This window comes from Providencia sp. PROV150, assembly GCF_028481025.1.
In the GTDB taxonomy this organism is placed as follows: domain Bacteria; phylum Pseudomonadota; class Gammaproteobacteria; order Enterobacterales; family Enterobacteriaceae; genus Providencia; species Providencia hangzhouensis.
On the sequence record NZ_JAMPPJ010000026.1, the window covers coordinates 57,672 to 98,366 of the forward strand.

At 40.6% G+C, this 40,695-nt stretch carries 37 protein-coding genes; 27 read left to right on the forward strand and 10 right to left on the reverse strand.

The window, feature by feature from the left end; genetic code table 11:
* Positions 1–248: 248 nt before the first annotated feature.
* The 3 genes from dapD to map form a co-directional block, all read right to left on the reverse strand.
* The gene (gene dapD, locus PSE83_RS16610) at positions 249–1,076 is read right to left on the reverse strand and encodes a 2,3,4,5-tetrahydropyridine-2,6-dicarboxylate N-succinyltransferase (protein WP_004257518.1); all 828 of its coding nucleotides are present in this window, start codon (positions 1,074–1,076) and stop codon (positions 249–251) included.
* A 63-nt stretch (positions 1,077–1,139) separates the two neighbouring features.
* Positions 1,140–3,776: a bifunctional uridylyltransferase/uridylyl-removing protein GlnD gene (gene glnD / locus PSE83_RS16615; protein ID WP_144141030.1), complete on the reverse strand. Its 2,637-nt coding sequence runs from the start codon at positions 3,774–3,776 to the stop codon at positions 1,140–1,142.
* Positions 3,777–3,885: 109 nt separating this feature from the next.
* The gene (map, locus tag PSE83_RS16620; protein WP_036957992.1) at positions 3,886–4,683 is read right to left on the reverse strand and encodes a type I methionyl aminopeptidase; all 798 of its coding nucleotides are present in this window, start codon (positions 4,681–4,683) and stop codon (positions 3,886–3,888) included.
* A gap of 649 nt (positions 4,684–5,332) precedes the next feature.
* Between map and rpsB the strand changes: the two genes are divergently transcribed.
* From rpsB to tilS, 19 genes are all read left to right on the forward strand, one after another.
* A complete protein-coding gene (gene rpsB / locus PSE83_RS16625; RefSeq protein ID WP_004257504.1) occupies positions 5,333–6,058 on the forward strand; it encodes a 30S ribosomal protein S2 in 726 nt (241 codons plus the stop codon).
* Between the two features lie 142 nt (positions 6,059–6,200).
* Entirely contained in the window at positions 6,201–7,052 is an 852-nt protein-coding gene (gene tsf / locus PSE83_RS16630; protein ID WP_004908761.1) for a translation elongation factor Ts, read from the forward strand.
* Between the two features lie 190 nt (positions 7,053–7,242).
* Positions 7,243–7,971: a UMP kinase gene (pyrH, locus tag PSE83_RS16635; protein ID WP_004257499.1), complete on the forward strand. Its 729-nt coding sequence runs from the start codon at positions 7,243–7,245 to the stop codon at positions 7,969–7,971.
* Positions 7,972–8,078: 107 nt separating this feature from the next.
* Positions 8,079–8,636 (forward strand): ribosome recycling factor, encoded by a 558-nt coding sequence (gene frr / locus PSE83_RS16640; RefSeq protein WP_004257496.1) that lies wholly within the window; start codon positions 8,079–8,081, stop codon positions 8,634–8,636.
* Positions 8,637–8,783: 147 nt separating this feature from the next.
* Positions 8,784–9,977 (forward strand): 1-deoxy-D-xylulose-5-phosphate reductoisomerase, encoded by a 1,194-nt coding sequence (gene ispC, locus PSE83_RS16645; protein ID WP_164565445.1) that lies wholly within the window; start codon positions 8,784–8,786, stop codon positions 9,975–9,977.
* Positions 9,978–10,163: 186 nt separating this feature from the next.
* Positions 10,164–10,919 (forward strand): polyprenyl diphosphate synthase, encoded by a 756-nt coding sequence (gene uppS / locus PSE83_RS16650; RefSeq protein WP_004257489.1) that lies wholly within the window; start codon positions 10,164–10,166, stop codon positions 10,917–10,919.
* A 9-nt stretch (positions 10,920–10,928) separates the two neighbouring features.
* Positions 10,929–11,789, forward strand: a complete 861-nt coding sequence (cdsA, locus tag PSE83_RS16655) for a phosphatidate cytidylyltransferase (RefSeq protein WP_094961137.1) — start codon at positions 10,929–10,931, stop codon at positions 11,787–11,789.
* 8 nt (positions 11,790–11,797) lie between these two features.
* Entirely contained in the window at positions 11,798–13,150 is a 1,353-nt protein-coding gene (rseP, locus tag PSE83_RS16660) for a sigma E protease regulator RseP (RefSeq protein ID WP_004257481.1), read from the forward strand.
* Positions 13,151–13,192: 42 nt separating this feature from the next.
* Positions 13,193–15,607: an outer membrane protein assembly factor BamA gene (bamA, locus tag PSE83_RS16665; protein WP_004257462.1), complete on the forward strand. Its 2,415-nt coding sequence runs from the start codon at positions 13,193–13,195 to the stop codon at positions 15,605–15,607.
* A gap of 88 nt (positions 15,608–15,695) precedes the next feature.
* Complete coding sequence (gene skp / locus PSE83_RS16670) at positions 15,696–16,190, forward strand: molecular chaperone Skp (RefSeq protein ID WP_036957991.1); 495 nt, start codon at positions 15,696–15,698, stop codon at positions 16,188–16,190.
* 3 nt (positions 16,191–16,193) lie between these two features.
* Complete coding sequence (lpxD, locus tag PSE83_RS16675) at positions 16,194–17,231, forward strand: UDP-3-O-(3-hydroxymyristoyl)glucosamine N-acyltransferase (protein WP_004257454.1); 1,038 nt, start codon at positions 16,194–16,196, stop codon at positions 17,229–17,231.
* 128 nt (positions 17,232–17,359) lie between these two features.
* A complete protein-coding gene (fabZ, locus tag PSE83_RS16680; RefSeq protein WP_004257450.1) occupies positions 17,360–17,812 on the forward strand; it encodes a 3-hydroxyacyl-ACP dehydratase FabZ in 453 nt (150 codons plus the stop codon).
* Between the two features lies 1 nt (position 17,813).
* Positions 17,814–18,611: an acyl-ACP--UDP-N-acetylglucosamine O-acyltransferase gene (gene lpxA, locus PSE83_RS16685; protein WP_004257444.1), complete on the forward strand. Its 798-nt coding sequence runs from the start codon at positions 17,814–17,816 to the stop codon at positions 18,609–18,611.
* Between the two features lie 44 nt (positions 18,612–18,655).
* On the forward strand, positions 18,656–19,807 hold the full coding sequence (gene lpxB, locus PSE83_RS16690) for a lipid-A-disaccharide synthase (RefSeq protein ID WP_164565444.1): 1,152 nt from the start codon (positions 18,656–18,658) through the stop codon (positions 19,805–19,807).
* The gene (gene rnhB / locus PSE83_RS16695) at positions 19,807–20,397 is read left to right on the forward strand and encodes a ribonuclease HII (RefSeq protein WP_164565443.1); all 591 of its coding nucleotides are present in this window, start codon (positions 19,807–19,809) and stop codon (positions 20,395–20,397) included. Before lpxB ends, rnhB begins: the two co-directional genes overlap by 1 nt.
* Positions 20,398–20,412: 15 nt before the next feature.
* On the forward strand, positions 20,413–23,895 hold the full coding sequence (gene dnaE, locus PSE83_RS16700) for a DNA polymerase III subunit alpha (protein ID WP_036957990.1): 3,483 nt from the start codon (positions 20,413–20,415) through the stop codon (positions 23,893–23,895).
* A gap of 12 nt (positions 23,896–23,907) precedes the next feature.
* Entirely contained in the window at positions 23,908–24,867 is a 960-nt protein-coding gene (accA, locus tag PSE83_RS16705) for an acetyl-CoA carboxylase carboxyl transferase subunit alpha (RefSeq protein WP_004257429.1), read from the forward strand.
* Between the two features lie 147 nt (positions 24,868–25,014).
* Positions 25,015–25,902 (forward strand): DMT family transporter, encoded by an 888-nt coding sequence (locus PSE83_RS16710; RefSeq protein WP_036957987.1) that lies wholly within the window; start codon positions 25,015–25,017, stop codon positions 25,900–25,902.
* A gap of 13 nt (positions 25,903–25,915) precedes the next feature.
* On the forward strand, positions 25,916–27,268 hold the full coding sequence (gene tilS, locus PSE83_RS16715) for a tRNA lysidine(34) synthetase TilS (protein ID WP_164565442.1): 1,353 nt from the start codon (positions 25,916–25,918) through the stop codon (positions 27,266–27,268).
* 63 nt (positions 27,269–27,331) lie between these two features.
* On the opposite strand, the gene rof is transcribed toward tilS, so the two are convergent.
* Positions 27,332–27,595: a Rho-binding antiterminator gene (gene rof, locus PSE83_RS16720; protein WP_004257417.1), complete on the reverse strand. Its 264-nt coding sequence runs from the start codon at positions 27,593–27,595 to the stop codon at positions 27,332–27,334.
* 271 nt (positions 27,596–27,866) lie between these two features.
* On the opposite strand from rof, the gene PSE83_RS16725 reads away from it, so the two are divergent.
* The 7 genes from PSE83_RS16725 to chbG all read left to right on the forward strand — a co-directional run bounded on the left by PSE83_RS16725 (position 27,867) and on the right by chbG (position 34,218).
* Positions 27,867–28,523, forward strand: coding sequence for a copper resistance protein NlpE N-terminal domain-containing protein (locus PSE83_RS16725; protein ID WP_004257413.1), 657 nt, complete (start codon positions 27,867–27,869; stop codon positions 28,521–28,523).
* Positions 28,524–28,895: 372 nt separating this feature from the next.
* Complete coding sequence (locus PSE83_RS16730; protein ID WP_004257403.1) at positions 28,896–29,216, forward strand: PTS sugar transporter subunit IIB; 321 nt, start codon at positions 28,896–28,898, stop codon at positions 29,214–29,216.
* Positions 29,217–29,330: 114 nt separating this feature from the next.
* Entirely contained in the window at positions 29,331–30,689 is a 1,359-nt protein-coding gene (gene chbC, locus PSE83_RS16735) for a PTS N,N'-diacetylchitobiose transporter subunit IIC (RefSeq protein WP_036957985.1), read from the forward strand.
* Positions 30,690–30,733: 44 nt separating this feature from the next.
* Positions 30,734–31,081 carry a PTS N,N'-diacetylchitobiose transporter subunit IIA gene (gene chbA, locus PSE83_RS16740; RefSeq protein WP_004257393.1) on the forward strand — a complete coding sequence of 116 codons (348 nt, stop codon included), beginning with the start codon at positions 30,734–30,736 and terminating at the stop codon, positions 31,079–31,081.
* Between the two features lie 10 nt (positions 31,082–31,091).
* The gene (gene chbR / locus PSE83_RS16745) at positions 31,092–31,958 is read left to right on the forward strand and encodes a transcriptional regulator ChbR (protein WP_094961147.1); all 867 of its coding nucleotides are present in this window, start codon (positions 31,092–31,094) and stop codon (positions 31,956–31,958) included.
* Between the two features lie 110 nt (positions 31,959–32,068).
* On the forward strand, positions 32,069–33,427 hold the full coding sequence (locus PSE83_RS16750; RefSeq protein WP_004257387.1) for a 6-phospho-beta-glucosidase: 1,359 nt from the start codon (positions 32,069–32,071) through the stop codon (positions 33,425–33,427).
* Between the two features lie 35 nt (positions 33,428–33,462).
* On the forward strand, positions 33,463–34,218 hold the full coding sequence (gene chbG / locus PSE83_RS16755) for a chitin disaccharide deacetylase (protein WP_004257385.1): 756 nt from the start codon (positions 33,463–33,465) through the stop codon (positions 34,216–34,218).
* A gap of 61 nt (positions 34,219–34,279) precedes the next feature.
* On the opposite strand, the gene proS is transcribed toward chbG, so the two are convergent.
* The 6 genes from proS to metN all read right to left on the reverse strand — a co-directional run bounded on the left by proS (position 34,280) and on the right by metN (position 39,911).
* Positions 34,280–35,998 (reverse strand): proline--tRNA ligase, encoded by a 1,719-nt coding sequence (proS, locus tag PSE83_RS16760; protein WP_004257383.1) that lies wholly within the window; start codon positions 35,996–35,998, stop codon positions 34,280–34,282.
* A gap of 99 nt (positions 35,999–36,097) precedes the next feature.
* The gene (gene tsaA, locus PSE83_RS16765; RefSeq protein ID WP_036957982.1) at positions 36,098–36,817 is read right to left on the reverse strand and encodes a tRNA (N6-threonylcarbamoyladenosine(37)-N6)-methyltransferase TrmO; all 720 of its coding nucleotides are present in this window, start codon (positions 36,815–36,817) and stop codon (positions 36,098–36,100) included.
* A 7-nt stretch (positions 36,818–36,824) separates the two neighbouring features.
* Positions 36,825–37,226: an Rcs stress response system protein RcsF gene (gene rcsF, locus PSE83_RS16770; RefSeq protein ID WP_004257380.1), complete on the reverse strand. Its 402-nt coding sequence runs from the start codon at positions 37,224–37,226 to the stop codon at positions 36,825–36,827.
* A gap of 126 nt (positions 37,227–37,352) precedes the next feature.
* Positions 37,353–38,174, reverse strand: a complete 822-nt coding sequence (locus PSE83_RS16775) for a MetQ/NlpA family lipoprotein (RefSeq protein WP_004257378.1) — start codon at positions 38,172–38,174, stop codon at positions 37,353–37,355.
* Positions 38,175–38,233: 59 nt separating this feature from the next.
* Entirely contained in the window at positions 38,234–38,887 is a 654-nt protein-coding gene (metI, locus tag PSE83_RS16780; protein ID WP_112307285.1) for a methionine ABC transporter permease MetI, read from the reverse strand.
* A complete protein-coding gene (metN, locus tag PSE83_RS16785; RefSeq protein WP_004257373.1) occupies positions 38,880–39,911 on the reverse strand; it encodes a methionine ABC transporter ATP-binding protein MetN in 1,032 nt (343 codons plus the stop codon). Before metN ends, metI begins: the two co-directional genes overlap by 8 nt.
* A gap of 168 nt (positions 39,912–40,079) precedes the next feature.
* Here metN and gmhB point away from each other — a divergent pair, with 168 nt between their 5' ends.
* The gene (gene gmhB, locus PSE83_RS16790) at positions 40,080–40,646 is read left to right on the forward strand and encodes a D-glycero-beta-D-manno-heptose 1,7-bisphosphate 7-phosphatase (RefSeq protein WP_004257370.1); all 567 of its coding nucleotides are present in this window, start codon (positions 40,080–40,082) and stop codon (positions 40,644–40,646) included.
* Positions 40,647–40,695 lie beyond the last annotated feature (49 nt).

A 40,695-nucleotide genomic window follows, 5' to 3' on the forward strand; every position in this document is an offset into this window, starting at 1 on the left:
TACAGTTTTATTAGAGGTAAACGGCAAAAGCCACGGACATATTATGCGCGATTTGTAGAAATTGACAAACTTCTCTTTGCAATTAATGCGCTAATATTAAAAGGTAACACTGATATGGCCACCCGAGTTGCATACGGGGGTATGCGATTCGGGATAGCTTTAGTTTTTTAACCTAATTACAGTGGCTCACTATAAAAGTTTATTATAAAAACCAGTAACAGGTTTGGCGTGAGATTTTAGGCGTTTAATTACTCATCAATCGTTCTTAATAATTCATTAATACCCACTTTACCGCGAGTTTTCTCATCAACTTTTTTTACAATGACGGCGCAATACAGGCTGTAGCGACCATCTTTAGATGGCAAATTACCTGAAACAACTACGGAGCCAGCAGGGACTCGGCCGTAATGAATTTCACCTGTTTCACGGTCATAGATTTTGGTGCTTTGCCCCAGATAAACACCCATTGAAATGACGGAACCCTCTTCAACAATCACCCCTTCGACCACTTCAGAACGAGCACCAATAAAGCAGTTGTCTTCAATAATTGTTGGGTTAGCTTGCAATGGCTCTAATACGCCACCGATCCCTACACCACCAGATAAATGCACGTTTTTACCTATCTGTGCACATGAACCAACGGTTGCCCATGTATCTACCATTGTGCCTTCATCGACGTAAGCACCAATATTGACATATGACGGCATTAATACGCTATTTTTAGCGATATAAGCGCCTTTACGAACAGCGGCAGGAGGAACAACTCGGAAGCCTTCTTTTTCGAAGCGAGCTTGGTCATAATCCGCAAATTTCATTGGAACTTTATCGAAATAACGGCTTTCTGCACCGTCAATCACTTGGTTATCTTGAATGCGAAATGATAACAAAACAGCTTTTTTCAGCCATTGATGGGTAACCCAAACACCGGCAATTTTCTCAGCTACACGTAATTCTCCGCTATCGAGTAATGCAATGGTATCTAACACGGCTTGTTTTACTGAGTTTGATACCGTATTTGGTGTGATACTGGCTCGCTCTTCGAACGCTTGTTCAATGATCGCTTGTAAATGCTGCATTGATTGTATTTTCCTCTTGAATGTTATAAAAAGTGAACGTTCACCATAAAAATGTGATGGACGCTATATTTTATCCTTCGATTTTAGGGCCTCTGTCAACCTTTCTGATAACTCTTGTTGCATATTTTTAGTCAACGCTTTGTGTTCCTTATCAGCTAAAACAAAGAAATCTTCCACTTTTTCGCCAATTGTCGTGATGCGTGCGCCATATAGAGAAATTTCCATTTGAGCAAAAATATGACCGATGCGAGCCAATAAACCTGGTTGATCTAAGGCGAACAGTTCCATATAGGTGCGACGGTCGTTGGTGGAATGTAGAAAATTGACTTTTGTTGGCACGGTAAAGTGACGTAATTTTGACGGCAGAGTACGTGGCTTAGGCAGTGATATTTCTGGTTGCTGAACGGCTAATAACAACATTTTTCGGATGTGGTCGTATCTGTCTTTGGACAGAGGACTACCGTTAGGCTCAAGAACGACGAAGGTATCCATGGCCATATTGTCTTTGTTAGTAAAAATTTGAGCACTGTGAATGCTTAAATTTCGCCGATCCAATTCGCTGGCGACAGCGGCAAATAAATGGGGTTTATCATGGCACCAAATAAAAATTTCTGTTCCGCCATGTTTAGGTTGTGTGCTGATTAATACCAAAGGCTGGCTCAAATCATGGGCTAGTAAGTGCTTAGCATGCCATGCTAATTGGGATGGCGTATGACGTAAAAAATAATCGGCATGGCAGCGGGACCATAACCCCTGCAGTTTTTCTTCATCAATTGATGATTGGCGTAGTAATGATAAAGCTTGATAACGATGATGACGAATGCGTTCGCGTAAGTCAGGGGTGCTCTGCATGCCTTGATTTAATTGATGCTCTGTAGATAAAAAAAGTTCACGAATTAAACTTTGTTTCCAGCTATTCCACAGTGTGCTATTTGTCGCGCAAATGTCTGCAACCGTTAAACACATCAAGTAGTTAAGCCGTGAAACAGTTTTAACTTCCCCTGCAAATTGTTTAATGACATCGGGGTCTTGAATATCACGCCGTTGAGCTGTCACCGACATCAATAAGTGGTTTTTAACCAACCATGAAGCTAATTCAGCTTCTTTGACAGAAAAATCATGCAGTAAGGCAAAATCATAAACAAAATCAGAGCCAAGGTCGGAATGATCTCCTGATCGGCCTTTAGCTATATCGTGAAAAATGGCAGCTAATCGTAAAAGTTCAGGTTGCAATAATTTGGGATAAACACTGACACACAGTGGATGATCACGACGATTTTCTTCTAACGTAAAGCTATCAATTTTTTGCAGTACGCGAATAGTGTGTTCATCAACGGTATATGCATGAAATAGGTCGAACTGCATTTGACCAACGATATTGCTCCAGAGTGGGGTATAAGCGCTCAGTACACTATGAAGGTGCATTGGGACAAATGCACCTTTGATGGCGCGAGGGTGGCGTAGAATTTTGATAAACAGTTTTCGGGCTTCAGGGATTTCACATAATGGCACTGAAAGGTTGCGCCGCGCATAACGTAGTTGCCGTAAAGTAGTGGAATAGATCCCTGTAATATTTGGGTAGCGAGCCATTTGGTAAAACATTTTTAAAATAGCGGCTGGCTGCTTGATAAATAACTCTTCATCAATAACGTCAATCAATGATCCACGTAATTGGAATAGAGAATCAATAGGACGGGGCTTTTCGTTGGGGTTAAGCGTTAAAATAGCTTCATCAAATAACTGCAATAGCATTTGATTGAGTTCCCGAACACGGCGAGTGACGCGATAAAAATCTTTCATCATTCGTTCAACGGGTTGGTTTTTTTCGCCTTCATAACCCAGTAACCGAGCCACACTAAACTGGCGGTCAAATAGCAGGCGATTATCATGACGTTTCACCACTAAATGGAGCGCAAAGCGAATTTTCCATAAAAATATTAGGCACTCTTTGAGTTCTTGGCGCTCTTCTTCAGTGAGAAAACCAAAACCTACCATTTCATCGACGGTGGTTGCACCAAAATGACGCCGCCCGACCCATAGTAAGGTATGGATATCCCGTAATCCCCCAGGGCTACTTTTAATATCGGGTTCTAAATTATAGCTAGTGCTATGGTAGCGTTGATGGCGTTCTTGTTGTTCTTCAATTTTTGCAGCAAAAAAGACCGCGGAAGGCCAAAAATCATCGCTAAAAATAGTTTTTTGTAATTGTAAAAACAGGGCGACATCACCACAAATTAACCGTGATTCAATGAGATTAGTTGCGGTGGTTAGGTCTGCATTTCCGGCTTCAATGCATTCAGCGAGGGAACGGACGCTGTGGCCGATATCAAACCGCAAATCCCATAATAGAGTGATAAATTGCCCAATTTCGTTAGCGATGTGTTCTGGAAGCGGTTTTTTACTTAAAACTAAAATATCAATGTCAGAAAGTGGATGTAGTTCATGGCGCCCGTAACCCCCAACGGCGATTAGTGACATATCAGGCTGCTTATCAAATTGAAAGGATTGCCATAATCGAGTGAGTAACGCATCAAGGTAATCACTTCGCAAGTGAATAAGGTCGACAACATCTTTACCTTGGTTGAAAGCCTCTTCCAGCCACTGATCGAAATCATCGACATGTTGTCTTAATAAATTAAGTTCAAGGTCATGAGTACTAAATTGATTAGGGGGGAGGTAGGAAGCTGAATTTACAGTCATCTTTATCTTTCCGTATTGATAGCAATAGGGGGTTAGCTACCAGCTTACGGTTTTTTGATAAAAATGAACAGAGGAAGAGCCTTCGGTTAGGAAGGCTCAATGGAGAAGATTATTCGTTAACTAATACTGCAGAGATAAACGGCTCTTCTTCTTTACGTAGAGTGAGGATTTCACAGCCGTTATCCGTCACAACTAACGTGTGTTCATATTGTGCAGACCAACCGCGGTCTTTGGTTTTAACTGTCCAGCCATCTTTCATGGTGCGAATACGGTGATCGCCTGTATTGACCATAGGCTCAATGGTAAAAGTCATCCCTTTTTGTAGAACCACGCCACTGTCGTCAGCATCATAGTGCAGAACTTGTGGTTCTTCATGGAAACCTTGGCCAATGCCGTGGCCGCAATATTCACGCACAACTGAGAAATCTTGTTTTTCGACAAACTCTTGAATGGCTTTACCTAAAGTACGTAAGCGAATACCCGGTTTAACCATTCGGATTGCTAAATATAAGCTGTCTAGTGTGACTTGGCAAAGGCGCTCACCTTGAATGGTTGGTTTACCAACAATAAACATTTTGGAGGTATCGCCATGGAAACCATCTTTAATAACGGTGACGTCAATATTAACAATATCGCCATCTTTTAAGATTTTATCATCACTAGGAATGCCGTGGCAGATGACATCATTGACAGAAATACAAACAGATTTAGGAAAACCGTGATAATTCAGGCACGCAGGGATAGCTTGCTGTACGTCAACAATATGTTGATGACATAGGCGATCTAATTCACCCGTACTAACTCCCGGCACAACGTGCGGAGCAATCATTTCTAACACTTCTGCTGCTAAGCGGCCAGCAACACGCATTTTCTGAATATCTTCTTCAGTTTTGATAATAATAGCCATGAATTTAGTCCATTCATGCCAACATTGATTTGATGGCATGTTAAAAAAGAGGGGGAAAAATAGGTAGCCCATTTTACATCGATGAGATATATGGTAACAGCCACCGCATTTTCTGCCAACTAGCTATCGAGCGGACTCGAAAGTCGAAGTCACTTTATAGTAGATAAGGAAAGGAGTGGAGCTTGTTCATTTTGAGCTTTTAACAGCACAAAATGCAAAATAGTAACGAAGGCCATCTAGACGATATTGCAAAAATAAGGTTTTTTTATCTTGCCAAATAGCGTCTATAATTGACCTGAGCAATGGTTAAATATTGCTCAGGTCAATGGCTTTAAATCAAAACCACTTTTAGGCATTTTTGTGAGCGAAAAAAGCAACAAAAGTTGGCTTCTAGGTTGGTTTTATGGTATAAAGCGCGCCGGCAATCCATTTATTTCTTATCACCATCATCGAAATGTCATTTTATGGCATCAAGATAAAGTCGTTGATAAAATATTGGATGTGCGAAACTTAAAACTCAATTGTGTAATAACACACACAAATCGACACGTGCACCGGGGTGCTCTTATGCGTTTTAACGCAGCTTTGGAGTCGGTAGCATGGGATTTGTGGAGGCATAACCCCAATTACTTAAATACAGAGGTATTAAATGGCAACTGTTTCCATGCGCGATATGTTACAAGCAGGCGTACACTTTGGTCACCAGACTCGTTACTGGAACCCAAAAATGAAACCTTTCATTTTCGGTGCGCGTAACAAAGTTCATATCATCAACCTGGAAAAAACTGTTCCAATGTTCAACGAAGCTCTGGCTGAGTTGACTAAAATTGCTTCTCGTAAAGGCAAAATTCTGTTTGTCGGTACTAAACGTGCTGCAAGCGAAGCCGTTCAAGAAGCTGCTAACAGCTGTGATCAGTATTTCGTTAACCACCGCTGGTTAGGCGGAATGTTGACTAACTGGAAAACCGTTCGTCAGTCAATCAAACGTCTGAAAGATTTAGAAGTTCAATCACAAGACGGTACTTTCGACAAACTGACTAAGAAAGAAGCGCTGATGCGTACTCGTGAACTTGGTAAGTTAGAAAACAGCTTAGGCGGTATCAAAGATATGGGCGGTTTACCTGACGCTCTGTTCGTTATCGATGCAGACCACGAACACATTGCTATTAAAGAAGCAAACAACCTGGGTATCCCAGTATTTGCTATCGTTGATACTAACTCTGATCCAGACGGTATCGACTTCGTTATCCCTGGTAACGATGATGCAATCCGTGCAATCAAACTGTATCTGGGCGCTGTAGCAAGCACCGTTCGTGAAGGTCGTTCACAAGATCTGGCTGTTCAAGCAGAAGAAAGCTTAGTAGAAGCTGAGTAATAAGGCCCAAACCCTTATTTAGGTATTGCTATACAGGTACTGCTATATGTTAGAAGGGGCCTGATTTAGGCCCCTTTTATATATGAATCAGAACTATCCACGTGGGGAAGACTCCCACGGGGAATATCGAGGAATAAATCACATGTCTGGAATTACCGCTGCATTGGTAAAAGAACTGCGCGAACGTACTGGCGCAGGTATGATGGAATGTAAAAAAGCACTCGTTGAAGCTAATGGCGACATCGAATTAGCGATTGATAACATGCGTAAATCAGGTCAAGCAAAAGCGGCTAAAAAAGCAGGTCGCGTTGCAGCTGAAGGTGTTATCCTGACTGAAGTTTTCAACGGTGGTAAAACAGGTGCTCTGGTTGAGCTGAACTGTGAAACTGACTTCGTTGCTAAAGACGCAGGCTTCTTAGCATTCGGTAAAGAAGTTTTGGCTTCTGTTGTTGCTGACAAAAATGCTGACATCGATGCGCTGAAAGCAAAATTCGAAGAAGCTCGTACAACATTAGTTGCGAAAATTGGTGAAAACATCAATATTCGTCGCGTTGCTATTCTGGAAGGCGCACAAGTAGGTAGCTACCTGCACGGTGCTCGTATTGGTGTTTTAGTTGCGGCTGAAGGCGCTGACGAAGAATTACTGAAACACATCGCTATGCATATCGCTGCAAGCAAACCTGAATATGTGACTCCAGATGATGTTCCTGCTGATGTTGTTGCTCATGAGCACCAAATCCAGTTAGACATCGCAATGCAATCTGGCAAACCACGCGAAATCGCTGAAAAAATGGTTATCGGTCGCATGAACAAATTCACTGGCGAAATCTCTCTGACTGGCCAGCCTTTCGTAATGGACCCAAGCAAATCTGTTGGTGACTTACTGAAAGAGAAAGGTGCTACTGTTTCTGGTTTCCTTCGTTTCGAAGTAGGTGAAGGTATCGAGAAAGTTGAAACTGACTTTGCAGCAGAAGTTGCTGCAATGAGCAAGTAATCAACTAAGGGCCGCCAATTGGCGGCTCTGTTTTATATACGTATATTCCCTGCGGTGTTAGCGTCATAGGCATTGCGCTAGAATTCTTGTGTATAAAAAATTATATTTAAACTAATTCAAAATTTAGGTACGTAGAACACTGTAATTCTACGTGTGTTACCCCAATAAATATCTGTTAGGACAGAACACCATGGCAACCAATGCAAAACCCGTTTATCAGCGTATTCTGCTTAAATTAAGTGGCGAAGCCTTACAAGGGGCAGAAGGTTTTGGTATCGATGCTAGCGTTTTAGATCGTATGGCTCAGGAAATTAAAGAACTCATAGAACTGGGTATACAGGTCGGTGTGGTTATTGGCGGTGGTAACCTGTTTCGTGGTGCTGGTTTGGCACAAGCTGGAATGAACCGTGTTGTCGGAGACCACATGGGGATGCTAGCAACTGTGATGAACGGACTCGCAATGCGTGATGCATTACATCGCGCCTATGTGAATGCAAGACTGATGTCTGCGATCCCACTTAACGGTGTCTGTGATAACTATAGCTGGGCAGAGGCCATTAGCTTGTTACGTCACGGCCGTGTCGTTATTTTTTCTGCAGGAACAGGCAACCCATTCTTTACAACAGACTCCGCTGCATGCCTACGTGGTATTGAAATTGAAGCGGATGTCGTGTTAAAAGCGACAAAAGTTGATGGTGTGTATTCAGCAGACCCTGCTAAAGACCCAGACGCAGTCCTTTATGAAAATCTGAGTTACCAAGAGGTTTTGGAACGTGAACTTAAAGTGATGGATTTAGCGGCATTCACATTAGCACGTGACCATAACTTACCGATTCGCGTATTCAATATGAATAAACCGGGCGCTTTACGTCGCGTTGTTATGGGCGAAAATGAAGGAACTCTGATTTCTCACAATTAATACTCAGAGACATGACCTGAGTTTAAATGTATTATCTAATATAAATTCAGACAATTTAAGCGAGGTCGCATGCGGCCTTTAATAACCAGTTCTTAAGGGTTGAAAACGTGATTAACGAAATCCAAAAAGATGCTCAAGACCGTATGGAAAAGAGCCTTGAAGCATTCAAAAGCCAAATTAGTAAAGTTCGCACAGGCCGTGCATCTCCAAGCCTATTAGACGGTATCACTGTTGAATACTATGGTTCAGCGACACCTTTGCGCCAATTAGCTAACGTCACTGTTGAAGATTCACGCACATTAGCTATTTCTGTTTTTGACCGTAGCATGTCACCTGCGATTGAAAAAGCAATCATGGCATCTGATTTAGGCTTAAACCCATCATCAGCGGGTACTGTTATCCGTGTTCCACTTCCTCCATTAACGGAAGAGCGTCGTAAAGACTTAATTAAAGTGGTTCGTGGTGATGCAGAGCAAGGCCGTATCGCAGTCCGTAACGTTCGCCGTGATGCTAACGACAAAGTGAAAGCATTACTGAAAGATAAAGAAATCAGTGAAGATGACGAGCGTCGTTCACAAGATGATATCCAAAAGCTGACTGATAGCTACATCAAAAAAGTTGATGAAGCATTAGCGCAAAAAGAAGCAGAGTTGATGGAATTTTAATCCATCATAATAATAAAGCCACCAATGCAAACTGTAAAAGTGTGCGTTAGCGTGGCTTTATTATTTTTCAAGCTTATTAAAAAATCCTTTCTAACCTCTAAGCTGATATAATCTCAGTATTGAATTAATACAGAGTACTCAATCACTATGAAATGTCTGACAATCCTAGGTTCTACAGGCTCAATTGGTACAAATACACTTTCTGTTGTTCGCCAAAATCCCGAAAAATTTCAAATCGTTGCTCTAGTGGCAGGAAAGAATGTCACTGAAATGGCGAAACAGTGCCTTGAGTTTAATCCGAAATATGCCTCAATGGCGGATGAATCGTCAGCAAAAGCGCTAAAAACTATTTTGACTGAGAATAATTGTAAAACTGAAGTTTTGTCAGGAAAACAAGCTGCAATTGACCTTGCTGGTCTGGATGATGCTGACCAAGTTATGTCAGCCATTACTGGGGTTGCCGGTTTACTTCCTACTTTAGCGGCAATACGCAAAGGTAAAAGAATATTATTAGCGAATAAAGAGTCTTTAATTACTAGTGGCCGTTTATTCTTTAATGAGATTCGCAAGCACAATGCAACAGTATTTCCTATTGATAGCGAGCACAATGCTATCTTCCAGAGTTTACCTGAAATTATTCAACTGAATTTAGGTTTTGCCGATTTATCAGCTTCCGGTATCTCAAGTATTGTTTTAACCGGATCTGGTGGGCCATTTAGGGATACACAGTTATCGCATCTTGATAATGTGACCCCTGATGAAGCATGTAACCACCCAAATTGGTCGATGGGGCGAAAAATATCAGTCGATTCAGCGACAATGATGAATAAGGGTCTAGAATATATTGAGGCTTGCTATTTTTTTAATGCGAGCGCCGAGCAAATGGAAGTGATTATCCATCCTCAATCTGTTATTCATTCCATGGTTCGGTATAAAGATGGCAGCGTGATAGCACAACTGGGCACGCCTGATATGCGAACTCCAATTTCATACAGTATGGCTTACCCTCAGCGTATCATGTCTGGTGCAAAACCTCTTGATTTTGCAACACTTTCATCATTAACATTTGTTCAGCCTGACTATCAACGCTATCCTTGCTTGAAGCTTGCAATCGATGCCTGCCACCAAGGGCAAGCCGCTACGACGGCACTTAATGGTGCGAATGAAATGACAGTTGCTGCTTTTCTCGAAGGCAAAATACGCTTTACGGATATAGCAAAAATTAATCGCAATGTATTAGATAGCCAAGTTTTTTCTGAACCTGTTTCGATTGAAGAGGTCTTAGAAATCGACGAACGAGCGCGTAAAAATGCAGAAAAAATAATCGCTCAGACAATTTAACGCTGGTATGTGTTTTATTTAGTTGCTGATAGCCATAATAACTCTTTAATATGTGATGTGTTTAAAAAAAGAAAAATAACATAGTACCTCTTAGAGATTTAAGGATGTGTCTTATCAGCAAATTCAATAATAGTAGTTATTATTGGTCTGTATACTCAAAGTGGTACTCACAAGGATTAATATTTAATGAACTCTAGTGGTGAAAATCTCTCTGATTCAATGATGCCTAAGCATGTTGCTATCATTATGGATGGTAATGGCCGATGGGCTAAACAAAGAGGGAAGCTCAGAATTACAGGTCATAAGGCAGGCGTTGAATCTGTCCGTAATTCTGTGCGCTTTGCGGTAAAAAATAAGATTAGTTCGCTCACATTGTATGCTTTTAGCAGTGAAAACTGGAGAAGGCCAGAGAAAGAAGTCAGTTCTCTCATGGAGCTATTTGTTTTTGCTCTTGATAATGAAGTTAAGAACCTACATAAAAACAATGTAAAACTAAAAGTCATTGGTGATATTAGCCGTTTTAGTGAACGCCTCAGAAAAAGAATTGATAAGGCAGAAGCATTAACGCAAAACAACACTGGGCTAAAACTGAATATTGCAGCGAACTATGGTGGCCGCTGGGATATTAGTAACAGTGTAAAACAAGTATTTGCAAAGGTACAAAGTGGTGAGCTTTCTATTGATGACATCAATGAAGAAAGTATCGATAACCATATTTGTATGCATGACCAAGAAAATGTCGATTTAGTCATAAGAACTGGGGGGGAGCATCGCATAAGCAACTTCCTATTATGGCAAGTCGCATATGCGGAATTTTATTTCACCAACGTTTTGTGGCCAGATTTTGATGAAATGGTGTTTCAGAGTGCAGTTGATGCTTTTAGTAAGCGTGAGCGCCGTTATGGTGGAGCTGAATCAGATGATGAACTGGGCAAAGAATAGGGGAAAGATGTGCTGAAATATCGTTTGCTTACTGCGATAATTTTAATACCGATTGTTATTGCGGCGCTGTTTTTACTTTCCCCAGCGAATTTTGGGCTTGTCGTGATCGCGGTTTGTGCTTTAGGTGCTTGGGAATGGGCACAATTTGTCGGCTGGCACTCTCAAGCTAAGCGCATAGGCTTAGCGGTTGTTTTTGCTGCAATATTACTTGCAATGCAATTTTCTATTTCCGATATAAATCAGTTCTCCTCTGAGCCTATGATTTTGTATGGTTTATGGGCTGGCCTTATTTGGTGGGGGATAGCGATTATTTTAGTTGTTACCTATCCCGCCTCCGCTTCTTGGGGCAAATCAGTTGTTATTCGCTTATTATTTGGCGTGTTAACGATTATCCCATTTTATTGTGGAATGATGGTTTTAAGAACCGTTGGTTATCAAAGTGATACATTCTTTGGAGCTTGGTGGTTATTGTATGTCATGTTGCTAGTTTGGGGGGCTGATTCAGGTGCCTATGCATTTGGTCGTACTATCGGGCGCAACAAAATGGCACCGAAGGTATCTCCTGGTAAAACATGGGAAGGCTTGGTGGGTGGCCTTATAACTGCTGGGATTATTTCATGGTTATTTAGCGCCTTTGCGCCAATCCCCGTGATGCCTGATTATTTGCTAGTGACTTCAATTATTGTTGTTGTAGTATCTGTGTTTGGTGATTTAACTGAGAGTATGTTTAAGCGCCAATCAGGTATTAAAGATAGTAGCCACTTAATTCCAGGGCATGGCGGTATCTTGGATCGTATTGATAGCCTAACAGCGGCAATCCCAGTTTTTGCTGGGCTAAATTTGTTAATTTTTAACGGTTTTGGTCTTTAGGAAGATACATGGGATTTATTTGGAGTTTAGTTGCATTTATTATCGCAATAGGTGTGTTAATTACAGTACACGAGTTCGGCCATTACTGGGTTGCTCGCCGCTGTGGTGTTTATGTTGAGCGCTTTTCTATAGGGTTCGGCAAAACCTTATGGCGCAAAGTCGATAAGAATGGTACCGAATTTGTTTTGGCGATAATCCCCTTAGGGGGGTATGTCAAAATGCTTGATGAGCGAGTTGGTAGCGTTTCTCCTGAACGTCGCCATCAAGCGTTTAACAATAAAACTGTCGGTCAACGAGCTGCCATTATTGGTGCAGGGCCAATCGCGAACTTTTTATTAGCAATTGTTGTCTATTGGATAGTCTTTATGATTGGTGTTCCTTCTGTGAAACCTGTCATTGAAGACGTAAAGCCAGGCTCTATTGCGGCAATTGCAAATTTTGAACCAAAAATGGAACTAAAATCTATTGATGGCATCGAAACTCCTGATTGGAATTCAGTTCGTTTAGCATTGGTCGGTAAAATCGGTGACCGTGAACTGACAGCACAAGTATTACCCAGTGGTTATAATGAACCGATTACTAAAACGGTTGATTTAACCACTTGGCAGTTTGATCCAGAGAAACAAGATCCAATTTTGTCAGTAGGCATAATGCCTGTCTCTGCAAGAATTGACCCTGTTATCCAAAAAGTAACGCAAGGGTTAGCTGGTGAACGAGCCGGTTTGCAGAAAGGCGACAGAATAGTGAGTGTTAACGGGGAAGTTCTGGGCCTGTGGGATCCCGTTACACGAATTATTCGTAATAACCCGGGCGTCCCGTTAAAACTTGAAGTGCAACGGTCGCAGCAATTGATTTCACTCACGTTGACCCCTGACAGCCAAGATGGGCCGCGTGGGGAGAAAATTGGGTTTGCAGGCGTAGAACTTTCAGTGTTACCGTTAGCAGATGAATATAAGATGGTGCAACAATATGGGCCATTTTCTGCGTTTTACCAAGCCAGTGATAAGACGTGGCAGTTAATGAAGTTGACGGTCAATATGATGGGTAAACTGGTTGTTGGGGATGTCAAACTCAATAACTTAAGCGGTCCGATATCTATCGCTAAAGGTGCGGGGGTATCCGCCGAGTCAGGCTTGGTATATTATTTGATGTTTATTGCGCTTATTAGCGTCAATTTAGGTATCATCAATCTGTTTCCATTGCCTGTTTTAGATGGGGGGCACTTGCTCTTCTTATTAATTGAAAAAATTAAAGGAAGTCCGGTGTCTGAGCGAGTACAAGACTTTAGTTTTCGGATAGGTGCAATGGCATTGATTCTGTTAATGGGACTTGCACTTTTTAATGATTTCTCTCGCTTCTAATTTTTGTAAGCTGGGGACCAGTAAGGAATACGCATAACAACGATGGCGATGAAAAAGTTGCTCATAGCGTCGCTGCTTTTCGGCAGCGCCACTGCATACGGTTCAGACGGATTCGTAGTTAAAGACATTCGTTTCGAAGGTCTACAACGCGTCGCCGTTGGTGCAGCATTATTGAACATGCCAGTTAGGGTTGGCGATTCAGTTGATAACGATGATATCAGCCGTTCGATTCGTTCCCTATTTTCAACCGGTAACTTCGAAGATGTTAGGGTCCTGCGTGATGGAAACACGCTGATCGTTCAAGTTAAAGAGCGGCCAACGATTGCAAGTATCACCTTTACAGGCAATAAGTCTGTTAAAGATGATATGCTCAAGCAGAACTTGGAAGCTTCAAATATCCGCGTTGGTGAGGCACTCGACCGCACGACAATTGCAAATATCGAAAAAGGTTTAGAAGACTTTTACTATAGCGTTGGTAAATATAATGCAACAGTAAAAGCTGTTGTAACGCCTTTGCCACGTAACCGTGTGGATTTAAAATTTGTTTTCTCTGAAGGTGTTTCAGCTCAAATTCAGCAAATTAATATTGTAGGTAATAAAAATTACACTACAGCAGAATTAGTTAATAAGCTGCAATTGCGTGATGATGTTCCTTGGTGGAACCTCGCTGCTGACCAGAAATATCAGAAGCAAAAACTGGCGGGTGACTTAGAAACTCTGCGCAGTTTTTATCTTGATCGTGGTTATGCGCGTTTTAATATAGACTCCACGCAAGTCAGTCTGACCCCAGACAAAAAAGGTATTTATATTACTATTAACATTACTGAAGGCGACCAATATAAAATATCGGGTGTCGAAGTTAATGGTAATACGGCTGATCATTTAACTGAAATCCAAGAGCTTATCACTATTACACCGGGAGAATTATATAACGGTGCTCAAGTGACAAGTATGGAAAACAAAATCAAAGATATGTTTGGCCGCTATGGTTATGCATATCCTCGAGTAATGACACAACCTGAAATCAACGATGCAGATAAAACAGTTAAATTGCACTTAAACATTGATGCAGGTAACCGTTTCTATGTGCGTGAGATTCGTTTCCAAGGCAATGACACCAGTAAAGATACTGTTTTACGTCGTGAAATGCGCCAAATGGAAGGTGCATGGCTCGGAAATGATTTAGTTGAACTAGGTAAAGAACGTCTGAATCGTACAGGTTATTTCGAAACTGTTGATGTAGAGACTCAACGTGTACCTGGTAGCCCTGACCAAGTAGATGTTATCTACAAGGTTAAAGAGCGTAATACTGGTTCAATGAACTTTGGTATCGGTTTTGGTACTGAAAGTGGTGTGAGCTTCCAAGTTGGGGTTACACAAGATAACTGGTTAGGTACAGGTAACGCAGTTGGTATTAACGCAAGTAAAAATGACTACTCAACTAACGTTGAATTCTCATTTACTGACCCGTACTTCACCGTTAATGGTGTGAGCTTAGGCGGCCGTATTTTCTATAACGACTTTAGTGCGAAAGATGCGGATCTATCAGGCTATAACAACAAAACGTATGGCCTAGACAGTTTCTTAAGCTTCCCATTTAATGAAAATAACTCTTTCCGCGTCGGTGCGGGTTATGTTCATAACCGACTTTCGGATATGCGTGCTCAAGCTGCCATGTGGGATTACCTTGATTCTATGGGTAAAAATCCACCAGTTACAGAGAACGGACGTAATAAAGAAAGCTTTGATGCGGATGACTTCACACTTAACTTAGGTTGGACTTATAACTCGTTAAACCGTGGTTTCTTCCCGACATCGGGTAATAAAACGAACGTATCGGGTAAAGTGACAATTCCTGGTTCTGATAACGAATACTATAAACTACGCTTTGATACAGCGCAGTATTATCCACTGGACGAAGACGAAACTTGGGTAGTTCTGGGGCGTGCACAAGCAGGTTATGGTGATGGTATTGGCAGTAAGCAAATGCCATTCTATGAAAACTTCTATGCGGGTGGTTCAAGCACCATTCGTGGTTTCCGTTCGAATAATATCGGTCCAAAAGCGGTTTATTTGAAGAAAATTAATGGAAAAGATGGCCCAGAGCCTGGAAGCCCATCAAGTGATGCGGTCGGTGGTAATGCGATGTACGCGGCATCATTTGAGTTAATCACTCCGACTCCATTTATTGACGAGAAGTATTCGAACTCCGTTCGTACCTCTCTCTTTGTTGATGCAGGTACGGTATGGGACACTAATTGGAACAGTATTCCTGCGGCTTGGCGCGAAGGTATGCCTGACTATGGTAAGGCAAGCAATATCCGAGCTTCTGCGGGTGTGGCTTTACAATGGATGTCTCCACTTGGACCACTGGTCTTCTCTTATGCGCAGCCGATTAAGGACTACGAAGGGGATAAATCAGAACAGTTCCAATTTAATATTGGTAGAACGTGGTAATCTATTCCAGTTTCTATCTATGAAGGCTCCCATTTTTTGTGGGAGCAACCAAAATTTCCAGCCATACGTATGGGTTAAGGAGTTTAGTGTGAAAAAATTGTTGTGTGCAGCGGGTGTGAGTATTGCTTTAGCAATGTCTGCGGGGGCTTATGCTGAGAAAATCGCTATCGTCAATGTTGGTGAAATTTTCCAAAATATGCCAGCGCGTGAAGCCGTTGCTAAACAGCTTGAAAGTGAATTCAAAAGTCGTGCGACTGAGTTACAAAATCTAGAAAAAGATTTGCAAACTCGCGTTGAAAAATTGCGTCGTGATGGTGCAACAATGAAACAAAGTGAGCGCGAAAAGCTTGAATCTGAACTCATGACTAAACGTGATCAATTCGCTGAAAAAGCTCAAAAATTTGAAGAAGACAACCGCCGTCGCCAAGGCGAAGAGCGTACTAAAATTTTAACTCGTATTCAGAACTCTATTAAGGCTGTTGCAGCTAAAGAAGGCTATGATGTCGTTATCGATGCAAATGCAGTTGCTTATGCAAAAGATAGCGTTGACATTACAAGTCAGGTTCAAAAACAGGTTAAATAATAGATGTCTTCAATTCGATTGGCTGACCTTGCTCAGCAGTTGAATGCGCAATTACACGGTGATGGTGATATTACCATCACCGGTATTGCTCCAATGCATTCAGCGAATAATCAACAGATTACTTTTCTATCTGACAGCCGTTATAGTGACAAATTGGCAGATTGCCAAGCTGCAGCGGTGGTTCTCACAGCAAAAGATCTTGAAGCATGCAAAGTGGCTGCTCTGGTAGTGGATAACCCATACCTTGCTTATGCACGCATGGCTCAAATTATGGATACAACGCCAAGCCCAGCTGAAGATATCCATGCATCAGCGGTAATTGCTGATGATGCAAAACTTGGTAAGAATGTCGCAATTGGCGCAAATGCCGTTATCGAAAGTGGTGTTGAGCTTGGCGATAATGTGGTGATTGGCGCAGGTTGTTTTGTGGGCAAAAATACGCGTATTGGTACAGGAACCCGTTTGTGGGCGAATGTCAGCGTATACCACAATGTTGAGATTGGCGAACACTGTTTAGTTCAATCTGGCACAGTCATTGGCTCTGATGGTTTCGGCTATGCGAATGATCGTGGTAATTGGATCAAAATTCCTCAATTAGGCACAGTGATCATCGGCGATCGTGTTGAGATCGGTGCGAGTACAACCATTGACCGAGGTGCTTTAGATAACACAGTAATTGGCAATGGGGTTATTATCGATAACCAGTGCCAAATTGCACACAATGTCATAATTGGTGATAATACCGCAGTTGCTGGTGGTGTTATCATGGCTGGTAGTTTAAAAATCGGCCGTTACTGTATGATTGGTGGTGCCAGTGTCATCAATGGCCATATGGAAATTTGCGATAAGGTCACAGTAACAGGAATGGGGATGGTCATGAGACCTATCACTGAACCAGGAGTATATTCTTCAGGGATTCCTTTACAGCCTAATAAAACTTGGCGTAAAACAGCTGCTTTAGTCTTAAATATCAATGAGATAAATAAGCGACTGAAACATGTTGAGCGTGAATTAGATAGCCAAAATCAAAAAAAACAGTAATCATTTTGTAATTCAGGCTAAAATAGTTATCTGAGTTACGTTTTCCGGCCTGCCAGTTAACCTAATTTAAGGTTAAAGCAGGCCGATTCATTAATTAAACCGTATTAATAGACAGGAAGAGTATTTCGATGAGTGATAATCATACTCTGAATATAGAAGAAATCTTAGAACTGCTTCCGCACCGTTACCCATTCCTTCTGGTTGATCGTGTATTGGATTTTGAAAAAGGCAAATCATTACGTGCCGTGAAAAATGTGTCATTTAACGAGCCATTTTTCCAAGGACACTTCCCTAGTAAACCTATTTTCCCTGGTGTATTGATTTTAGAAGCCATGGCGCAAGCGACTGGAATTCTTGCGTTTAAAAGCGTTGGAAAATTAGAACCGGGTGAGTTGTACTATTTTGCAGCGATAGACAATGCGCGTTTTAAACGTCCCGTTCTACCAGGAGACCAAATGGTCTTAGAAGTAGAATTTATCAAAGAACGTCGCGGAGTTGCACGTTTTAAAGGTGTTGCTAAAGTTGATGGAGAAGTGGCCTGCGAAGCAGAAATGATGTGCGCCCGTCGTCGTGAGGTCTGATATGATTGATAAAACAGCCTATATTCATCCATCCTCTATCGTAGAAGATGGAGCTATCATCGGTGCCAATGTTCATATTGGCCCTTTTTGTTATATTGGCGCGAATGTTGAAATTGGTGAAGGCACTGAACTGAAATCTCATGTTGTCGTTAATGGCCATACAAAAATTGGTCGTGACAATGTGATTTTCCAGTTCGCTTCCATTGGTGAGATTAATCAAGATCTTAAATACCAAGGCGAACCAACGCGAGTTGAAATCGGGGACAGAAACCGTATTCGTGAAAGCGTAACCATTCACCGTGGTACTGTTCAAGATGTTGGCCTGACAAAAGTGGGCAATGATAACTTACTGATGGTGAATGTGCATATTGCTCATGATTGTATCATTGGAAACCGTTGTATTATTGCAAATAACGGTACTCTAGGTGGTCATGTAACACTTGGTGATTATGCCATTATTGGTGGGATGACCGCAGTTCACCAGTTTTGTAAAATTGGTGCTCATGTTATGGTTGGTGGCTGCTCTGGTGTTGCACAAGATGTGCCGCCTTATGTCATTGCACAAGGTAACCACGCGACACCATTTGGTTTAAATCTTGAAGGTCTAAAACGCCGTGGTTTTGAAAAAGAATCACTACATGCTATTCGTAATGCATACAAGGTGTTATATCGTTCAGGTAAATCGTTAGAAGAAGCTCGTGAAGAAATCGCAGAAGCGGCAAAAGCGAATGAACACGTTAAAGTGTTTAGTGATTTCTTAGAGGATTCAGCGCAGTCTAAACGTGGTATTATTCGTTAATCTAGTATTAATGAATCGAGGCCTTTAATAAGGAGCGAATTTCGGTGAATAATAGCCGCCCACTTACTATTGGCCTTGTTGCCGGAGAAACATCTGGTGATATTCTCGGTGCGGGGCTTATCCGTGCACTTAAAGAGCAAATACCAGATGCTCGCTTTGTTGGTGTTGCTGGTTCTTTAATGCAAGCCGAAGGTTGTGAAGCTTGGTATGAAATGGAAGAGCTTGCCGTCATGGGCATCGTTGAAGTCCTCGGCCGCCTACCTCGGTTATTATCCATCCGTAAGGATCTAACCCAGCGTTTTACCGAATTACAGCCAGATGTTTTTGTTGGAATTGATGCCCCTGATTTTAATATTACCCTTGAGGGGCGCTTAAAATCGAAAGGGATTAAAACCATTCATTATGTTAGCCCATCAGTTTGGGCATGGCGTCAAAAACGGGTATTTAAAATCGGTCGTTCAACGGATTTAGTATTAGCTTTCTTACCTTTTGAAAAAGCCTTTTACGATCGTTTTAATGTTCCTTGCCGTTTTATCGGGCACACAATGGCGGATGCCATTCCATTACACCCTGATAAACAAGCCGCTCGACATCGGCTGAATATTCCTGAGCATGTTAAATGTTTAGCCTTACTGCCAGGAAGTCGTCATTCCGAAGTCGAAATGCTAAGCGCAGATTTTCTTAATACAGCGAAAATATTACAGCGTAATATCCCGGATTTACATATTGTGGTGCCGTTGGTGAATGAAAAACGCCGCCAGCAGTTTGATGAGATAAAGCAAAATACTACGCCTGAACTGCAAATTCATACTTTAGATGGCCAAGCTCGTGATGCAATGATTGCAGCAGATGCGACTTTATTAGCATCAGGAACGGCAGCACTTGAATGTATGCTAACAAAATGCCCAATGGTGGTGGGGTATCGTATGAAACCTTTCACCTTCTGGTTGGCAAAACGGTTAGTGAAAACGCCGTATGTTTCTTTGCCTAATTTGTTAGCAGGAAAAGATATTGTCAAAGAGTTACTACAAGAGGATTGCCAGCCTGATAAACTTGCACAGCAGTTGCTTCCACTCCTAGAAGGTGGCGAGCGGGTTGAAAACCTGAAAGAAACTTTTTTACAATTACATCAGCTTATTCGTTGTGACGCAGATAAACAAGCGGCTGAAGCTGTATTAGATATGGTCAAAAATTAATGGAATTTATCTATCCAAAAGCAAATTTAATCGCTGGTGTTGACGAAGTAGGCCGAGGCCCATTAGTCGGAGCTGTAGTGACAGCAGCAGTGATTCTTGATCCCAATAACCCAATTACAGGGTTGGCAGACTCAAAAAAACTCACCGAAAAAAAACGTGAGAAATTATTTGATGAAATTCAAGAAAAAGCATTATGTTGGTGTATTGGCCGCGCAGAACCAGAAGAAATTGATAATATAAATATATTACATGCAACCATGTTAGCTATGCAGCGCGCCGTTGCGGGTTTATCTATTGTTCCTGAGTATGTTTTAATTGATGGTAATCGTTGTCCTGAATTGCCAATGCCTTCACAAGCAGTAATTAAGGGCGACAGCCTAGTACAAGAAATTAGCGCAGCATCCATTTTAGCTAAAGTGATTAGGGATAGGGAAATGGTTGAGTTGGACAAAGCTTTTCCTGAATATGGTTTTGCGAAGCATAAAGGCTACCCAACCGCGTATCATTTAGAAAAATTGGCGCAGTATGGTGCAACCGAATTCCATCGTAAAAGCTTTGCTCCTGTGAGAAAAGCTTTAGACAGCAAATAAGTAGGTATTAGGTCGATGGCATCACCTCGTTTTATTCATTTACGTGTTCACAGTGACTATTCCATGATTGATGGGCTAGCCAAAACAGGGCCACTGGTTAAAAAAGTGGCTTCAATGGGTATGCCTGCATTCGCGATCACCGATTTTACTAACCTTTGCGGGTTAGTCCGGTTTTATGGTGCAGCGCATGGTGCAGGGATCAAACCCATTATTGGCGCTGATTTTTATGTGGAAAGTGAATTATTAGGTGATGAAATATCTCACCTAACTGTTTTAGCACGTAATAATGAAGGCTATCAAAACCTTACCTTACTAATTTCTGAAGCATATCAAAAGGGCTATGGTGCGGTTGGGCCAACGATAAAACGAGAATGGCTGGCCAAGCACAAAGACGGCTTGATTCTGCTGTCCGGTGGCCGTAAAGGGGATGTCGGGCAATTTCTATTAAGGGGAAACCAATCCTTAGTGGATGAGTGTCTTGCATTCTATGAAACTCATTTCCCAGATAGCTACTATTTAGAGTTAGTCAGAACAGGGCGGCCTGATGAAGAAAGTTATCTACATGCGGCTGTCGAGTTAGCGACTAAAAAAGGCCTACCTGTCGTTGCAACGAATGATGTTTGTTTTATTGAAAGTAGTGATTTTGACGCTCATGAAATACGTGTTGCTATCCATGATGGTTTTACATTAGCAGATCCAAAAAGGCCTAAAAATTATAGCCCTCAGCAATATTTACGTTCCGAAGAAGAGATGTGTGAGCTGTTTGCTGACATCCCTGAAGCGCTAGAAAACAGTGTAGAGATTGCTAAGCGTTGTAATGTGACGATCCGTTTAGGTGAATACTTCTTACCTCAATTCCCAACAGGGGATATGAAAACAGAAGACTTTTTAGTTATGCGCTCTAAAGAAGGGCTCGAAGAGCGTTTAGAATTTCTGTTTCCTGATGAAAAAATCAGGGCAGAAAGACGTCCTGAGTATGATGAACGTTTAGATATCGAACTCAACGTAATCAACCAAATGGGTTTCCCTGGCTACTTCTTGATAGTTATGGAGTTTATCCAATGGTCGAAGGATAACGGCGTACCCGTTGGGCCTGGACGAGGTTCGGGGGCAGGTTCCCTTGTTGCCTACGCACTCAAAATTACTGACCTTGACCCGTTGGAGTTCGATTTACTATTTGAGCGTTTCTTGAACCCTGAGCGTGTTTCGATGCCTGACTTTGACGTCGATTTCTGCATGGAAAAACGCGACCAAGTCATTGATCACGTAGCCCAAATGTATGGGCGTGATGCCGTTTCACAAATCATTACCTTTGGTACGATGGCGGCAAAAGCGGTTATCCGCGACGTGGGGCGTGTACTTGGGCACCCATATGGCTTTGTTGATAGAATTTCTAAATTAGTGCCGCCAGATCCCGGTATGACACTAGAAAAAGCATTCGAAGCAGAGCCACAGCTCCCTGAAATTTATGAAGCTGATGAAGAGGTTAAAGCGCTTATCGATATGGCGCGTAAGCTCGAAGGGGTCACTCGAAATGCCGGTAAACATGCGGGTGGGGTGGTTATCGCTCCAACTAAAATTACTGACTTTGCGCCACTGTATTGTGATGCGGAAGGTAATAACCCCGTCACGCAATTCGATAAAAACGATGTCGAATATGCAGGGCTAGTGAAGTTTGACTTCCTCGGCTTACGGACGTTGACGATCATTAACTGGGCGTTGGAAATGATCAACGCGCGTCGTGCTAAGAAAAACTTAGAGCCGGTTGATATTGCGGCGATTCCGCTGCACGATCAAAAAAGCTTTGATATGCTGCAGCGCTCAGAAACCACGGCAGTATTCCAGTTGGAATCCCGTGGAATGAAGGACTTAATTAAGCGATTACGTCCCGACTGCTTTGAGGATATGATCGCTCTGGTAGCATTATTCCGCCCCGGGCCATTACAATCAGGCATGGTAGATAACTTTATTGACCGTAAGCATGGTCGTGAAGAAATTTCGTATCCAGATGTACAATGGCAACATGAATCATTAAAACCTGTTCTAGAGCCCACATATGGTATTATTTTATACCAAGAACAGGTTATGCAAATTGCTCAGGTTTTAGCCGGTTACACGCTTGGCGGTGCAGATATGCTGCGTCGTGCGATGGGGAAAAAGAAACCTGAAGAAATGGCGAAGCAGCGTTCTGTTTTTGAAGAAGGAGCAATCAAAAACGGGGTAGATGGCGAGTTATCAATGAAAATCTTTGACTTGGTAGAGAAATTTGCCGGTTATGGGTTTAATAAATCGCACTCAGCAGCTTATGCTTTAGTTTCTTATCAAACATTATGGTTAAAAGCTCACTATCCCGCTGAATTTATGGCTGCTGTAATGACCGCTGATATGGACAACACGGAAAAAGTGGTCGGTTTAGTTGATGAATGTTGGCGAATGGGCTTAAAAGTATTGCCACCAGATATCAATAGTGGGCTTTATCACTTCCATGTGAATGATGAAGGTGAGATAGTTTACGGTATCGGTGCAATTAAAGGGGTCGGTGAAGGCCCGATTGAGGCGATTGTTGAAGCGCGTCAACAAGGCGGGATATTTAAAGAGATTTTTGACCTTTGTGCGCGAGTTGATATTAAAAAAATTAATCGTCGTGTGATGGAAAAGCTTATCATGGCAGGGGCATTTGACCGATTAGGCCCTCACCGTGCGGCATTGATGTCTTCCCTTGAAGATGCATTAAAAGCGGCTGACCAACACGCTAAAGCAGAGGCAATAGGCCAAGCAGATATGTTTGGTGTATTAGCGGAAGCACCTGAACAAGTTGAAAGTTCATACGCCAGTGTGCCTAAATGGCCAGAGCAGGTGGTATTGGATGGTGAACGCGAAACGCTTGGTTTATATTTAACAGGGCATCCAATAACGCGATACTTGAGCGAAATAGAGCGCTATACTAATGGGCTTAGATTAAAAGATGTGAACCCCACCCCTCGTGGTCAAGTGACAACTGTGGTAGGTTTAGTACTTTCAGCTAAAGTCATTACAACCAAGCGTGGAAATAGAATAGGTATTTGTACGCTTGATGATCGTTCCGGTCGTCTGGATATTATGTTATTTTCAGATGCACTCGATAAATACCAACATATGTTGGAAAAAGACAATATCCTGATAGCCACCGGTCAGGTCAGCTTTGATGATTTCAATGGTGGTAATAAAATGACAGTGCGTGAGTTAATGGATATTAGTGAAGCAAGGGAGAAATATGCACGAGGACTTGCAATTTCACTGTCAGATAAACAAATTAACGATCAATTGCTGAACCGGCTTCGCAGTACTCTTGAACCTCATCGTTCAGGAACGATCCCGGTTCATCTGTATTACCAGAAGGATGATGCCAGAGCCAAGCTTAAATTTGGTGTTGTTTGGCGTGTGACGCCAGTGGATCCCCTTCTGAACGATCTTCGAACTCTGCTGGGTAGTGAGCAGGTAGAATTAGAATTTGACTAAAATAGGAATATTATGAGTCTGGATTTTCTTGATTTTGAACAGCCAATCGCGGAATTAGAGGCGAAAATTGATTCTCTAACAGCGGTTAGCCGTCAAGATAACAACTTAGAAGTCAACCTAGATGAAGAGGTTGCTCGTTTACGTGAAAAAAGTGTTGAACTGACACGTAAAATTTTCTCTGATCTAGGAGCTTGGCAAATCGCTAAACTCGCTCGTCATCCACGTCGTCCATATACATTGGATTATATTTCTCGCATTTTTACTGATTTCCAAGAATTAGCAGGTGATCGTGCTTATGCAGATGATAAAGCCATTGTGGGTGGAATGGCGCGTTTAGATGGTCGCCCAGTTATGATTATTGGGCATCAGAAAGGGCGTGAGACAAAAGAAAAAATCCGTCGTAATTTTGGTATGCCAGCCCCAGAAGGTTACCGTAAGGCATTGCGTCTGATGGAACTGGCTGAGCGTTTTAACTTGCCTATTATTACCTTTATTGATACTCCTGGGGCTTATCCGGGCGTTGGTGCTGAAGAGCGTGGTCAGTCAGAGGCTATCGCACGTAATTTACGTGAAATGTCACGTTTATCTGTCCCAGTCATTTGTACTGTTATTGGTGAAGGTGGCTCTGGCGGTGCTCTTGCCATCGGTGTTGGTGATAAAGTCAATATGCTGCAATACAGTACTTATTCTGTTATTTCACCAGAAGGCTGTGCTTCCATTCTATGGAAAAGTGCAGATAAAGCACCACTAGCAGCAGAGGCGATGGGGATTACTGCTCCACGTCTTAAAGAACTGAAATTAATTGATAATGTTATTCCTGAGCCATTAGGCGGTGCACATCGTAATTATGATGAAATTGCGGAACAGCTAAAAGCACGCCTGAATGAGGACTTAAACGAATTAGATGCATTAGATGCCGAAGCGTTGAAAAACCGCCGCTATCAGCGTCTGATGGACTATGGTTATTGCTAATTATTAACCGCTAATCGTTAATAAAAACGGGAGTTTGCTTTTTGCCAGCTCCCGTTTTTTATTTTTAAGCTAGTCATTTTTAATGATAACAGAGTGTTTTGATTTAAATTATTCATCTGCTGAAAATAATAATAGATAGGAACTAGGGTGCGACAATATAATTATTTGCTATATGCTTTTACTTGCGTATTGATATGGAGCTTTATTCCTATTGTCTCTCGTTTTGGGCAAGAAGGTATGGATAGCTTCCAATTCCTTTTTTGGTCAAACTTAATTTCAGCGATATCTGTAATTATTGTTGCACTTGCTTCTGGGTATCGGCTGACAAAACTGTTTATCTTGCCAAGAGATGTACTAATCAAAGTCTTTGTTCTTGGTTTTCTTGATTGTTTATTCTACTTGTTACTGTATTACGGATATTCCATTGAAAATGGTATCGCCGTATTGGTCATTCAATATAGCTGGCCATTAGTTATTATCTTGTTATCAGTAGTATTGCTAAAAGATAAATTAGCTGGAAGACAAATAATTGGCATCATAGTTGGTTTTATTGCGGTGGTTATTACTTTTACTAAAGGGCAAATTACACAGCTACATGTTGAAAACCCAACAGCGTTATTACTGGTTTTTAGTGGTGCATTTTGCTTTGCACTAATGTCAGTTTTTTCTCGCCAATATTCGATAGACCCCTATATTAGTACTGTGTGGTTATTTATTTTTTCAACGCTAACTTCTTTTGCCTTACTGATACTATTTAGTGAAATGCAGTTACCTTCAAAAGCAGCTTTTTGGCCAACACTGGTTAATGGCATTTTAATCAATGGGGTGTCTTATATTTTGTGGTTTAAGGCGATGAATACAGGTCATTCAGCGAAAATAGCTTCTGTGGTATTTTTATCTCCCGTATTATCGGTACTCTGGTTAGTGTTAATCTTAAATGATGTTTTTGAAATTGCGTATGCAATTGGGGTATTACTGGTAATTATTTCTGGTGTTCTGTGTGTTGGCGCAAAAAGCCAAAGTCAGAAGTCGTAAGAAGGGCGAATAAATGGCGCAGCATTCGCAAGTAATTGTTGAACAAGTTCTTAATAAAATAAGTGGTATTCAAAAAATTCTAGTGGGATTCAGTGGTGGTATTGACTCTACAGTTTTATTACATGCACTTTATCTTATTCGGCAACAACGGCTTCCTTCACTAGAAATTCGTGCTATTCATATTCATCATGGCTTGAATAGAAAAGCAAACGAATGGGAGCAGCATTGTGCTCAATTATGTTCACAATGGGACATTCCTTTTATTTGCCGACATGTCGTGGTTGATTCAAGCCAAAAAGGTATTGAAGCAGCAGCACGAGAAGCTCGTTATCAGGCTTACCGAGAAGAATTACAAGAAGGCGAGGTATTAGTTACGGCTCAACATCTTGATGACCAAGCAGAAACTTTCATGTTAGCGTTAAAGCGTGGTAGTGGGCCAGCAGGGTTGTCTTCAATGCCTGAATTATTGAGTTTTTCAGCGTGTTGCGGTTCAACATGGCTATTACGCCCATTACTTTCAACACCCCGTATAGCGCTAGAAGCTTATATGCAAGAACAACAATTGTCGTGGGTTGAGGACGATAGTAACCAAGATGACCGTTATGATAGAAATTTTTTACGTCTTCATATTATGCCCACTTTGTCTGAGCGCTGGCCACATTTTTCTCATGCTGTCGCGCGCAGTGCCGCGTTATGTGCTGAGCAAGAATCATTACTCGATGAGTTATTAAAAGAGACCCTTGAAGGTATGATGGATTACCGAGGGGGCCTATTTATAGATGATTTGCAAGGGTGTTCATCTTCCAAACGTAATGCTTTAATTCGTCGTTGGGTTGGTTTGCACCAATTACCAATGCCGCCATTTAACCAATTGGAACGTATTTGGCAAGAAGTCGCGTTAGCTCGGCAAGACGCTGACCCTATTTGCCGCTTAGGGCAATTTGAAATTCGTCGTTATCAAGGCGCATTGTGGGTTGTTAAGCGCATTAATAGTCTATTAAATAAACAGTTTGAATGGGCTTTTCCTGAGGCTATTGAGTTACCTGAATCCTTAGGAATATTACAAGTTATGGAAGGAGAGGGGCAGATACGGCCACCACTTTCGCATGAAAATGTGACAATCCGTTTTGGGCTGCAAGGCACATTGAAAATAGTAGGACGCCATCGTTCCAGAAGCAGTAAGAAGATCTGGCAAGAATTAGGCGTAGCTCCATGGATGAGAGAAAGAGTGCCATTAATTTATTATAACGACCAGCTCATTACCGCAGTAGGGTGCTTTATTACCCCTGAGGGGTTGGTTGATGAAGCGTCTCTGGGCATTGCCATCGATTGGCAAAAAGAGGGTGAATTTAAGGTATTAAATTAATGAGAAGCCCCTTATGACTGTGATTACCATAAGGGGCTATAGAAGGACTCAAAATCGTGAGTATTAGTGAGAGTGGTCGACAACAATTGTGCCGATTTCAGGATGACTGAAGGAAATTATGCAATCCAATCTTAACTCCTTGGTTCCATCATGTGTCTCAACAATCAGGTACTCAACTTTTTTTCGTAGGAGTAAATCACTGGCCTTCCCCTCAATATTCACGCCGTCATTAAGTATTATTTGCAACTTTAGCTGACGTTGGCATGCGATTTCTAGATATTCGTAATCATCACAATTGATAGGTTGATATTCAGTATCTGTAGACATATTCCCTCACCACTGTGTTAGTGGCGGTTATTGCCGCCTTGAACATGTTGTACTAAGCAAAAATGTGCTTAGTACGATAATAGCACAGTAACTTTAATAACTATAATCACAGCGCAGGGAAAAAGACAATTCTTATTCACTAAATCAATACACAACGTATTTTATCAGTAATGTCCGAATTTTCTTATGTTTGACATATTTTTATTAGATGAAATGCTATGATGTTTATATTGGTTAACAAGTTAAAACACATGGTTTTAAGGGAATTATAATGAAAAAATCACTAATGTTAGTCTTAATGGCGGTTGGAAGTATTACGTTAGCTGGCTGCCAGAGTGCGACAAAAAATATTGATGTAGCACCAGTCGATAAAGTCTATACAGGGGTTTTACCTTGCGCGGATTGCTCTGGTATTGAGGCAACATTGTTAGTTAACCAAGATGGTAGTTATGTTGAACAGCTCGTTTACTTAGGAACGAAAGATGGTGATACAGCTTTCCATGATACTGGTAAATGGGATATAGAAAATAATAAACTACGAGCAACTAATCCTAAAGGTGAAAGTACTTATTTTGCCCAATCAGCAGATGGTCAATCAGTGACCTTGCTGGATTTAGACGGTAACCCGATTGAAACACAGATGAATTATACGTTAGACCAAGTTAAGCCAAGTAAAAAAGTGGGGCAGTACCGCTATATGGCTGATGCAGCTGTTTTCAAAGAGTGCGATAGTGGTCGCCAATACGCTGTTTCTGGTGTTGAATTAGAAAAAGCGTATGGAGAAACTGGGGTAGATGGTGGTACACCTGTCTATGCTGAAATTGAAGGTTATTATACCATTCGTCCTTCAATGGAAGATGGCCAGTTTGATTCCGCATTAGTCCCAACAGGTGCAATTAAGTTCGACAAATCTGCTTCTTGCAACTAATTCGTACTTTTTTCTTTCTTAAGAAGACCCACTTCAACTGAAGTGGGTCTTTTTCTTTTTGGGCTATAAATTACCAATTAAAACGCCGTATTACCCATCTTTAATTTTTTTCTTATCATTATTTGATATCAATATAACTTTTTTATTGACGCAAAATATTTATATAAATGTGAGGATTGTCATGGCTGTTGGTCAATGGGAGACAATTGTTGGTTAGTTTGAATTATCGAAAATGCTGGGAAGGCAGTATACTCAATTCAACTAGAGATAATTAATTGCTTTAGTGTGTAGGGTTGGGTTAGATGATAAGTCTATAAGAAAACTTATAAGTTATAGCGGTAATAAAAAATAGAACGAATCAAAGGATAAGGAATGAATAAGAAAAATATTTATCTATTTTGTTCTGCAGGAATGTCTACCTCACTGCTAGTTAACAAAATGAGACAGCAAGCAGAAAAATACGATGTACCTGTCAATATAGAGGCCTTTCCTGAAAGCTTAGCTTCAGAAAAAGGTGTAGATGCGGATGTGATATTACTCGGCCCGCAAATTGCTTGGATGTTATCGGATATCCAAAAATTATTACCTAACAAGCCAATTGAAGTTATTGATTCACTTTTGTACGGAAAAGTGGATGGGCTCGGTGTACTAAAAGCTGCCGTTGCAATTATAAAAAAACAAACTGCAAGCTAATACCAAAAAGCTATTTACAACCTCTACAACATAATAACTCCATCAACATTAACGTTATTAACATAACGTAATTAGTTAAGAATGGAGCATACTCAAAAAATTGAGGGTATTTTTATGAGTCTTTTTATCACTTCGCTTGAAAAGGTACTCCTTCCATTCGCTGTTAGATTGGGAAAGCAACCTCATGTTAATGCAATAAAGAATGGTTTTATTCGAATTATGCCTCTGACCTTAGTTGGGGCAATGTTTGTGTTAATTAATAATGTTTTTCTGAGTTTTGATACAGGGTCATTTTTCTATTCTTTGGGGGTTAGACTAGAGCCTTCAACGATAGAAACACTAAATGGTTTTAAAGCCATTGGTGGAAACGTTTATAACGGGACATTGGGAATTATGTCCTTAATGGCACCTTTTTTTATTGCGATGGCACTGGCGGAAGAACGTAAGGTTGATCCACTTGCTGCTGGTTTGTTAGCTGTTGCTTCTTTTATGACAGTCACACCATATGACGTCAATGGTGCTTATGCCGTTGGTGCTAATTGGCTCGGTGGGGCTAATATCATTTCAGGGATCATTCTAGGGTTAGTCGTTGCTGAAATGTTCACTTTTATTGTTCGCCGTAATTGGGTGATTAGATTACCAGATAGCGTACCACCATCCGTATCTCGTTCATTCTCTGCACTTATTCCTGGTTTTATCATCTTATCAATTATGGGAATTGTGTCGTGGGCGCTAAGCGGTATTAGTAGTAATTTCCATCAAATCATTATGGACACAGTATCCACACCACTTGCTTCTATGGGGAATGTTGTTGGCTGGGCATATGTTGTATTTACCTCTCTATTATGGTTCTTTGGTATCCATGGTTCTCTTGCATTAACCGCATTAGACAGCGGTATAATGACACCGTGGGCATTAGAAAACGTGTCTTTATATGCAGAGTATGGTTCAGTTGATGCTGCGATTGCTGCGGGTAAATCCTTCCATATGTGGGCAAAACCGATGCTTGACTCCTATGTATTCTTAGGTGGAACGGGCGCTACATTAGGATTAATTATCGCTATTTTTATCGCATCACGTCGTGCCGACCATCGTCAGGTTGCGAAATTAGCATTACCGGCAGGTATTTTCCAAATTAATGAGCCGATTATTTTTGGTCTACCGATCATTATGAACCCGGTTATGTTTATTCCATTTATTCTTATTCAGCCTTTATTGGCAGGAATAATGGTCGCGGCTTATTATTTAGGGATTATCCCACCAGTGACGAATATCGCACCATGGACAATGCCGACGGGGCTTGCTGCATTCTTCAATACTAATGGTAGTATCGCTGCCTTACTACTTGCATTATTTAACCTTGGTGTGGCTGTACTCGTTTATCTTCCGTTCGTTGTGATTTCTAATAAAGCACAAAACACAATCGATGAAGAAGAGAGTGAAGAAGATATTGCTAACGCACTTAAGTTTTAAAATAAGGGGGAGCTTGCTCCTCCCATCAAAATAGAGATAAAAGTATGTTTGAACTTAATGATATCCAAGAAGATGCGACTATGGATGAACTTGAAGAAGTTGTCATGGGGCTGATTATTAATGCAGGGCAAGCAAGAAGCTTGGCTTATACCGCATTAAAAAAGGCGAAAGAAGGTGATTTTGTGACGGCAAAAAGTTTAATGGCACAATCGCACTCTTCGCTGAATGAGGCGCATAAAGTGCAAACTCAATTGATTGAAAGTGATATGGGTGAAGGACGAATCAAAGTTAGCTTAGTTCTGGTTCATGCACAAGATCATTTAATGAATGCCATGTTAGCCCGTGAATTAATTACAGAGTTAATTGAGTTACATGAAAAATTAAACCATTAGAGAGGGAGCCATGATGCAGGCACTGATGAATAGAACCGACACTAATGCTGAAATTAAACTCGTTCAAGAAAGTGAACTTTTTAATAATAAAACCTTTCATGTCTTTATTTATAATAAAGTTGAGAGTGCAAGTGGACTGCATCAACATGATTATTATGAATATATGATTGTTCTAACGGGGCGTTGTTATCAAATAATTAATGGGAAAAAAGTTTTATTAGAGCGGGGAGATTTTATTTTTCTCCCAATAGGGTCGCATCATGAAAGCTCTTATGATTTTGGGCCTACACGGATACTCAATGTTGGAATTAGTAAATCATTTTTTGATAAACATTATTTACCACTATTACCAAGTTATTTTGTTGCATCGCAAGGCTATCAATTAAAAAATGAATTTATGGCTTATATAGAGTCCGTGATTGCATCATTAAATTTTCGTGATAGTGAATTTAATGAATTTATTGAGTTGGTTACATTTAATGTCGTAAATCGATTACGCCATTATCGTGAAAAAAGTATGCGAGATGATGCCCCTCAATGGCTAAAAAATACATTGGAAGAAATGCATGATATCGCTATGTTTAGTGAAAGTGCTCTACAAAATATGATTTCGATAACGGGAAAATCACAAGAGTACTTAACTCGGGCAACAAAACGCTATTATGGCAAAACGCCAATGCAGATTATTAATGATATCAGAATTAATTTTGCTAAAAAGCAACTCGAAATAACTAATTATTCAATTACGGATATTGCTTTTGAATCCGGTTATAGCAGTCCAAGTTTATTTGTTAAAAAATTTAAAGAGCTAACTTCATTAACACCAAGTGATTACAGAAAAAATCTATTTAGTGTTGAACAAAAAATGGTAGGTTAAATTATTACCTAAATAATCTTCCCATTTCTATGCGTCTCAAGCATATCCATCTTTTTCTATAAAGATGGTGTGCTTTTCTATGTCTATTATAAAGGTACAATGAGGTTAATATGACTCAGAATCAGAAATTAAAAGTTGTCACCATTGGGGGAGGGAGTAGCTACACTCCTGAATTACTAGAAGGTTTTATTAAACGTTACCATGAGTTACCTATTACTGAATTATGGTTAGTGGATGTTGATGAAGGTAAAGAAAAATTAGATATTATCTATAATTTATGCGAGCGCATGGTTAAACATGCCAATATACCACTCAAGATATTTAAAACGCTTGATAGGCGAGAAGCATTAAAAGACGCTGATTTCGTGACGACTCAATTAAGAGTTGGGCAATTAAAAGCACGTGCGTTGGATGAATCAATCCCCTTAAAACATGGTTATTTGGGGCAAGAAACTAACGGTGCTGGTGGCTTATTCAAAGGGCTGCGAACAATACCTGTGATTTTTGATATTATTAAAGATGTCGAAGAAATTTGCCCGAATGCTTGGGTAATTAATTTCACCAACCCCGCAGGTATGGTAACTGAAGCTGTTTATCGCCACACTAACTTCAAACGTTTTATTGGTGTTTGTAATATACCTATCGGTATGAAAATGTTTATTACCGATGTTTTGAAACTATCCGATAGCGATGAATTATCTATCGACTTATTTGGTTTAAATCATATGGTTTTTATCAAAGACGTTATTGTAAATGGTTCATCACGGTTTAATGAGTTATTAGAAGGGATTGCCTCTGGAACATTAAGCGCAAATTCAGTTAAAAATATTACAGACCTTGCTTTTGATGAAGGATTAATTCGTGGATTAAATCTGATCCCATGCTCTTATTTATTGTACTATTTTAAACCTAAGGAAATGCTAGCGATTGAGCTTGGCGAGTATTATAAAGGGGGGGCTAGGGCTCAAGTCGTGCAAAAAGTTGAGCATCAACTCTTTGAACTATATAAAAATCCAACATTAGATGTAAAACCTAAAGAGCTTGAATTAAGAGGTGGAGCTTATTATTCAGATGCCGCTTGTGAAGTCATCAATGCAATATACAATGACAAACAAACGGAGCACTACGTTAATATTCCACATCATGGGCATATTGATAATATTCCTGAAGACTGGACAGTCGAAATGACATGCTTATTAGGTCGTGATGGCGCAAAACCGCACCCACGAGTAAAGCATTTTGATGATAAAGTACTTGGTTTAATTTATACCTTAAAAACTTTTGAGATTACCACTAGCCAAGCTGCAGTAAATGGTCAGTTTAATGATGTTTTATTGGCGATGAATCTAAACCCATTAATTCATTCTGATAACGATGCGCGTTTAATTTCTAAGGAATTACTTATCGCCCATAAAAAACACCTACCGAACTTCGCTAAAGCAATACAACAGCTTGAGCAAGAAGGTTAATTAGCCAAATAGCTTATAGTGCCAAGGGAGAGCATATGGCTGTGTTACTTATTGTAAATGCCGATGATTTTGGACTCTGCGAGGCCGTTAATTACGGCATCATTGAATCTCATCGTAATGGGGTTGTTCATTCAACAAGCGCGATGATGAATATGCCCGCAATATCCCATGCGGCTAAATTAAGCCAAGAGAATCCGAATCTGGCAGTGGGGATGCATTTTGTTTTAACGGCTGGGAAGCCTTTCTCATCAATGCCTACTCTCAGCCGTGATGGGCTATTGGGTAAATGGCTTTGGGATATTGATATTAATGATTTACCATTGATTGAGATTGAACAAGAGCTAAATCTGCAATATCAAAAATTTATCGAAATTTTTGGTCAAAAACCGAGCCATATCGATAGCCATCATCATGTTCATATGATTGAGGGTATTTTTCCAATTGTAGTTGCTTTCGCCCAAGAAAAGGGGGTCGCGTTACGTGTTGATCGCCAATTAGAGAAAAATTGGCCGCCATTATCATATCAAGTGGCAAGCACTGACTGTTTCAGTAGTGAGTTTTATGGTGATCAAATTTCAGAAGCGTTATTTTTGAAGATTATTAATGAAGCTAAAGCACAAGGTAATAATTCTATTGAAGTTATGAGTCATCCTGCGTTTATTGATAATGCGCTATTAAAAAGTAACTATGCTTATCCACGTTTAAATGAATTGGAAGTATTAACATCTGAAAATTTAAAATCACAGATTTTGGCGGATGATTTTAAGATTGGTTCGTACCGAGACATCTAAAAAAGAAGCCCAAATTCAAATAACCGAAATTTGGGCTTTATTTTCTAGCTTTTAACTTATTTTATTTACCGAGCTTTCCTTTTAGGAAGCTAATAACATTTTCTAAGCCAACCAATTCTTTATCATCACTACGGCGTGATTTATATTCAATTTGGTTGTTGTCTAAGTTACGGTCACCAATAACGATAGTGTATGGAACACCAATCAGCTCCATATCGGCAAACATCACACCTGGGCGCTCTTTACGGTCATCGAAAATCACATCAATACCATTTGCTTTTAAGTCAGCGTAAAGTTTTTCTGCAACTTCTTTAACACGATAAGATTTGTGCATATTCATTGGTAAAATAGCCACTTGGAACGGAGCAATTGCATCCGGCCAAATAATTCCGCGGTCATCATGGCTTTGTTCAATAGCAGCGGCAACAATACGCGTTACACCAATGCCATAACAGCCCATGGTGACGATTTGGTTATGTCCATCTTCATTTTGGACTGAAGCTTTCATTGCTTCTGAGTACTTAGTCCCTAATTGGAAAATATGGCCAACTTCGATACCACGTTTAATTTGCAGTACACCTTTACCATCTGGGCTTGGGTCTCCTTCAACAACGTTGCGTAAATCAAAAGCTTCTGGTAACGCCAAATCACGTTCCCAGTTGATGCCAAAATAGTGTTTACCATCAATATTTGCGCCTGCACCAAAGTCGCTCATTACTGCAACGCTACGGTCGATAACAATCGGAAGTGGCATATTGACTGGGCCTAAAGAGCCCGGGCCAGCATTCACTGCATTTCTGATTTCAGCTTCCGTGGCGAATTCTAATGGGCTAGCCACTAATGGGTGTTTTTCTGCTTTGATTTCATTTAACTCATGGTCGCCACGAATTAATAAAGCGACGAGCGTGTGACCTGAATCTTTTTTCGCATGAACAATCAATGTCTTAACAGTTTTTTCAACAGGTAAATTGAATTGCTCAACGAGTTCTGCGATTGTTTTTGCATTAGGCGTATCAACAAGACGCATCTCTTCTGTTGGAGCGCAACGTGGCGTTGTTGGTGCTAATGCTTCTGCGAATTCAATGTTAGCGGCATAATCAGATTCGGTAGAGAAAATAACGTCATCTTCACCATTTTTTGCTAATACTTGGAATTCGTGGGATGCGCTACCGCCGATAGAGCCAGTGTCAGCTTGAACGGCACGAAAATCAAAGCCAATACGCGTGAAAATTTTGCTGTAGGCTTCGTACATCGCATCATAGGTTTCTTGCAATGATTCTTGGCTAGTGTGGAAAGAGTATGCATCTTTCATAATAAATTCACGCGAGCGCATCACGCCAAAACGTGGGCGAACTTCATCACGGAATTTGGTTTGAATTTGGAATAAATTCAATGGCAATTGCTTGTAAGAGGTGATTTCGTTACGGACTAAATCTGTGATCACTTCTTCATGGGTCGGGCCGAGAACAAACGGGCGCTCACCACGGTCAACAAAACGCAGCAATTCAGGACCATACTGTTCCCAACGTCCACTTTCTTGCCATAAATCTGCAGGCTGAACGACGGGTAAAGATACCTCGATAGCGCCTGCATTTTCCATTTCTTCACGGACGATGGTTTCTACTTTACGCAGAACACGAACACCAGTGGGTAACCAGTCATACAGACCGGAAGCAAGTTTACGGATCATTCCTGCACGCAGCATCAGCTGATGGCTGATAACTTCTGCATCCGCAGGGGTCTCTTTTAGAGTTGAGAGCAGATATTTGCTAGTACGCATTGTATAGGTTCCATTAGAACAACAAGTTATGGCAAACGACTTATTTGCCAAGGTATATAGTGAGCTAGTCTACCAGTGACGGAGACTTGCCAAAAGGGGTTAACGTGATTTTTCGTATGGTTCGATAGCGAATACTTCAGTCACACCATCAATTACCCGCCAGCGAATATTAAAATCTAATAAATGGACTGCATAGTCACGTGTTTCAGTAGATTGTTTCTTATATGCGGGGCGAGGGTCTTGCATTAAAACTTGTGAAATAAATTGTTTAATACCCGGGTACTGATTTTGATAATCATCTAATTCAGTTTCTATTTCTGGGGTAAATATAACCTGCATATCATCTGAAGGTGTGTCCTGTGCGTACCCTGCAGTTGCGGTCGGTATTGCCTCAGCAAAGGGTAAGTAAGGTTTTATATCGATAACAGGGGTGCCATCTACTAAATCAAGGCTACCAAGCTCAAGGATCACTTGACTGTTTTCTATTGTTATTCCATGTAATTCAACAAGAGACATGCCTATTGGGTTTGGTCTAAATGTTGAACGGGTTGCGAAAACACCCATTTTATCATTGCCACCTAGTCTTGGAGGGCGCACTAGCGGTTTCCAGCCATTTTTCATTGTTTGATGAAAAACGAATAGAACCCAAACATGGCTAAATTGACTGAGTCCTCGCACCGCATTTGGGTCGTTGAATGGAGAATGCAGATGTAAGCGTCCCGCACCCCCCTGAACAAGTCCAGGTTGGCGAGGGATTGCAAACTTTTCTTTATAAGGTGATTCAATGTGCCCAATAACATTAAACTGAAAAGATTGCATAAGATATTTATTCAACAATTTGTAATGCACTGCCTTCACAGATAGTTGCCTGATAACAACCTGGAGAGGTCATGGTTTGGCACTGGTGTAAAAGTACGGCATCAGCCGCAATATAGGCAGCTTGTGTTAACATACTGTTTTTTGCGGTATTCAAATTTGCCGGAGGGCTTTGAACGCTTTCTCGACAAGATTCCCCAGAAACAACACCTAAATCTTTGAAAGGCATCCCTAATAATTCTTCTGGGCTATTCATTAATTTAACGTTTGCTGTGTCTGGCTCTGTTACTTTCGGTACAGGTTTAGACAATTTCATACTAGTGAAACCTTTATTTTGCCCTGGACTCGTGTATTGGTTAATTCCACACCCGGCTAACACAAATGTTACCAAAGTGAGCAATAACAGTCTCATAAGTTATACCTTTCTTATATGATTCAAAATAATGCCGCGTTGTTTTTATAGTCTATAAATTACAAAAAATACTAGACGGCGTTAAGCCGTCTAGTATTTTAATCGTTTTTTAAATAATAAAAAAGATTACCAACCTTTAACTGCACCACCATCGAAGACTTCATTAGCTTTGTTTGCTACTTCATCTGATTGATATGCCTGAATAAATTTTTTCACGTTCTCACTATCTTTATTATCTTCACGAGCAACAATAATATTTACGTACGGAGAATCTTTATCTTCAACAAATAAACCATCTTTTGCAGGTGTTAATTTAGGTGTAGCACTACTTGCCCAAGTCGTATTGATAATCGCTAATGCAATTTTTTGGTCATCTAAAGCACGAGGTAATTGAGGTGCTTCTAACTCAACAAATTTCAGGTCTTTCGGGTTTTCAACCACATCTAAAACAGTTGGCATTAAGCCAGTACCATCTTTTAATTTAATTAAACCTTGTTGCTGTAATAACAGCAATGAACGGCCTAAGTTAGTTGGGTCATTTGGTAACGCAATTTGTGAGCCATCAGCGAGTTCATCTACCGACTTAATTTTTTTAGAGTAAGCCGCAATTGGATAAATAAAGGTATTTCCAACAGGAACTAATTTGTAGTTACGATCTTTAATTTGTTGATCAAGATAAGGCTTGTGTTGGAATGCGTTCGCATCGATATCGCCTTTACTTAATGCTTCATTAGGTAAAACAAAGTCATTAAATGAAACGAGCTCAACATTTAAACCGTACTTTTCTTTAGCAACTTTCTGTGCGACTTCAGCAACTTCTAATTCTTTGCCCATGATCACACCAACTTTGATGCTGTTGGCATCTTTCTCTTTTTCACCACAACCAGTGAGAACGAGTGTGCCTAATAGCGCGCCGACAACTGCGATAGATTTTAATTTAATAGACATTGGTTTACCCCTTTAAAACGGACTTTATAAGCACCTTAACGGCGCAGCTATTTTACTAACTATCGATGTGAAACTTTTTTCATTAAATACTCGCCACCAAACTGAATTAGGTTTACTAAAATGACGAGGAGAACAATAACGGTATTCATCACAATAGGATTATAAGTTTGATAACCATATTGTAGTGCTATTTGACCTAAACCACCGGCACCAACTGCACCACCCATTGCAGAATATCCGACTAACATAATTAACGTGATAGTGGCTGCATTAATTAAACTTGGCAATGCTTCAGGGATCAAAATCTTACGAATAATCTGAAGTGGAGTCGCTCCCATCGCACGGGCTGATTCAATTAAACCACTTGGAATTTCTAATAACGCATTTTCAACCATGCGAGCAATAAACGGCGCAGCGCCAATTGTTAAAGGAACGATTGCCGCTTTTAAACCAATAGTCGTTCCAACAAGAAACGAAGTTAATGGAATAATCCACACCAGTAAAATAATAAATGGCACTGAGCGGAAAATGTTTACTACAACTGCAAGAGCACGATATAGCCCTACATTCTCCATTACTTGGTCTTTGCGTGTAATATAGAGCAATACACCTAATGGTAAACCTAAAACAAAACCCAAAAAGCCGGAAACAAAGGTCATTGTGATAGTGTCAATTGTGCCGTTAATCAGCAGGTAAATCATTCTCTCAGACATAACCCAAAACCTCTACTTTCACATGATGCTCTTTTAAAAATGCAATTGTGGATTCAACCCCACCATTGATGCCATGTAGCTCTGCGAGCATCACACCAAATTTCACGCCGCCAGCGTAGTCAATTTGTGAACTTAAAATATTAATATCAATATCAAATTTGCGTACAGCCATTGAAATTAAAGGTGCATCAACAGACTGCCCTGTAAATTCGAGCTTGAGTAATGGTGATAAGTCCTTACCTGGGGCCGTTTTTAATCGTTCTTTATAATCATCTGGAATATCAATAACTAATGTTGATTGAATAAACGCTTGAGCGACAGGTGTTTTCGGGTGAGAGAATACTTCACTCACTTTGTCTTGCTCAATTAATTGACCGCCACTTATTACAGCAACTTGATCACAAATACGTTTTACAACATCCATTTCGTGAGTAATTAATAAGATAGTTAAGCCTAATCGACGGTTAATATCTTTTAATAATTCTAAAATTGAACGGGTTGTCGCGGGGTCTAACGCACTTGTCGCTTCATCACATAGTAATACTTTTGGTGAATTAGCTAATGCGCGAGCTATAGCAACACGTTGCTTTTGTCCGCCAGAAAGGTTTGCTGGGTATGCATCTTTCTTTTCAGTTAACCCAACTAAATCGAGTAATTCATTTACACGCTCTTTAATTTTTTCTTTAGGCGTATTATCAAGTTCCAAGGGGAGAGCAACGTTATCAAAGACGGTACGTGAAGATAACAGGTTAAAATGCTGGAAAATCATGCCAATGCCGCGACGTGCTCTCGTCAACGTTTTTTCAGTCATTGATGTTAAATCTTGTCCATCAACAATAACTTGGCCTGAAGTTGGGCGTTCAAGCATATTCACGCAACGAATAAGCGTACTTTTACCCGCACCTGAAGCACCAATAACGCCATAGATCTGACCAGCAGGCACATGCAAGCTAATGTCAGTAAGCGCTTGAATGTTACGGCTTCCTTGCTGGAAAACTTTATTAATATTTGAGAGCTTTATCATTTATAGTTTCTAACTTTATCTGAATTGTTTTTAGATAGTGTATCTAATAAGGTTGGATGTTAAGGCGTCTAGACGTCTAAGTCAATAAAGATTGTTCTATTTATTCTATTCTCCTTTTATTTCTTTTCATGAGATACTAAAAAGATACTAAATTTTAGGAGTAAACAGGTGAGTAACGGGATCCCAGCAGTCTTTTTAGATAGAGATGGAACAATTAATATCGATCATGGTTATGTACATAAAATTGATGATTTCGAATTTATCGAAGGGTCAATTGAAGCGATGCTCGAATTAAAAAAGATGGGTTATGCATTAGTTATTGTAACTAACCAGTCAGGTATTGGTCGGGGAATTTATACAGAAGACCAGTTTATGCAACTCACAGAATGGATGGATTGGTCATTAGCAGATCGCGGTATCGACTTAGACGGTATTTATTTTTGCCCTCATCATACTGAGGCTACAGTAGAAGAATATCGCCAAAACTGTAATTGCCGTAAACCAAAGCCAGGAATGCTACTAGACGCGCAGGCTTTTTTAAAAATAGATATGGCATCATCTATTATGGTGGGTGATAAACTTGCTGATATGTTGGCAGGCAAAGCCGCTAAAGTCGGTACAACTATATTAGTGAAAAGTGGTGAGCCAGTCACCGATGAAGCAATCAATAATGCAGATATTGTTATTAACAGTATCGCAGAGTTGCCAGAAACGCTAAAAAGAATCAAAAAGTAGCCTTTTTGGGTGGTAAATAGGCAGTTAGAAAAAAAATGTAAAAAAACAC

Excerpts from the sequence above, each read along its gene's own strand:
- metN (WP_004257373.1), bottom strand. The coding sequence starts at position 39,911 with ATGATAAAGCTCTCAAATATTAATAAAGTTTTCCAGCAAGGAAGCCGT.
- tsaA (WP_036957982.1), bottom strand. The coding sequence starts at position 36,817 with ATGCAATCTTTTCAGTTTAATGTTATTGGGCACATTGAATCACCTTAT.
- proS (WP_004257383.1), bottom strand. The coding sequence starts at position 35,998 with ATGCGTACTAGCAAATATCTGCTCTCAACTCTAAAAGAGACCCCTGCG.
- rcsF (WP_004257380.1), bottom strand. The coding sequence starts at position 37,226 with ATGAGACTGTTATTGCTCACTTTGGTAACATTTGTGTTAGCCGGGTGT.
- accA (WP_004257429.1), top strand. The coding sequence starts at position 23,908 with ATGAGTCTGGATTTTCTTGATTTTGAACAGCCAATCGCGGAATTAGAG.
- rof (WP_004257417.1), bottom strand. The coding sequence starts at position 27,595 with ATGTCTACAGATACTGAATATCAACCTATCAATTGTGATGATTACGAA.
- glnD (WP_144141030.1), bottom strand. The coding sequence starts at position 3,776 with ATGACTGTAAATTCAGCTTCCTACCTCCCCCCTAATCAATTTAGTACT.
- lpxD (WP_004257454.1), top strand. The coding sequence starts at position 16,194 with ATGTCTTCAATTCGATTGGCTGACCTTGCTCAGCAGTTGAATGCGCAA.
- PSE83_RS16725 (WP_004257413.1), top strand. The coding sequence starts at position 27,867 with ATGAAAAAATCACTAATGTTAGTCTTAATGGCGGTTGGAAGTATTACG.
- uppS (WP_004257489.1), top strand. The coding sequence starts at position 10,164 with ATGAACTCTAGTGGTGAAAATCTCTCTGATTCAATGATGCCTAAGCAT.
- ispC (WP_164565445.1), top strand. The coding sequence starts at position 8,784 with ATGAAATGTCTGACAATCCTAGGTTCTACAGGCTCAATTGGTACAAAT.
- bamA (WP_004257462.1), top strand. The coding sequence starts at position 13,193 with ATGGCGATGAAAAAGTTGCTCATAGCGTCGCTGCTTTTCGGCAGCGCC.
- pyrH (WP_004257499.1), top strand. The coding sequence starts at position 7,243 with ATGGCAACCAATGCAAAACCCGTTTATCAGCGTATTCTGCTTAAATTA.
- rseP (WP_004257481.1), top strand. The coding sequence starts at position 11,798 with ATGGGATTTATTTGGAGTTTAGTTGCATTTATTATCGCAATAGGTGTG.
- map (WP_036957992.1), bottom strand. The coding sequence starts at position 4,683 with ATGGCTATTATTATCAAAACTGAAGAAGATATTCAGAAAATGCGTGTT.
- tilS (WP_164565442.1), top strand. The coding sequence starts at position 25,916 with ATGGCGCAGCATTCGCAAGTAATTGTTGAACAAGTTCTTAATAAAATA.
- dnaE (WP_036957990.1), top strand. The coding sequence starts at position 20,413 with ATGGCATCACCTCGTTTTATTCATTTACGTGTTCACAGTGACTATTCC.
- chbG (WP_004257385.1), top strand. The coding sequence starts at position 33,463 with ATGGCTGTGTTACTTATTGTAAATGCCGATGATTTTGGACTCTGCGAG.
- rpsB (WP_004257504.1), top strand. The coding sequence starts at position 5,333 with ATGGCAACTGTTTCCATGCGCGATATGTTACAAGCAGGCGTACACTTT.
- chbC (WP_036957985.1), top strand. The coding sequence starts at position 29,331 with ATGAGTCTTTTTATCACTTCGCTTGAAAAGGTACTCCTTCCATTCGCT.
- lpxA (WP_004257444.1), top strand. The coding sequence starts at position 17,814 with ATGATTGATAAAACAGCCTATATTCATCCATCCTCTATCGTAGAAGAT.
- dapD (WP_004257518.1), bottom strand. The coding sequence starts at position 1,076 with ATGCAGCATTTACAAGCGATCATTGAACAAGCGTTCGAAGAGCGAGCC.
- PSE83_RS16730 (WP_004257403.1), top strand. The coding sequence starts at position 28,896 with ATGAATAAGAAAAATATTTATCTATTTTGTTCTGCAGGAATGTCTACC.
- metI (WP_112307285.1), bottom strand. The coding sequence starts at position 38,887 with ATGTCTGAGAGAATGATTTACCTGCTGATTAACGGCACAATTGACACT.
- chbR (WP_094961147.1), top strand. The coding sequence starts at position 31,092 with ATGATGCAGGCACTGATGAATAGAACCGACACTAATGCTGAAATTAAA.
- PSE83_RS16775 (WP_004257378.1), bottom strand. The coding sequence starts at position 38,174 with ATGTCTATTAAATTAAAATCTATCGCAGTTGTCGGCGCGCTATTAGGC.
- chbA (WP_004257393.1), top strand. The coding sequence starts at position 30,734 with ATGTTTGAACTTAATGATATCCAAGAAGATGCGACTATGGATGAACTT.
- rnhB (WP_164565443.1), top strand. The coding sequence starts at position 19,807 with ATGGAATTTATCTATCCAAAAGCAAATTTAATCGCTGGTGTTGACGAA.
- fabZ (WP_004257450.1), top strand. The coding sequence starts at position 17,360 with ATGAGTGATAATCATACTCTGAATATAGAAGAAATCTTAGAACTGCTT.
- tsf (WP_004908761.1), top strand. The coding sequence starts at position 6,201 with ATGTCTGGAATTACCGCTGCATTGGTAAAAGAACTGCGCGAACGTACT.
- PSE83_RS16750 (WP_004257387.1), top strand. The coding sequence starts at position 32,069 with ATGACTCAGAATCAGAAATTAAAAGTTGTCACCATTGGGGGAGGGAGT.